Here is a 57671-nt window from a genome sequence, read left to right as displayed (position 1 = left end):
ATATTTGATTGCCAAGAGGAATATTGTTTTGTTGAGTATTTAGGCTATTCATTCCGATTGGAGTTGTGTTAACAATTAAATCGGCTTCATTGATATATGATCTAATGTTTATGTCGTTATTATTAATAGCTTCAATTGATATATGGTTTTTTGATAATAAGTTTTTCATGCTTCTTACAAAAATATCTAATGAATTTTCATTTCTACCAATTATTTTTATGTTTTTAACATTTAAACTATTTAACCCCATAACTACAGCTCTTGCGCTGCCTCCACAACCCATGACAACTACATTTTTATCCATTAAACTATGATTTTTTAATGGTATCAAGAATCCCTCTACGTCAGTGTTAGCACCTATCCATTGATTATTTTTTTCCGGTATTAGTGTATTAACTGCTTGTATATCATTTGCAATTTTAGTTAATTTATTGCAAGATTTAAGAACTTCTTGCTTGTGAGGAATAGTTATATTTAATCCTTTGCAATCTACAAATCTTAGGGCAGTTGTTAAATCGTAAATATTTTTTTTATCGCAAGGTATTGCTAAATAACACCAATCAAGTCCCATTTCTTCATATGCCGCATTGTGCATAATTGGAGAAAGTGAGTGATTTACTGGCTGTCCAAGAAGTCCTACTAGTTTAGTTTTTCCAGTGATAGCAATCATTTCGTTAAAAAGTTGATTTGAAATTTATCAGAGACTGTTCGGGAACCACGCCTCGCCTCAAACAGGTCTCACTGACGAGGATGTTACTTAAAGAAAGAAATTAAAGGAGTTAATCACCCATGGGGAAGGTTGTTGGCATCGATCTTGGAACTACAAATAGTTGTGTTGCAGTAATGGAGGGTGGTAAGCCAACTGTAATCGCAAATGCTGAGGGTTTTAGAACCACTCCATCAGTGGTTGCTTACACAAAAAATCAAGACCAACTGGTTGGACAAATTGCGAAGCGCCAAGCAGTAATGAATCCAGAAAACACTTTTTATTCTTCCAAGAGATTTGTTGGACGAAGGGTAGATGAAGTAAACGACGAATCTAAGGAAGTCAGTTATGGAGTTGAAAAAGCAGGTTCTAATGTCAAATTAAAGTGCCCCATACTAGATAAACAGTTTTCTCCTGAAGAAGTTAGTGCTCAAGTTTTGAGAAAACTTTCTGAGGATGCAGGAAAATATTTAGGTGAAACAGTCACACAAGCTGTAATTACTGTTCCGGCGTATTTTAATGATTCACAAAGACAAGCAACCAAAGACGCAGGGAAAATAGCAGGCTTAGAGGTTCTTAGAATTATCAATGAGCCAACTGCCGCTGCTTTAGCTTATGGTTTAGATAAAAAAAGTAATGAAAGAATCTTAGTTTTTGATTTGGGTGGTGGAACTTTCGATGTATCTGTTTTAGAAGTTGGTGACGGAGTATTCGAAGTTCTCTCTACATCTGGAGATACTCATTTGGGTGGAGATGATTTCGATCGTGCAATTGTTGACCACTTAGCCTCAACATTCAAAAGTAATGAGGGTATAGATCTACGCCAAGATAAACAAGCCCTTCAACGTCTAACTGAAGCAGCTGAAAAAGCGAAAATAGAATTATCAAATGCTACTCAAAGTGAAATAAATCTTCCTTTTATAACAGCCACACCTGAAGGTCCAAAACATCTAGATTTGACACTCACAAGAGGAAAGTTTGAAGAGTTAGCAGCAAATCTTATTGATCGCTGCAGGGTTCCAGTCGAACAAGCTTTGAAAGATGCAAAATTATCTACTGGTGAAATAGATGAGATTGTCATGGTAGGAGGTTCTACAAGAATGCCAGCAGTGAAAGAGTTGGTAAAAAGAGTCACTACTAAAGATCCAAACCAAACAGTTAATCCAGATGAAGTCGTGGCTGTTGGAGCAGCTATTCAGGGTGGAGTTCTTGCTGGCGAAGTCAAAGATATTTTGCTCCTTGACGTAACTCCTTTATCTCTTGGGGTTGAAACTTTAGGTGGGGTGATGACAAAAATGATCTCAAGAAATACCACTGTTCCCACTAAAAAAGCCGAAACATATTCAACAGCAGTTGATGGTCAAACGAATGTAGAAATTCACGTTTTACAAGGAGAACGTGAGATGGCTTCCGATAACAAAAGTCTTGGAACTTTTCGTTTAGACGGAATACCTCCTGCTCCAAGAGGTGTTCCTCAAATCGAAGTGACTTTTGATATTGACGCTAATGGAATCCTAAGTGTCACCGCTAAAGATAAAGGTAGCGGTAAAGAGCAAAGCATCTCAATTACTGGTGCCTCAACTTTGTCGGACAGCGAAGTTGATAAAATGGTTAAGGATGCTGAAATGAATGCTTCTGCGGATAAAGAAAAGCGTGAAAAAATTGATATTAAAAATCAAGCTGAAACACTTGTGTATCAAGCTGAAAAACAAATAGGTGAGCTTGGCGATAAAGTTGATGAAGAAGCAAAAACTAAAGTCGAAGAGAAACGAGTCAAGCTAAAAGAAGCTGTTGAAAAAGACGATTATGAACTTATGAAGTCTTTAGTAGAGGAGCTTCAACAGGAATTGTATTCACTAGGAGCTTCTGTCTATCAGCAAGCAAACGCTGCTTCACAAGCTGCTGATTCAAACACTGATAATAAGCCTGATGGAGATGATGTTATTGACGCTGACTTTACCGAAACAAAATAAATTTATATTTATTGGTTCTCTATTTTAAGTCCAATCCATTCAGCACATGCAGGAGCTAATAAAATACCATTTCTGTAATGTCCTGTATTAATTAATAAGCCAGTTTCTAATTCTTTTATTAATGGACTTGGTTCGTTTGTTGGTCTAGCTCTTATTCCACTCCATTCATTGCTAATTCTTGCATTTCTGATCCACTTTGGAGCAGTATCTTTTATTTTTAACATAACTTGTTTTTCAAGTTGGCTTGGACTGATGCCACGCTCTACAGTTGCTCCAACTAGTAGGTGATTGGGCTTATTGTGTATAAAGTTTATTGATTGATAATTTAATATTCCAGGCCAATCTTGCCAATTAATAGCTTTGTCTTCTAATTCTAATTCAACAACTTGACCTAAGATCGGCTCTAAAAATATTTTATAACCTAATGGTGCTAATAGTTTTTGAGTATTTAATGCTGAGCAAAGTACTACAAAATCTTGATTCATATATTTATTATTTCCTAAATTAATATTCCATCTTTTTTCATGTAATTTATTATTTTTACTTATTTTAACAACATTATTTTCTATTTTATTTATTTTGATTTGATCAAGACTATGCATTAATACTTTTATTAATTCTATGGGATTTAAACGACCATCTTCATGTGAAATTACTCCTCCTATTAACTTTGTTTCAAATGTAGAATTCCAAAAATCTAAAGAATTTTTATCTAAAAGTTCAATTTTAAATCCCTTTTTATTGTTTATTATTTGAATCATTGATTGATATTCTTTTTCAGAACTTGCTAATTTAATTAATGGTTTTTCTAATATTAAATTGAACTCAGGATAGTCTATGTCAGCAAGCCATTCTTTCCATAACTTCATACTCCTATTCCGTAGTGAAAAAGCTCTTCCTTTTGATTTTTTGTAGATATTTCCCATTAGAACCCCTAAACTAGCTTGTGTCCCATTTTTAGGATTTAAATTATTTATCTCTGAATTTACCATTGGGTCGATTAAATTTACTTTGTAACCTTTTTTCCCTAGATAAAATGCAGTTGTAATTCCTGCTATACCACAACCAATAACTGAAATTTCAATTTGCTTTATGTCTGTTTTTGGGCTGTTTGTTTGCATAGATGTTATGAAATTTGCTTGTTAATTTTCAATGAGTGGTCTAAAAAAGAGAATAGTTTAAGGATATCGCTTTAGTGAGCATTAAAACAGTTATCTTGCAGTTCATTTGTCCTGATAGGCCTGGACTTGTAAGTGATTTGTCAACTTGGGTAGCAAGTAAAAATGGGAATATTAGACATGCTGATCACCATACAGATTCAGATGCAAAATTGTTTCTCAGTCGTATAGAGTGGGATTTAGAAGGATTTCTGCTTGATAAAAATGAAATAAATTCTGAAGTAATTTTGCTTGAGCAGAGACTGAATGGAAAAGCTGTATTGAGTTTCTCTGAAGATTTTCCCAATGTTGCAATATTTGTTAGTAAGCAGAGTCACTGTTTGGTTGATCTTTTATGGAGAGTTAAGGCAGGTGAATTATGTATGAATGTTCCTTTAGTTATCTCAAATCATTCGGATTTGGAGGAACTTTGCTCAAGTTTTTCAATTCCTTTTAAGCTTATAAAAGTAGATAAAAATAATAAAGCGGATTCAGAAACTAAGATTTTAGATTTATTAAATGAATATAAAATTGATTTAGGAGTTTTGGCTAAATACATGCAGATTTTAAGTAGTTCATTTTTAGAGAAGTTTCCCCATTTTATTAATATTCACCATTCTTTTCTTCCTGCTTTTAAAGGTGCTCAACCATATCATCAGGCGTGGGAAAGAGGAGTAAAATTAATTGGCGCAACAGCTCATTATGTTACTAAGGATCTAGATGCTGGTCCCATAATCGAACAGACTATATCTAATGTGAGTCATCGCGATGAAGTAACAGATTTAATAAGAAAGGGTAGAGATCTTGAGCGAGTTGCATTAGCAAGAGCTTTAAGATTACATTTAAGACGACAAGTGATTGTTTATAAAGGGAGAACTGCGGTTTTTACATGATTAATAATGGTGTTTTCTTTAATTAAAAAAAATAATTTTTCAGACAATATTGGCTGGAGTTGTTTTCAGTTAGGTGTTTTTTGCTTGCCTTCTAGTGCATTACTTTCTTATGTGTTTTTGCTTGTAGCTCTTTTTGATCAATCTCTAAAAAGAAGAGATTTCTATTGGAGGGAATATTGGAATTATCCGCTAGTGTTTGTGACTTTTTTGATGATAATTGGTTGTATTCGTTCTCCTACCGGTTGGCTAGCTTGGCTTGGTCTTTTTAATTGGTTGCCATTTTTTTGGTTTTTTTGGGGTTTTCAACCATATATGTTGACCCCTGAGAGAAGAATAAAATGCGCTTCCTGTCTTGTATGGGGAAGTCTACCTGTTTTGATAACTGGCTTTGGTCAGTTATGGTTTGGATGGGAGGGTCCTTGGCAGATTTTTGATGGTTTAATAATTTGGCATATATCTCCTGGAGGAGAGCCATTAGGACGATTGTCTGGATTGTTTGACTATGCAAATATCAATGCTGCATGGTTAGCGGGCGTATGGCCATTGTGCTTGGCTTCCGTTCTGCATCCTTTTATTTGTGGAAAAAACAGAATTATTCCCTGTGTACTTTTAGTTGCCTTTGTTTCGTCAATGATTTTAACTGATTCTCGAAATGCATGGGGAGCAATCGTTTTAGGTTTGCCATTGGTTTTTGGTTCAGCATCATGGGGTTGGTTAATCCCATTGATGCTCATTTGTGTTATTCCAGTGTTAATTGCGGTTTTACCTGTTTTTGATTTTGGAATTCAACAATTTGCAAGAAGTATCGTTCCTGATTCTATTTGGATGAGATTAAATGATATGCAGTTTGTTGACACTAGAACTTTTGAATCAACACGTGTTGGCCAATGGAAAGTTGCTCTTAATTTAATTTTTGAAAAGCCATGGTTAGGTTGGGGAGCAGCAGCTTTTTCAATTATTTATCCTCTGAGAACAGGTTTATTTCATGGCCACTCCCATAACTTGCCTTTAGAATTAGCAATAAGTCATGGTATTTTAGTCTCTTTTTTGATTAATATATTTGTTTTTAGCTTATTAATAATTTCGGGTTTTTATAGAATATTTGATAAATTAAATTCAAAAGAAAATATAATACTTGATCGAGCTTGGTGGACTTCTACTCTAATTCTTATTTGTTTTCATGCGACAGATATTCCATTATTTGATAGCAGAATAAATATCTTAGGTTGGATATTATTGATAGGCCTTAGATGTATGATCTATAATTCTAGAAACTGTAATATTTTATTAAAGAAAATTTGAAAAGTACTATATTGACTCTCTTTGTTCAATTGTAATCTGTCTTTCATAAATTGAATGCTCATTAAAAATTCTAGCAGTTAAAAAGCTAGCTATAGATGTAATTAATAGTGGCTTGAGTATTAAAAGATTTTTAGTTAATGCGAAAGCTAAAAACATTGCAGTTAAGGGAGTTCTTGAGCATCCAGCTACGAATCCGCCCATTCCAGCAAAAATAAAAGTTGTTGGCACATGGCCCGTTAATGTTTCTAATCCTATGCCGCTGGCCAATCCTATAGATCCTCCTAGGGTGAGCATTGGATAAAACAAACCACCTGGTGCCCCAGAGGCAGCTGCTAAACCAGAAGCAAAAAATAAAACTATAAATATGCTTATTGCAAGCGTAAAACTACTACTTTCATTAACAATAATTTTTTGTAATCCTTCGATATTATGAAAATTTTCTGGAAGTATTGAATACGTTGAGCCAAGTAAAAATCCAGATAAGCTCATTCTTTGAATAGTTTTATTTTTAAACCATTTGTTTCCTAGTACTTGCATTTTTAAAACATATTGGCAATACATTTCTGCTAGGAATCCAATTAAGATTCCTAAAAATATTAGGTATAAAAAATCTATCGGAAAGAATTTGATTACTGGTGTATAAGCTCTTTCTAATTGAAAACCTAAATTATTGATGAATCCACCAGCTCTTTGATCTAGTCCAATCGCCTGCAAAATATCAGCGCAACTGTCAGCCCAGAATGTTGTTATTACTACTAGTAATAGAACTACTGGTCTGGCTGAATTTAGAAGTTCCTCAATTGCATAGATGAACCCTCCAATAGGTGCACTAAAAATAGCAGCAATTCCAGCTCCTCCTCCCGCTGCAACTATGACTCTTCGAAATGAAATAGGGGCTTTTAGCCATTTGGCCATTTTCCAGGCGACAGATCCTCCCATTTGTACTGCTGGGCCTTCTGGTCCTAGTGGGAATCCACTGCCGATAGCAATTATTCCAGTAAATAGTTTTACGACACCAACTCTTAATCCCATAGGGACTGGCTTATGGCGAAGAAACGCAATGATGTGACTTACTCCTGCTCCTTTAGCTGCAGGAGCAAAATTTTGAATGATTGATCCAGAAATTAATCCTCCTAATCCTCCTAAAATTGGTAAAACTGTCCATCTAGGTAAATATCCAAGAAGATTTGATCGATAATTTTCTAACGCATGGATTCCAGTTTTAAATAATATTCCAGTTAATGCTGCTCCGAACCCTGTAAGAATTAGAGCAAGAATTACATTGAGCCATTTCTTCTGAAGAAGTTTTTTGATGCTTTGAGTTGATTTTTTTTGTATTAGATTTTGACTCTTACTTCTGATCATTTAACTCAATTTACTTTTGTAAAATAGAGGCTTCTTCTTCTTTTGTTATCACACGACCATCTTCGATAAAGTTTGGTATTTCATTAAAGTTTAAGTATCTGTATATTTCGTCAGTTAAAGGAGAAACTTTTTTGGAGGCTATCTCAAGATATTCATCTTTGCTGGGAATATGACCTAATAATGCGCAAACAGCAGCCAGTTCTGCACTTCCTAGAAATACTTGAGCTCCTTTTCCTAATCTGTTGTTGAAATTCCTTGTACTGGTTGAGAAAACAGTTGAATTATCTTCTACACGAGCTTGATTGCCCATACAAAGAGAACAACCAGGCATTTCCATCCTGCTTCCAGCTTTTTCAAAGATCTCGTAGTATCCCTCTTCTTTTAGAATTTCTTCGTCCATTCGTGTTGGCGGACATACCCATAATCGAGCTGATAACGTCCCTTCTCCTTCGAGAATTTTTGCAGCCGCTCGATAATGTCCAATATTGGTCATACACGAACCAATAAAAACTTCTTGAATAGGAGTCCCTGCGACTTTGCTTAAAAGTTTGACGTTATCAGGATCATTAGGACAAGCTAAAACAGGTTCTTTGAGTTCATTCAAGTCTATTTCAATGATTTCTGAGTATTGAGCATTAGAGTCGGCTGAAAGTAAATCTGGTTTTTTCAACCATTCTTCCATTTCTTTAATTCTTCTACTTATTGTTCTGGCGTCTTTATATCCTCGAGCAATCATATTTTTAAGTAAAACAATATTGCTTTTTAAATATTCACTGATTGTTGATTCAGAGAGTTGAATAGTACAGCCTGCACAAGATCTTTCTGCACTAGCATCCGTTAACTCAAAGGCTTGCTCTAATTTTAAGTTTGGTAGACCTTCAATTTCTAATATTTTTCCATTAAACACATTAACTTTGTTCTCTTTTGCGACAGTCAGAAGTCCTTTTTGGATAGCCATCCACGGAATAGCATTAACTACATCTCTTAAAGTGACCCCAGTTTTTAAAGACCCTTTAAAACGTACAAGAACTGACTCCGGCATATCTAAAGGCATGGAACCGATGGCTGCAGCAAATGCCACTACTCCTGAACCTCCTGGAAATGAGATTCCTAATGGGAACCTAGTATGACTATCGCCACCTGTCCCTACTGTGTCCGGCAAAAGCATTCTATTTAGCCAACTGTGAATGATTCCATCGCCAGGTTTTAATGCTATTCCTCCTCTTTCAGCAAAAAAATCAGGGAGTTCTTTTTGAGTTTTGATATCAACGGGTTTGGGATATGCAGCTGTATGACAGAAACTCTGCATAACTAAATCAGCAGAAAATCCCAAACAGGCTAATTCTTTCATTTCATCTCTAGTCATTGGACCAGTAGTATCTTGACTACCAACGGTTGTCATTATTGGCTCACAACTTGCACCAGGGAGAACGCCTTCTAAACCACAAGCTTTTCCAACCATTTTTTGAGCTTGTGTAAACCCATGCTTTGCTGCAGGTGGCTGACCAGGACGAATAAAAAGATTGGAGGGAGGAAGTTTTAATTTTGCTCTAACTTTGTCTGTTAAAGCTCGTCCAATCATTAAAGGAATTCGCCCACCTGCTCTGACTTCATCAGTAATAGTTTGTGGTTTTAAGTCAAATTTTGATAGAAGTTCTCCACTGTTTGTTTTATTTTCATTTCTTCTAACTTCGCCTTTGTAAGGAAAAATAGTAATGAGATCTCCTGTTTTGAGCTTGCTTACATCACATTCAATTGGAAGTGCACCTGAATCTTCTGCAGTATTAAAGAAAATAGGAGCAATTTTGCCTCCTATTACTACTCCACTTCCTCGTTTATTTGGTACGAAAGGTATGTCTTGTCCCGTATGCCAAAGGACAGAGTTTATTGCTGATTTTCTTGAGCTTCCTGTTCCAACTACATCTCCAACATAAGCAATATCATGTCCTTTCTTTTTTAATTCTTCAATAGTGTTTAAACCATTTGGATCTCGAGTTTCTAGCATCGCTAGAGCATGCAAAGGAATATCCGGTCTTGTTGTGGCATGAGTTGCTGGAGAGAGGTCGTCTGTATTTGTTTCTCCTTCAACTTTAAAGACTGTGACTGTTATTTCTTCAGCTAAAGGTTGTTTGTTTGTAAACCATTCTCCATTAGACCAACTATTTATAACTTTTTCTGCATAAATGTTATTTTTGGCTAATTCGAAAATGTCATTTAAGGCATCATAGACTAAAAGAGTATTACTCAATCCATTGCATGCTGAAGCTGCTAATTCTTTATTATTAGATTCTAGTATTTCAATTAATGCTGCTACATTATATCCGCCAATCATTGTACCCAAAAGCTCAGTTGCTTTTAAAGGACTGACTAATGGACTTTTAGATTCTTCTTGAGCAATTGAGCTCAGCCAAGTTGCTTTAACATAAGAGGCTTGATCAACTCCAGGAGGGATTCGATTGATAAGAAGATCCAATAAGAAGTTTTTATCGATTTCTTTGTCTGGCTTTTCTAATAACTCTGTTAAAGCTTGAGTCTGTTTTGCATCTAAAGGCAGCGGAGGGATCCCTAGTGCTTTTCTTTCTGCAACGTGTGATAAATAATTTTTTAGCATTGTTAAATCTCAATAAAGAATGTATTTGAGTGATAGCCTCTTGTTTCCATCGTTTACAACTGCATGTTTCTTGAATAATCATTCAGATAATGCAACTTATTACCCCCCTATGACTGATACTTCTCTAATCTTATATCTATGATCACGCTTTAAATGTCCACCTCATCATATTTTTCAATGGTGGATAGCACCTCTGACCTCAATGTGGTCGAGACTCGTCCATTAATGTCACCAGCATTACTTCATAGAGATTTGCCTTTGGATAAGGCAGCCTCTGAAATAGTTTCTACTACTCGCAAAAAGATACAATCAATTCTAAATGGTATTGATCCAAGAATTTTGGTGATTGTTGGACCATGTTCAGTTCATGATGTTGATGCGGCTATTGAATATGCAAATCGTTTAGCTCCATTGAGGGATAAATATAAGCAGAAGTTAGAAATTGTTATGCGTGTTTATTTTGAGAAACCTCGTACAACTGTTGGTTGGAAAGGACTTATTAATGATCCTCATCTTGATGATTCTTATGATATTAATACTGGATTGAGAAAAGCAAGAGGTTTATTGCTTGATTTAGCTAAAAAAGGAATGCCTGCAGCAACAGAATTACTCGATCCTGTTGTTCCTCAATACATTGCTGATTTAATCAGCTGGACTGCTATCGGAGCAAGAACGACGGAGAGTCAGACTCATCGTGAAATGGCATCTGGATTATCAATGCCAGTTGGTTATAAGAATGGTACCGATGGGACAGCAACAATAGCGATTAATGCAATGCAAGCGGCTTCAAAACCTCATCATTTTTTAGGAATTAATAATGATGGTCACGCTTCGATCGTGAGTACAACAGGCAATCCAGATGGCCATCTTGTTCTAAGAGGTGGTAAAAATGGAACTAATTATCATATTGAAGCAATTAATTTAATTGTAGAGGAATTGGTACAATCTAAGATGCCTGGAAGAGTGATGGTTGATTGTAGTCATGGCAACTCTAATAAAGATTTTCGTAGACAATCAGAAGTTTTACGTGATGTCGCCTCACAGTTAAAAGCTGGGTCAAAGAATGTAATGGGCGTAATGATTGAAAGTCATCTCGTTGAGGGTAATCAGAAATTAAATCCAGATTTGTCAAAACTTACTTATGGACAAAGTGTTACGGATGCATGCATAAACTTTTCTACAACTGAGGTTTTATTGGAGGAATTAGCTGAATCAGTCAATTAATTTGGTGTTTTATATTCCTATGAACCATATACCTATACAAGTTACCCCAATAGGAACAGTTAAATTATCAATACCCCAAGGACTTATTTGTTCTAAAAAAGTTGCTATTAGCGAAATGACTACTATTTCTATAGGCTGTATGCCTAAATTATTCAGTGAAGAAATAATTGATGTCGTCATAGCCACTACTGTTCCCATTGTTAATGTTCCAAGAATCGATTTTGTTTGACCAAGTATTGACCATTTTGGAGAGTTAATAGATCTACCAATTAAACCTGCTAATCCATCACCAAAAGCCATTGATAGTACTCCTATGGAAATAGAGGATGCATAGCGAGGCCAGAAAAGTAAAAGTAATAGAGTAATGCTGATACCATATGCAACTGTTCCAAAACTTTTTCTGTCGATATCCTCAATAGCTGGTAATAAACGATATTGGTAATTAACACCTAAGGCTATTGTGATTAATAATGCAGTTAGGAAAGCTATATTTTTTGGAATATCAAATAACCAGGCTAAGAGAATTACAGGTCCAGTTCCAATATGAATAATTTTTCTACTTAATTCTTCTTTTTTAGGAAAAAATCTTTTACATAAATATGCAATCAAGAAAAGTATAATTATCCATAATGCAATAACAAAAATAGCTATTTGAATAGGCAATGGTTATGCAGCGTTTTGACGAGTAGTCATTACTCTCAATTTTAAAATAGCTTTTGCTTCAAGTTGTCTTACACGCTCTCGAGACACATTGATTTGTCTTCCAATTTCAGCAAGAGTAAGTGGCTCTTCTCCATCAAGGCCAAAGCGAAGTCTCATTATTTTTTGCTCTCTTTCATTTAATTGAGATAACCATCCCCCAAGGTGTTCTTTTTGAATACTTCTATCCATCCCTTCCATTGGCTCATCAGAATTTGGGTCGGGAATTAATTCTCCTAAAGTACTTCGATCCTCTTCGCCTCTAGCATGAGCATCAAGAGACGCACATGGCGCGCTTTGCGACACAAGATCTTCTAAATCTTGAGGTTCGATTCCCATTGCGTTTGCTAGCTCTAGTCGATTTGGTTGCCTACCAAATCGATGAGATAATTCACGCGATATACGGCGCATTTTTGAAAGTTTTTCGCTGATATGTATTGGTAGTCGAATAGTTCTAGCACTGTTATCAATTGCACGAGTCATACCTTGTCTTATCCACCAGTATGCATAGGTTGAGAATTTATAACCCATTGCAGGATCAAATTTATCAACAGCTCTTTCTAATCCAATTGCACCTTCTTGAACTAAATCAAGTAACTCTAAACCTTGATTTTGATATTTTTTTGCAACACTTACAACGAGTCTCAGATTTGCAGCCATCATGCGATCTCTTGCCCTCTTACCCATTTTTATTTTGTGTTTTTGACGGGCAGTGCGTTGTTCAAGTGGAAGGTTCAACAAATCTTTCATTTGTTGAACATGATGAGCAAGTTCAATTTCTTCTGCAGGAGTCAGAAGAGGGACTCTTCCAATACTTGTGAGATAGAAACCTATTGCATCAGTTGCTAGACGATTACTTTGCCTCCTAGTACTTCGAGATTTTTGACTACTAACAGTTGATGTAGATAGTTTTTGATTTTTGCTTGCCGAATTAGAATTCTCTGATGAAACCTCAGAAACTTCTTTGGCAGATTCCAGCGGGATCCCCATCACCCTGGCCTCTTGAAATTAGATTTATTAAGAAGCTAGCACTTATAAGGAGAAGTTGACTAATTGAAACGAAAAATTTATGACTTTTTGCCTAATTAGGTATAAAGCGCATCGAAAAAATAGATTAAATGTTTTTCGAAAAGCTTTGAAATTTTTAATTTTCTTCTTTTTTGTATAGCTTAATAATTTTTTCTTGAATATATTTTTTCTTATCATTCAAAATTTGATTTTTGGCGTAGCTACCATCACTTTGCATATTCCAAGAGTCATTATTTGCTTCTAAATAAGAATCTAATAAATGTTTAATTTCTCTTTTAATTTTATTGTCTTCAATAGGTGTAACTGCTTCAACTCTTCGATCTAAATTTCGCCTCATCCAATCTGCACTGCCAATAAATACCTCTGCATCTCCATCGTTGTTAAACCAGAAGACTCTTGAATGTTCTAAAAACCTACCAATAATGCTTGTCACTGATATGTTTTCGCTTAACCCTTTTTTCTGGGGATATAGGCAACACATACCTCTAATGATAAGTTCAATCTTTACTCCTTCTTGAGATGCTATATATAGAAGTTTTATAATTTCTGGATCTACCAGGGAATTCATTTTCGCTATTATCCTGGCCGGTAAGCCATTTTTTGCATAATTTATTTCTCTTTTGATTAGTTTTTCTATTCCATTTCTAAGAGTTACCGGTGCGACTAATAATTTTCTGTAGGATTGTTGTTTAGCAAATCCAGTCAGATAATTAAATAGCTCAATAAGATCTTGACCAAGCTCAGGTTGACAAGACAGCAATCCAAAATCTGTGTATGTTTTAGAAGTTTTCGAATTATAATTACCAGTTCCAATATGAAAGTATGTTCGTAATCTGTTTTTTTCTTTTCTGATGATTAAAGCGATTTTTGTATGAGTTTTTAGTCCAATAACTCCATAGACGACATGAACGCCAGCTTGCTCTAATTGTTTTGCCCATTGGATATTATTATCCTCATCAAATCTTGCTTTTAGTTCAACGAGAGCCATGACTTGTTTCCCTTTCTCAGCAGCTCTTATTAGTGCATCAATAATTAAAGAGTCTTTAGAAATTCTATACAAAGTCATTTTGATTCCCATGACTTGCTTATCTTCCGCAGCTTGATTTATAAACTCTTCGACTGATGTCGAGAAAAGATTGTATGGGTGATGAACTAGTAAATCATTACGGCGAATGATAGAGAATATACTTTTAAAATTACTTTTATTTCTAGTATCTAATTCTTCTTGTTCTCGCAACTGACTATGCTTGAGTGAATTATGAGTGATGCCTTGATGTTCTTTAAATTTTAATTTTGGAAGATTGAAAGTTGTTAATTCTATTAATTCATCTAATGCTAAGAACCCCTCAATTTGATATAAATTTTCTTTGTCAATATTCATCCCTTCTTGTAAAAGCTCAAGAATTACTGATGGCGTATTTGTGGAGACTTCTAGCCTTACCACCTCACCTCCTTTGCGGCGCTTGCGTAGACCTTCTTCTAACGCGCTCATTAAATCATCAGCTTCAATGTCGCGCAGCTCTAAATCTGCGTCTCTAGTAACACGAAAGAACGAATATTCTTTAACACCCATTCCAGGGAAAAGCATGGATAGGTTATTTGCAATGATTTCTTCAATGGCAATTCCTGTGTATTTTGTTGATTCATTCTCATGAAGTTCAATTGGAATACTTATAAATCTAGAAATACTCTCCCTAGGAATTTTTATACGCGTAAATTGTTCTTTATCTGATTCACTATCGACGATAATTGCAGCTAAATTTAAACTAAGATTACTTATAAATGGGAATGGATGAGAAGGGTCAACTGCTAAAGGAGTTAATATAGGAAAAATTGCAGTTGTAAAATAATTATCTATCCAAACTTTTTGCCTTTCGTTTAATTCATTATATTCAAGTATAAATATATCATTTTTTTTAAAATCTTTTTTTATATATTGTCTGGTTTTATCTTGCTGTGTCTTTAAAATAGGATCTAAATAACTACGAATTTCAATAAGTTGTTCTTCAGGAGATTTTCCGTCTTGGCTTCTTTTTGAGATCCCACCTTCTACTTGTGATTTTAATGAAGCGACTCTAACCATGAAAAACTCATCTAAATTATTACTGAATATTGAACTGAATTTAATTTTTTCTAGTAATGGCGTTTCTTCTTTTATAGCAAGTTCTAAAACACGTTTATTGAAATCAATCCAACTCAGTTCACGATTTATATAATTTTCATTATTGATTTTTAGAGTAGTCATATCTTCAACAAATTTATTCAATTTTTAATTATTATTTTAATATCTTGATCATCTATAAGTCTAGGAAATTGCTTGTTTTTGTGTAAGACTTTTTCCTGAGATTAAAAACATAACAATTAATAGAAGCAAAATAGTACCAAAGAATGGACTTCTCGGTCCAAAAAGATCATATGAGCGACCTGCTGCTATTGCTCCAAGAAAAGTTCCTAGACTTTGTAACCCTTGCAGATTCCCTAATACTGCTCCTTGACCTATAGAACTCAGTCTTCTCGAAATTAATGCTCTCAAACTAGGCGTTACTAGTCCAGTTCCCATTGCAAGTATTGCGACGCCACTGAATACAAGAGGAATTGATGTATCTGTATTTGCGAGAGTTAAAAGAATACATCCTGCCATTACAAATCCAATACCAGTAAAAGTTAATCTCGATTCCCCAAATCTTTTTACAAGAGGACCGATGAGTCCTCCTTGGACAATCATCGCGATAACTCCGACTACAATAAAAGCAGCACTACATAATTCAGGACTCCATCCAAATTTTTCTTTTAAATAGAGTACTAAAACAGCTGTAAAACCATTAAATGCCATAAAGAAGACAAAAAATGATAAGCAAAGTCTTCTAGCTAAGGGGTTTTTAAATACAATTAGTAGCTGACTAATTGGGTTCAAATCTCTTTTTCTTGGTAATAGATTTCTTTTATTTTTAGGCAGTGTTTCTGGTAAAAATAAAATTACAAAAATCAAATTAAATATTGCAAATCCGCTTGCGACCCATACCGGTAAAGTAACACTAAATTTAGCAAGGGCTGTTCCTAATCCTGGCCCAAGAATAAAACCCAAACCAAAGGCTACTCCAATTAAACCAAAGGTTTTTGCTCGATTTTCGGGGGTTGATATATCTGCAAGTATGGTAGTTGCAGTAGATGCAGTACCTCCACTTATGCCATCAATTATTCTTGCCAAAAATAGTAAAGATAAAGGTAAAGTGGAGGCCCATAAAGGTAAATAATTATCCCAATCTAGACTCACGGTTATTGCAAATAAACATATGCCAATTACAGAACCTGATACACAAATGATCATGATAGGCTTACGTCCAAAACGATCACTCATCGCACCAATTAACGGGGCTGCAGCAAACTGAGATATTGCATAAGTTCCTGTTAGAAAACCAAGAGTTGTTGCGCTTGTGGTGAATTGTTCTAATAAAAAAGGTAAGAGAGGTAAAACAATAGTTTCACCTAATCGATCATCTAGAAGTGTTATGAAAGCTCCTAAAAGTGTGGGAATTTTTAGCCTTCTCAAAGCAAATAGCTCATAATTTATTCACCCTCTCATATTGTCAGTGAATTTGACATCTTTAAGTAGACACAGTCTAAATCGATATTTGCGACCTTGTGAGAGTTCCGATGAAATGGCTTTGAGAGAAGTTTATGAAGATGCTATTCGAACTTGTGATAAATCCTTATACAGCCAAAAACAGATTGATGCTTGGTCTTCCTTGGCTTATCTCCCTGGGATTTTAGATAAACCTCTTAAGGAAGGAGTTGGTTGGGTGAGTTGTGTTAATAAGACGATTGAAGCATTTGCTTTGAGATATCCAACTAATCGCTTAGCATTACTTTATTGCCGAGGGCGTTCGTCACGACAGGGTCACGCTACAGCTTTATTACATCAAATTGAAGAAGATACTCTCAAAGATAGACCTATAAATTTAAAAACAGAGGCAAGTTTATGTAGCTATAAATTGCTTTTACGTCATGGATGGACAATTACTGCTCCGGAGGAAATTCAAATAGGAGGTGTTCATTTTTTACGCTATTTAATGGCAAAAACTTTGTATTGAATTCCTTTTAAAAAAGTCTTCTTATGAATCAATATTTGCTTGTCTCCACTTGATTAATTTTTCTAGGTGCTCTAAAGCAAATCCTGAATTGATTACTTCCTTTGCTTTATTGATTCCAACTTTAATATCAGAACTTAAGCCAGCATAAAAAAAGTAAATACCAGCATTCCATTCTAGTGCTTTAATTAACGGGCCTTCTCCATTAAGAGCTTGGAAAGCAAATCTCTGCCAGTCTTCGATGTTGGTCCATTCAAGATCTTGTCCTGAATATTCAAAGTCTTTGGGATGATAAACCGCTCTAGTTCCATTTTGATTTTTATAATGACCAATTGTTGATGAACGACTTATTGAAAGATCGATCCCACCTTCAAGTCCTTTAACAGTAATTATGTTTTCTTCATCCATAAGCTCAAGTGTTTTCCAGTGCCTTTCTTCAGTTGGAGAATGAACATAGCCACTTATATGTAGATGCTTTCCTCGATGACATGTCCAGATTAATTCCATACTGGATAGCGGTGGTCGTTTACCTATTTGATCTCTATAAGGTATTAAACTTTCAGCTAGAGGAAAATGATCTGGCTGATGGATTAAAGCAAGTTCGTTATGGTTGAAAAAACTTTGTACTTGAGAAATTGATAGGCCAGTTAAATTTAATCCTAAGGCTTGAAAGAGTTCGTTATGAGTAACACCGTATTTCACAGGCATACGAGAACCACCATGCAAAATAACAGGCTGTTGTTGCGTTAGTAATAGTAGGGTTGTAAGAGGATATAGAGGTGCAGTTTTTTTTCGACCATCAAAAGGCATCCCAAAAAATATAGGTTGACGTTGATTACTGGGTGATTGAATTTTTGGCCCTAGTTCTATGTAGGCATCAATCATCCCGGCTAATTCTTCCGGGATAGGACGTCTAATTCTATGTGCAATCATGAAACCACCAATTTGTGCTGCACTTGCTTCTTCTTTCAGCATCAGTTTGATAGCTGCTTTAGTCTCTCCACGAGTTAGACTTTTTCCTGTAAATTGCCCACTCCCTATTTTTCTTAAATAAGTTTTAAATTCTTCGTATTTATATGACATTCGTGTGTTTGCTTTGAAAGTTTAGTTTTGTATGCAAGTTCGTTGCGTTGAGTATTTTTTTATTTTATCTAAATCTAAAACAAGATTATCGCTTTGATTGATCGGTCTCAATTGGTCTCAATTTTTTTTAGTATTATTTTCCATTTTTGTTCAATGCTCCTAATTGTTTGATTTTTGAGCATTTTCCATACTTCTTGCACTGCAAATAGGTCTCGATGAAAAGTACTTTTAAATCTTTTTCTTCTTTGGTTCTTGATAGTATTCCAAAAAGGACTCTCTCCTCAAATGAAACTATTAGTTCTGAAGCTAAGGTTTGTCATGATTTGGCTTTTGATGAGTTAACTGGAATTAGTAATACACATACAGGTATTAGTGAAGGGTTGTCTTTGTTACCGAACAGAACTGATCTGAAGACTCATCATCACTTACATTTACTTGTGCATGGCTCAAAAGGTGGGGAAATTCATTCATCTCTCATTTCCATAATAGAACAATTAAAAAGATATAAGAATAGATCTGTCTCTATAGAGGCTTTGACTCAAGAAGTTCCACCTCAAGTTGAGATTGGTAAAAAATCAATGTTATTGGTTCCTCTGTTTTTGTTACCTGGCACTCATGTCTGTAATGATGTTCCAAAAATATTCAAACGTTTTCAGGACGATGGTAAAAATATTAAATTGTTTCCTTTTTTAGGTTCTTTTCACCCATGGCTATCATTAATAGGTGATTGGATAAATAATCATAGTTCTTATGATAAACCTGCATTGATTCATCATCCTGTTTCTTTAGAGACCTCTAGTGTTTTCGTTAAATCATTGGAAAATGTCTTAGACATACCATTATATTCATGGACCAGATGGAACCAAGATATTTTGTATGGTGAAAAGAACTATTTTCCTATTCCTTATTTTTTAACCCCAAATAAAAATGTTGAAATTGATAGTAAAGGGAAACAGCTCAAATCTTTGCTTGAAATTGAAATGATTCATCGAGGTCTTATAAATATCTTAGGAAACTTGCCATGACCACAGAGCAGCTTGGTACTGTTTATCTAGTGGGAGCAGGGCCTGGCGACCCTGATTTGTTAACAGTTAAAGCACAAAGATTAATTAGGCAATGTGATGCTCTTGTATACGACTCTTTAGTTCCAGTTGAGTTGCTTAACTTGGTATCTGCAAAGTGCCAACTTCACTCAGTTGGTAAAAGACGTGGTCACCATTCAGTTCCTCAAAGAAAAACGAATGATATCCTTTTTGATTTAGCTAAGAGTTGTTCTTGCATAGTCCGATTAAAAGGAGGTGATCCATTCTTATTCGGTAGAGGTGCGGAAGAAGCTGCCTATCTTGCTAAAAAAGGTGTGCCAGTTCAGGTTGTACCCGGAGTTACATCTGGCATCGCTGCTCCAGCTTATTTAGGTATACCTATTACTCATAGGCTTGCTGGATCTTCAGTAACTTTTGTGACTGGACATGAAGGAATTGATAAAAAGCGTCCAGCAGTTGATTGGCGCTCTCTAGCTCAATCCAGTGATGGATTAGTCATATATATGGGTGTTTATAATTTAAAGTTTATCTCTACAGAGTTAATTGCTGGGGGAATGAATCCAACCACACCTGCAGCAGTGATTCAGCAGGGAACTGTTGTTGGACAACGCTTTATAAAATCATCATTAGAGACTCTTTTTGATCGAGTAGAAGCCGAAAATTTCATCTCTCCCTCTATCGTTGTAATAGGGTCTGTTGTTAATTTCCAAGTAGAGGCTTGTTCTCCTCCACCCGCTGATGTTACGTTCCCAATTCCAATCTAGTTAAAAGTGACAATTACTCTCTGTAGATTTCAATAGGTTTAGCCAAAAGTCTTTAGGGTTTGTTTTGACCCTCAACTTTTTTTTATTTATCTGTTTGATTGGCCGACAACTCAAACTATTAATTAAGAACCATTCATCATTATCTTGAGGTGTGGCCTCAATGATGTTTTCTTTTATTATATTTAAATCAATTCCTCGTTGACGCATTATGCCAGGTAGACAACCACTATTAGATGGTGGGGTCAACCAACGATTTCCTCTTTTTACAAATATATTTGCTGTAGTGGAGCAACATATTTCACCTTGACTATTTAATAATATTGCATCATTAAAGCCTGCATTTTTCGCTTCTAAGCGTGCTTGAATTCCTTGGCTATAAGAAAATGTTTTACAATAACTTAAACGGCTAAAAGAATTCCTTCTTTCAGTTTGACTAATCATAGTAGATATAGATTCAAAATTTGGTCGATAAGAATCTATCTCTAACCAAAAACTATGATGGCTTGTTTGACTTATATCAATTCCACGTTGTTTAGATTCTCCTCTAGTCCAATTAATACGAATCACTCCATTTATATTATTTAATTGTGCTCGATTAATTCCATCTTCAATGAGTGAAATCAACCATTCTTTGGATGGTGGTGAATTCATTTCTAAGATACTTGCACTTTTTTCCCATCTATTTAAATGCTGATCTAGAAGCTGTGGCTCTCCATTCAAAATTAAAATTGTTTCAAATATACCATCCGCAAAGTTCAGTCCTCGATCATTAATTGGGACTTTTAAATCATTGAAGATTCCCCAGTGACCATTAATCCAGCCTAATTTTTTGCTTTTATTGTTAATCATGTTAATGCTTTTAAAAGTGGCATTAATTTCCAATTCATTTCCTCAGCTTCTTTTTTGCTATCTGAATCTGCAACGATTCCACATCCAGCATGGGCAGTGATAGAGGATTCTTTAACCATTAAAGATCGAATAAGAATATTGCTGTCAAAGACTCCATCCCAATTGATATTTAGTATTGACCCACAATAAGGACCTCTTGCTGTTGGCTCAAGTTCATACAATCTTTTACATGCTCTAAGCTTGGGTGCTCCTGTTATTGAGCCACCTGGCCAGCAGGCTTCCAATAAGTCTACCCAAGTTTTATTTGTCATGAGCTTGCCTTTCACAACTGAAGTTAGATGATGAACTTGAGAATAGCTCTCTAAAACAAGTAGATGAGGGACTTTGATTGAGCCAGGTTGGCATACTCTTCCAAGATCATTTCTTAGTAGATCTACAATCATTACGTTCTCAGCATGATCTTTTGAGCTACAAATAAGCTCTGCTGCCCAATCTGCATCTTTTTCTGGATCTTTATCTCTGGGTCTAGTCCCTTTGATTGGTCTTGTTTCCACCTCACCACTGGGTAAAGCTTTTAGAAATCGTTCTGGGGAAGTTGATATAATAGCTTCTCCTTTTGCTAATTGATCTCCGATAATTACTCCTGCAAATGGAGAAGGAGAGCATTCTTTTAGTTTTGAATATACGTCAATTGGACGCATGGATTTTGGTAATGGGGCTTGGCAAGAGGTGGTTAGATTGGCTTGAAAAATATCACCGTTAGCAATCCATTTTTTGATCTGATCAACTCTTTCAGAATATTCTTGACTTGTTAATTTCCATTCCCAGGATCCTAGTGGGATACGATGCCTGCTTTCTTTTTTTTTTGTAGTTTCAGTGTCTATTTTGGAATGCTTTTGATGAAAAGTACTGTTTAGAAAATTTTTCATTATTGATAGGCGTTTTTGATCTTGGCCTTCTAGCCATAGCTCTTGCTTTTGTAGATCAAATTTTAATATAGGGTCATGAGAGGCTATCCACAAAGTTGCCATAGAACTTGTTTTCCATGGATTTTGTGGTTCTGTCCATGTTGCAGCTTCATAACTCAGCCAACCAGTCCAATGCCCTGGCGGTAATTCGCGTAAAATTTTAAATGGATTTGAATTCTTTTTTGAAATTTCTAATTCTCTAGAACAAAATTGCTTTAAAGGATTAATTCCTAAGGTAACCCATCGACCTAAATCACTCCCATCACCATCAAGCCATATAAATCCCGCCTCTCCCCATTCTTGAATCAATTTTTGAGCTACTAGCTCAGGTGATTCCCACTGACATAGTTGTCGTTTAATGTTATTCACAAGATATCTTGACTACATAGATCTGCCCGACCTATTTCTTTTAATGCTTTATCTCTAATACGACAACTATCACACTTGCCACACGGATGAGTTTTACCTTTATAGCAACTCCATGTTTTTTCTATAGGAATTTGTAAGCGTAATGCCTCTTTAAAGATTGTTGTTTTTTCCCAATTTAATAGTGGAGCCCACAGTTTTATACCTTTCCCCTCGCGCCCTACTTTGCTGGATAAGTTAGCTAATTCTTGATATGCCTCTAAATAATCCGGTCTACAATCTGGATATCCAGAATAATCCATTGCATTGATGCCTAATGCTATTCGATTTGCACCACGAGCCTCTGCAAGACTTAACCCAATAGAAATAAAGATTGTGTTTCTACCTGGAACGTAAGTGTTAGGAATGGTATTTTTTTGTATGCCTTTAGTTGGTATTTTTTGTGACGTGTCGGTTAAGGAGGACCCACCCCAAGAAGATAAATCAATCTTGATTGTTATGTGATCTTCAAGATTTAAATCTTTTGCTAAATCTGCTGCTGCTTGTAATTCTTTCAAATGTCGTTGGCCATAATCAAATGATAAACCAATTACTTTTTGCCCAGCTTCCATAGCGATACAAGCAGCTGTAGCCGAATCAATTCCTCCGGAAAGTAATGCAATTGTAGTCTGTTTAATCATTATTTTTTCTAAATCTAATGAAGCAAAATCTCATTTATCTAGATGGTTAAAGTACACCTAGCCATTTGTGAGTTTGCATACTTAATCTCCAATCAGGATTATTTTTTACAAATTTTATCGCGAGTGTTTGCCCTTCTTCATGGTCCCATCCAGCTTGCAAAAATAATTGAGGTTTAATGTTTCCATTGTTTTTTATTAAATTATTCATTTTTTTAGCAAAAAGTAAATCATCAGCGTTATGTATTACAATTTTTAATTCTTGGCAAGATAAGAGAATATCAAGGCGTGGAGGAGAATGTCGTTTAGGAGATAATGTTATCCAATCTGGGTTGCCACTTAATCTATCTACGCCACTGGTTTCGAGATGAATGGGAATAGATTTTTTTTCTAGGTTGAGTGTAGACTTCCTAATTTCTCTGCATAGATGATCTAAATTATGATGTAATGGCTCACCTCCAGTGATTACAACAAAAGCTGCACCTTCTTTTTGGGCTTTAGCTGTGTTAATTGATAAATCTATCAAACTTTTTTGTGGATGAAGTTCGGAATTCCATGAATGTTTCGTATCACACCAAGGACATCCAACTTTACAACTAGCTAATCTAATGAAGTAAGCGCTTCTACCAGCATGTTCTCCTTCTCCTTGTAGAGAATGAAAACATTCCACTACTGGTAGAGATGGTTTCATTTATTGCTGTTCTAGAGATTTTTTTTCAATAATTTTGGATTGTGGATTGAATGCCTCATTTGGTGAGGATGGTACGCGTAATTGTGCAGCTTGAATCAACCCACTAAATAAAGGGTGTGGTTTCCCTGGCCTAGAGAGAAATTCTGGATGATATTGACATGCAATAAAAAAAGGATGATATTTTAATTCTATTAGTTCTACCAACCGACCATCAGGTGAAGTACCACTAATTACATAACCAGATTCCATTAGGAGGGTTCTGTACGAATTATTGAACTCATAACGATGTCTATGCCTTTCGTAAACAACTTCTTCGCTATATAAACTTTGCCCTGTTGTGTTGGTTTGAAGTCTACAAGGATACACTCCTAATCTCATTGTTCCTCCTAGATCAACTACGTCTTGTTGTTCTGGCAGTAAGTGAATAACAGGGTGTTTTGAATTTGGATTTAGTTCGGCACTAGATGCATCTTCTAACCCAGCTAAATTGCGAGCCCACTCAATGACAGCACATTGCATACCTAAACAAAGACCAAGAAAAGGAACCCTTTGCTCCCTTGCCCATCTGATAGCAGCTATTTTCCCATTTACGCCTCGGTTACCAAAACCTCCAGGAACGACAATTGCGTCCATTCCTTGAAGTAGTTTTTCTGCTCCCTCTGATTCGATGTTCTCCGCATTGATCCAGTGAAGATCTAAAGATGCATCTTGCGAGATACATGCATGACGTAATGCTTCAACTACTGATAAGTAGGCATCATTTAATTGTACATATTTGCCAACTAATGCGACTTTGACAGAAGGACCTGGATTGCGCAATTTATGGACTAATTGTTCCCAGTCTTTTAAATCACTTTCATGATCATTCAGATCCAAGCAATCTAATACTTCTTTGCAAAGTCCCTCATCTTTGAGAGCTAATGGTACTGAGTAAATACTGTCAGCATCAAGAGATGCTATTACCGCATCAGAGTTAACTCCACAGAAACCCCCTATTTTATTTTTTAAATCATCATTAATAGGCCTATCACTACGACAAACTAAAATATCTGGCTGAATACCTATAGAACGTAATTCTTTGACAGAGTGCTGTGTTGGCTTGGTTTTAATTTCTCCAGAGGTACCGATGTAAGGCAATAATGTGACGTGAACATAAACAACATCGTTTCTTTTTACATCCCCTTTAAATTCTCTTATTGCCTCAAGAAAAGGTAGAGATTCGATATCTCCAACTGTTCCTCCAATTTCTGAAATCACTACATCTGCACCACTATTGTCTGCAACACGTTTAATTCTTTCGCGAATTTCTCGAGTGATGTGGGGGATAACTTGAACTGTTCTTCCCTCATAGTCACCTCGTCTTTCTTTATTAATAACAGCTTGATAAATGGAACCTGTAGTTACACTGTTTAGTCTTGACATTGCAGTGTCTGTAAAGCGCTCATAATGCCCAAGGTCTAAATCAGTTTCAGCACCATCTTCAGTTACAAAAACTTCTCCATGTTGAAATGGGCTCATCGTCCCAGGATCAACATTTAGATATGGGTCAAGCTTCAAAATCGAAACACTGTACCCTTTTGACTTCAGTAGTCTGCCAAGACTTGCGGCAACAATTCCTTTGCCAATGCTTGAAACTACACCACCAGTGACGAAAACAAATTTTGCCATTTACTTTTCAATCATTCTTTAAGCTACCTTGATCCAGCTAAACGCCAAGGAATTTACATATTTTCTCTTTACGATAGTGTTTTTGCTGCTAATTTCTATCAATTTAATCAGGTTCGATCCAAGTCGAGGCTATGTGGAGGTCTTTTAATTGTTTGCTTGCAACCGTTGCAGGGGCTTTAGCCATGGAACAACGAGCTTGTTGTGTTTTTGGGAAGGCAATAGTATCTCTAATTGAATCTTCATTGGCTAAAAGCATAACTATTCTGTCAAGTCCAAATGCAATCCCACCATGTGGAGGAGCACCCATTGAAAGAGCATCAATTAAAAAACCAAATTGCTCTTCTGCCTCATTGCTAGATAGGCCAATTACTTCAAGTACAGTTTTTTGAAGTTCCGAGTTGTGAATTCTTAAAGATCCCCCACCAATCTCTAGTCCATTGAGAACTAGATCATAAGCCTGTGCATTTGACCTGGGTAATTTGTCTTTCCATAAGCTTTTTGATTCACCAATATCCTTAGGCTTAGGAGCGCAAAAAGGATGATGAATGGCTTCCAGACGATTTTCATCAGAATTGAATTCAAACATAGGAAAATCAGTGACCCAAAGAAAATTCCATTGTGTTTTTAATCTGTTGTCGGAAATAATTTTTAGATCTTGAGCTATAAATTGACGAACTCTATCTAGGGTTCTATTAACAATATTTGTGGGTCCTGCACCAAAAAGGATTAAATCACCAGCTTTCGCTTGGGTTTTTGATAGGAGTTCTTTTATCTGTGAGGCAGTTAAATTTTCTTTTATGGCTCCAATAGTATCGACTTCTTCATTCTCTCTAACTCTAATAAAGGCTAGCCCGCCAGCGCCAGCTTTTTGGGCTTCGCTAAAAATATCTCCACCTGGCTTTATTCTTACATTACTAATTAAATTATTCCCTTCCTCAATGGTGATGCATTTGACGCATCCACCAGAAGAAATTGCATTTGAAAAAACTTTAAATCCACTTTTAGAAAATAAATTACTTGTATTAACAAGTTCCATTCCATATCGAGTATCAGGCCTGTCAGTTCCAAACCGATCCATAGCCTCTTGCCAAGTCATTCTTGGAAATGGAGTTGGGAGATCAATTCCTTTAATTTTTTTCCAGATGTTTACAATTAACCTCTCATTTAAATCAATTATTTCTGTTTCCTCCATAAAACTCATTTCAATATCTAATTGCGTAAATTCTGGTTGCCTGTCTGCGCGTAAATCTTCATCACGAAAACAGCGTGCGATTTGGTAATAACGTTCAATGCCACCAACCATCAATAATTGTTTGAATAATTGTGGTGATTGCGGCAATGCAAAAAATTCGCCACCGCATACTCTTGAGGGAACTAAGTAATCTCTTGCTCCTTCAGGAGTTGATCGAGTCAAAATAGGTGTCTCAACTTCTATAAATCCTTCTTTTTCAAGAAAATTTCTAGCCGCTTTGACTGTGTTGTGTCTTAATTGAAGATTTTTATTCATTCTCTCTCTTCTTAGATCCAAAAATCTATGCTTCAGCCTGATTTCTTCTTTAACACTCTCTTCATCATGAATTGAAACTGAGAAAGGCAATGTACTAGTAACATTGTTCAGAATATTTATATTTTCAGCTAAGACCTCTACTTCGCCGGTTGGTATTTTTGTATTAATAGCTTCTTCAGGTCTTGCTCTAACTAATCCATTTATTTGAAGAACAGTCTCATTTTTGAGACTTTCAGCGATGCTAAAAAGATTTTGGCCTTGATCTGGATCTACTGTTATTTGAATTGTTCCAGAGCGGTCTCTTAGATCAATAAAAATTACACCGCCATGATCCCTTCTGCGATCAACCCAACCACATAGTTGAACATTTGCGCCAATTGCGGAAGCTCGTAGTTCTCCACAAGTCTTATTGCGCATGAAATTCTCAATCATCATGAATAATGAGTTTCCCACAAAGAACGGCTTTTATGCACAACACAGTTTCTACTTGCTCAAAAACCTTTTCTATAGAAAGGTCTTTTTACGATTATTGCAGGATGTTTCTTCCCTCTGATTTCTACTTCTAATTTAGTATTTGTTTTCCCAATTTCGCTAGGCACATAAGCAAGAGCTATAGGTTCTTTCAATGTTGGAGACCACGTTCCGCTAGTAACTTGCCCAACGGTTTCGTTGTTGTATAAAACTGGATATCCTTTTCTTGCGATTCCCTTATCCTGCACTTTAATACCAACAAGTTTTTTCCCTGTTCCATTTTCGGCTTGTTTTTCTAGGGCTTTTCTGCCTATGAAATTATGAGGCATTTCTAAATGAACTAACCAACCCAAGCCAGCTTCAAAGGGAGTGGTATCTAAGTTGATATCGTTGCCATATAGATGCATAGAAGCTTCTAATCGAAGTGTATCTCTTGCTCCAAGCCCGCATGGAGTAACCCCCAATGCAATGAGATTCTTCCAGATGGACTGTGCTGTTTCTGGCGATGACAAAAATTCGAAACCTTCCTCACCTGTATATCCAGTTCGTGCGATAAAAATTGAGTCTTTTCCGTTAATTAAATTGGGATTAGAAATAATAGTTTTGTGCCCAAAGCGTGGCAAATCGGATAAAGACTCTTGAAGAATTTCCTCAATTTTATGGATTGATTGTGGACCTTGGAGTGCAATTAATGCACCATCAGGCATGAATTCGGATATTGAGATTTCTTTTGTTGAAAGATTTAAATTTAACCATTCAATGTCTGATTCTTTTCTTGCGGCATTAATAACTAAAAGTATGCTTTCCTCATTTGTGTCTAAAATTCCTTGATCATAAATGATTAGATCGTCTTGAATTCCTCCATTTTCTTTTAAAAAAACTGTATAACACGCTTCTCCAGGTCCTATTCGAAACACGTCTGAAGGAACTAAATTTTGTAATGAACTTTTGATATTTTTACCTTTTACTTGCACAACACCCATATGAGATATGTCGAACATTCCAACATTTTTTCTTACTGCATTGTGTTCTTCTATTAACCCAGAAAAACTAACAGGCATTTCCCAATTTGCAAAAGGGACCATTTTAGCCCCTAATTTTTGGCATTCTTCGTAAAGAGGAGTTTGCAGTAATTTCATTTTTTGCTGAACGTTTAAAGAAATTCACTAGTAAAAACGTGAACCCATAAGAATTTCTAGAACTAAATTTAATGCTTTGTGGCTCGATCCGGAAAGTTTTACTACTCTATGAGTCTTGGGTTAAGACTTGATGACTCTAAAAAGATCTTGTATAAGCTGCAATCAGTGTGTTTCAAGTAATTTTGATTCATTCTCATGGTGCAAACTTAGAAAGATAAAAATACATTCTGAGATATCTTCATTTGTTTCTTGTGGTCATTGGATAAAAAAAGAACCTTATTTCCCAAAGATTTCTGAAAGATCTGTTGATCAACAACTCGATTTTGAAAAGGTATTAGTTGAATGAGAATTAAAATTTAAATTTTTTAGGATGATTTATCCAATAACATAATTAATGAACGTATAACTTTTGCAGCAAGGATACTACTAATACCAGTGTTATCTAATTTGGGAGATAATTCGACTACATCAGCACCAATTAAATTATGAGACTTAATCACATCTATTATTGCTGCAAAATCTCCCCAGAAATAGCCTCCTGGCTCAGGAGTTCCTGTTCCTGGCATTATAGATGGATCAAACCAATCTAAATCAAAAGTTAAATAGATTGGGGTCCCTTCAAAACTTTTTAGAGCCTCTTCTAAAGATTTTCCATTCCCTCCTAAAGTATGATGAATTAATCTTTTAGTATTATTCATTTCATGAAATTCTGATTTTGTTCCACTTCTTATTCCTATTTGAAAAATCTTTTTGCTAGGTAGTATTTCTAAACATCTTTTCATAGTACATGCATGACTATATTTACTACCTAACCATTCATCTCTAAGGTCTGCATGAGCATCTAATTGAATAATAATTAATTCAGGATAATTAGTAATTATTGATTTAATAACTCCACTTGTTATTGAATGTTCTCCACCAATAATAAGCGGCTTTAAATTATTTTTAAGTAATATATCTGTAGCATCTCTTATATAATCAAGTGTTAACTTTGCATCTCCAACGGGAACATCTAGTGAACCTATGTCAGCAAAGTTTATATCCTCTAAATCTAAATTTAATTGCGGACAATATGTTTCAATTCCATAACTATCTTCCCTGACAGCAGAAGGACCAAATCTTGCACCAGGCCTAAAGCAACAAGTCCCATCATAAGGAACTCCTAAAAGCGATACTCTGCATTGATCGATGCCTCTTTGTGCACCCATAAATATTGCACCATCATTATTAAATAGTGATAGATCTTTGAGGTTGTATTTGGTCATGTTTTTGCTAGCTCCCTTTCTATAAATGCAGGGATAGTGTTAAATGCTCCTTGTTGCCATCTCTCACTCCAAATCTGACAATTTTCGGAAATCTCTTCTACGCGACTTTTTCTTGGATGCATATATTTTGGCTTCTCCATAGATGCAAATGTCCAGCTCCACAAACCGCTTGGGTATATGGATACAGATCCATACATTGGATCTGCGTAGTCAAAAATTTCACGAAGAACTTTGACAATATTTATATGAATTTGCTGAAAAGATTCTGGGGATTCACTTTGTGTTGCCAAAACCCCTCCTGGTTTAAGTATTCGTTGGCAATCTTTTAGAAAAGAATTGCTGAATAATTCTTTTGATGGTCCAATAGGATCTGCTCCATCAATAACAATCACATCATATGAATTCTCTTTTGTATGTTTTACCCAATCAATACCATTCTTGATTTGTAAATTTAATCTTGAATCAGACCATGCATTGCTTCCAATAGTTGGCAAATACTTTTGACTTAATTCAATAACTCTTATATCGATTTCAACTAAATCGATAGATTTAACATCTTTATATTTTAAACATTCTCTTGCACTACCCCCATCACCTCCTCCGATAATTAAAATATTATCTATTTGTTTAGAACAACACAAGGCAGGATGAATAAGACATTCGTGATAATACTTTTCAGACTTTTCTGCGGTCATCCAACAATCATCAAGTAATAATGCTTTCCCATATCTTTTGCTTTCATATATGGTAATCTTTTGAAAAGGACTTGACTCTTCTAGTATTACTTTTCCCTGTAGCCCATATCTAACGCCTTGATGATATTCGTCAAGCCACTCTGAACTTGTCTTTAGTTTGTCGTTCATAATTACTATGTTAATGCTTTAGATTGATCTTCGCTAATTCCCAGTATTTTTCTAATTTCTTTTTTGATTGCGAATGTAATTCGCCATCTATATTTTCTTCTATATATGTTAATCGTTCAAGGAACCTTTTATTAGTTTTTGCTAATCCTTCTTCTATAGATACTTTATGCCATCTTGCAATATTGATCAATGTAAATAATACGTCTCCTATTTCAGCTTCAGCCTCGGAAATATTTTCGTTTTTTAATGCATCTTTTAATTCTTCTAATTCTTCATATAATTTATCCCAAATCTGATCACTTTTTTCCCATTCGAATCCGTTTTTTGATGCTTTTTTAGAGATGATTAGTGCTGCTTTTGTTGAAGGTTGAGGTCGTATCTTTACTTTTAATCCGTCACTAATTGGGGTTTTTGAGTTATTTGGTGGTCTCTCTTCATTCTTGATTTTTTCCCATGAGTATTCCACTTCTTTGATACTTACTATTGCTTTTTTTTGAAATACATGTGGGTGCCTGCGAATTAGCTTTTCAGTAATTATGTCAATGATATCTCCCATATCAAATAAGTTTTTTTCTTTTGCTATTTGAGCATGCAAAATTATTTGTAATAAGAGATCTCCAAGCTCCTCCTTTAATTCGTCAGGATTGCCTTCTCGTATTGCGTGAGCAACTTCATAGGCTTCCTCTAAAACATATGGGATCAACGAAAGATGAGTTTGCTTGAGATCCCAAGGACAACCATTAATAGGATCTCTAAGGTCTGAAACTACTTCAAGGAGTTTATTGATTTTTTTGTCTAAATTTAATTGGTTTGTGTTTGTCATTTTTAGTTGTCCTGAGAGAGCTGTAACGAAGCTCATAAAACGATTTTTTTTGAATCGTTGATCTAATTATGATTAATTCTCAACATCAGAGCAGCTTGAGGTATAGAGTAAATGAATTAGTCCTAGGACTAAAAAATGTATGGGCGATTAGCTCAGCGGTAGAGCGCCTGCCTTACAAGCAGGATGTCCCTGGTTCGAACCCTGGATCGCCCATCTAGATTATTTTTCAATTTATGCAAAATGGTCCTGGATTAAAAATTTCAGCAACAGCAGTAGCAGAGTTAAATAGGCAAGCTGCTTTTACCGGAACACCAGGAGTTATGCATATTGATTTACTTGATGATAAGTGTGGAGAGGGATGGAAATTTATAAGAATTAGGCCAGGGAAGAATGATGGTGTTCCCCTCGCTAGAGCTGACGGGATTACTTTGTATGCTCGCCAAGATCAAGTCCAATTTTTTCAAGGTCTAAAGCTGAATTATTTTGGTGATTTAAGTGGAGGTGGATTTCTGATTAGCACGCCAAAAGGGGCAGAAGCTTCTCCATGCGGATCAGGATTTAGAAAACTGCCAAAAGCTCAATAATTTTTTAAAACAATTTATATAATTGGCTCTATTCTTCTGGAAACAAGATCGAAGAAAGTTCATCAGAATCAACTTCATAGACGCGAGCTAAACTTGTCTCAATTGCGCTAGTGACTTCACCAGGTAAGAATCTCATAGCATTCAAAGCATCATCCGATATTTCTTCTGTAAGTAACTTCTCCTTACTATTTAATTTTTCATCGTTGATTACTGCAATTACCCAGCTTTGATATGCGTAGACAAGATCGGAGAACTCAAGTTCAGGGTCGTTCAGATCCATGACAAATAAACAGATAATGAACAATAAACACTAGTTTGGCTGTAGTTGGAGAAAATGTCTTCTATGGAACAAATATCTCGCACGTCTATTCAAGCAAAAGCATTTGAGTTCGCATTGATTGAATTAATTTATAGTAAGCGAGATAGCTTTCAGCCACTATGGAGCGTGGACAGCTGGGTTAAATTTTTAATCTGGTTAAGTTTAAATTGTGGGCTTTCTGGAGACAAAGAAAGCCTGGAATTGTTTGCGAAAGCAATGGGTTCTCCTTTAACAAGTCGAATGAGAAAAATATTTTTTGAACGAGCTTTAGAAGATTTATCAATACATGTGATGGCTGATCCTGCAGAAGCACAAGTTTTGCTAATGCCGATAGCTTTAGATAAGGAGATTAATGATATTCATATAGTTCAAGCCTTAAAGACGATTGGTTTAAGTGAAAAGGTTTCTTTATCTTCGACTAAATGGGAAAGGCATGATTCAATTATTTCGATTCCTTGGAATGTGAAAAGTGACATTTGAATTTAGGAAAAGCAAGAATGATGTAAAACTTTTCTCGGGAATGAGTAAATTAAATTAAACACATTTTTTTTCTGTGATCGAGCGGGCAAAAACGACAAAATTATCTGAAGCCTTAGGGCTTTCTAAAACATATGATCCAGCTGGCACTGAAAATCGCTGGCAGAAAGCTTGGGAAGAAAAAGGAGCTTTTAAAGCTGATCCAGGAGCCTCTGGAGATCCATTCTCCGTAGTTATCCCTCCTCCAAATGTCACAGGAAGTCTGCATATGGGGCATGCATTTAATACTGCTTTAATCGATACAGTTGTCAGGTACAAGAGATTAAAAGGCAATAATGTTCTTTGTCTTCCAGGAACAGACCATGCTTCAATTGCAGTTCAAACTATTCTTGAGAGACAACTTAAGGAAAAAGGTATAAATCGTCGTGATCTTGGTAGAGCGTCCTTTTTGGAAAAAGCTTGGGGGTGGAAAGAAAAAAGTGGTGGAAGAATTGTTGATCAATTAAAGCGTTTGGGATATTCCGTAGACTGGAGCAGAGAGAGATTTACATTGGATCAGGGCCTGAGTAAAGCTGTTTCCGAAGCATTTGTTCGTTTACATGAGAAGGGATTGATATATAGAGGAGAATATTTAGTGAATTGGTGCCCTGCATCAGGTTCGGCTGTGAGTGACTTAGAAGTTGAAATGAAAGAAGTAGATGGACATCTATGGCATTTTCGATATCCGTTAGTTACACCATCTGTATCAAGTGCAAGAAAAATTAGTTATCTAGAGGTGGCGACTACACGTCCTGAGACGATGCTTGGTGATGTTGCAGTTGCTGTGAATCCATCAGATGAAAGATATAAAGATCTTATAGGGGAGAAAGTTACTTTGCCTCTTGTTGGTAGAACTATTCCCGTTATTGGAGACCCTCATGTAGATAAAGATTTTGGAACTGGATGTGTCAAAGTTACTCCAGCTCATGATCCTAATGATTTTGATATCGGCCAAAGACATGACTTACCTCAAATAACAGTCATGACTAAAAAAGGAACTATGAATCATAACGCAGGTCAATTTGAAGGTCTTGATCGTTTTGAGGCTCGTGAAGCTATTGTTGATTCTTTAAAGGAAATTGGTCTTTTAACAAAGATTGAAGCTTATAAACATAGTGTTCCTTTCTCTGATAGGGGGAAAGTACCAGTAGAGCCACTCCTTTCCACTCAGTGGTTTGTCAAAATGGATCCTCTTGCGACTAGTTGTTCTGAATTTTTTCATAAAGGGCAACCTAAATTTATTCCTAATAGATGGTCTAAAGTTTATCGAGATTGGTTAACTGATATAAGAGATTGGTGTATTAGTAGACAATTGTGGTGGGGACATCGCATTCCGGCTTGGTTTGTAATTAGTCAAACAGATAATAAAGTTGTTAATGAAACACCGTACATTGTTGCTCGAACAGAAGATGAAGCGAAGAAATTAGCACGAGAAAAATATGGAGATTCAGTCAAAATTGAGCAAGATGAAGATGTTCTAGATACTTGGTTTTCCAGTGGTTTATGGCCTTTTTCTACATTAGGTTGGCCTGATGAAACACATCCTGATTTTCAACGTTGGTACCCCACAAATACTCTAGTTACTGGCTTTGACATTATTTTCTTTTGGGTAGCAAGAATGACAATGATGGCTGGAGTCTTTACGGAGAAGATGCCATTTTCTGACGTCTATATTCATGGACTTGTTAGAGATGAGCAGAATCGAAAGATGAGTAAAAGTGCAGGAAATGGTATTGATCCTTTATTGCTAATAGAAAAATATGGAACAGATGCTTTGAGGTTTGCTCTTGTTCGTGAAGTTGCAGGTGCGGGACAAGATATACGTCTTGATTTTGATCGTAAAAATCAAACTTCAGCAACGGTTGAGGCCTCTCGAAATTTTGCTAACAAGCTTTGGAATGCAACTAGATTTGCTCTTATCAATCTTGAGGATCAAGATTTTGAAAATTTGGAGAAATATGATTCTTCTCAGTTCCAATTATCAGATAAGTGGATTTTATCAAGACTTGCTCGAGTCAATCGCGAGACTGCTAATCGATATGAAAATTATGCTTTAGGAGAGGCGGCTAAGGGATTGTATGAGTTTGCTTGGAATGATTTTTGTGATTGGTATTTAGAGTTAATTAAACGTCGACTGAATACTTCAAAAAATTTGTCTCCTAATGAATTATTAGATAAAAAAATAGCGAAAAGTATTTTATACAAAGTTTTAAATGATCTTTTGATTATGCTTCATCCTTTAATGCCCCATTTAACAGAGGAACTTTGGCATGGATTAACAGGTATAGCTGAAGATCAATTTATAGCTTTGCAGCTTTGGCCAAAATCAAATGAACACGACTTGAATATTGATTTAGAGAGTTCTTTCTCTGATTTATTTGCATCTATCAGATTAATTCGCAATCTACGAGCAGTTGCTGGGTTGAAACCCTCTCAAAAAGTTCCTGTTATGTTGGTCTCTGGCAAGGAAGTCTTGCAAAACACCCTAAAAATATCAGCCAATGATATTGCTGCTTTGACTAAGGCTAAGGAAGTCCAAATATTCTCTCCAGAGCAAGCAAAATCATTACCTTCTATGAAAGCTTTAGCTGGCGTAAGTGGCGAGCTAGAGGTGGTTCTTCCTATTGAAGGATTGATAGATATAGCTTCTTTACGATCAAGGCTTGAAAAAGATTTAAATAAAGCACAAAAGGAAATAGCAAGTCTCTCTGGACGTCTAGCAAATAAGAATTTTGTTGATAAAGCTCCCAAAGAGGTTGTTGAGGAATGCAGAGCAAATTTAACGGAGTCAGAAGCGCAAGTTCGCCTTGTCAAAGAACGTTTAATGGGATTGGATTGAACTCTTTAAACTATGTCTAACAACTTAGAAACTCTGGTTAATAATTTCATTCCTTTTTTAAGCAGCCCTTTTGGAATTTTGTTTTTTGCTTTGGTGTATGTTTTTTGGGTTTCTTGTTTGTTGCCAGGCTCATGGCTTTCCATGTTGTCTGGCTTTCTGTATGGCACCTGGCTTGGAAGTTCGGTTGTGTTTGTAGGTGCTTTTCTTGGAGCTCATCTAACTTTTTATTTAGGGAGAACTTTTTTAAAAGAATGGGCTCAAAAAAAGGTCTCCAATTTTCCAAAAGTTCAAATAATGGAGAAAGCTGTTAAACGCGAGGGTCTAAAAGTTATTCTTCTAACAAGACTTTCTCCTCTTTTTCCATTTGGCTTACTGAATTTTACGTATGGCTTGAGTGAGGTAAAAGTTCGTGATTTTACTCTTGGAATGTTTGGTATATTACCAGGCACAATTTTATATTGCAGCTTAGGTTCTTTAGCACTCAAAATTTCAAATTTTGGTGAAGTACTTTCAGGAAGATCTGATAAAATTTCATTTATTTGGAGCTTAATTAGTATTTTATCGACTATTTTAGTTGTGATTTTAGTCTTACGTTCAACAAGAAAATTAAATCAGGATTCTAAAAAACTTGATTAATCTTCAGCTTTTAATTTCCAATCTTCAATCGCTGCAAACACGATAAACCAATAAAGTCTTATCCGATTAAATATACCTTTTTTAGAAGCCAGCATTTCATATTTTGCGCGTCCACATTCAGTTTTAATTAAAGAAAAGATTTGATTCTTATCCATTGTTAAATTCTAATTATTTTTACAATAACAGCCTAAATTCATTTTCGTTAATTATTTTTACTCCGAGCTCTTGTGCTTTTTTTAATTTACTACCCGCTTTTTCTCCTGACAGTAAAAAATCAGTTTTTGTACTAATTGAAGAGCTGACTTTTCCTCCAGCATTTTCTATCAATTCTTTTGCCTCATCTCGTGTAAGCGAATCCAAAGTTCCTGTTAAGACAAAAACCTTACCATCAAAAATATTTGATTTATTTGAGTTGTAGTTTGAATCTAAACTCTCTTTTAGTGAGAATCCGATTGCTTTTAATTCTTTAATTAATGTTTGATTATTTGAATCATCAAACCATTTAATAATTGCATCTTTCATTTCATTCCCAAATCCATAAATATTAGCTATTTTTTTAGGTGACTCCTTCGCAACAGTATTAAGTTCTTCAATGCTCTGAAAGTTTTTTGAAAGAGATTTAGCATTAGCTTCTCCTATGTGAGGTATCCCTAAACCGTAAAGCTGTTTGTGCCAATTTTTGTTTTTAGACTCGTTAATCTCTATAAGTAAATTATTTGCAGATTTTTCACCAAATCTTTCAAGTTCTAAAAGGGAATCAATTTCAAGTTTGTATAAATCTGCGATTGACTTTACATATCCTTCATTTACTAATTGATTAATAATTTTTTCACCTAATCCATCTATGTTCATCGATCCTTTACTGACCCAATGACGTAAAAGACCTTTTAATTTTGCTGGGCATTTTGAATACACACATTTTGTTATTGCTTCGTTTTCTTCTTGAATTAACTTGGAATTACATGCTGGGCAGTTTTTAGGAAATTCTACTAATTTTGAATCAACTGTTCTAAATTCTTTGATAACTCTAATTACCTCAGGAATAATTTCTCCAGCTTTTCGAACAATAATTGTGTCTTCGTAATGAAGATCTAAAGATGAAAGTCTTTTTGCATTATGAAGAGTTGCACGATTTACAGATGTTCCTGCAAGCTCTATCGATTCAAACTCTGCTACGGGAGTAATAGCACCAGATCGTCCTACTTGGAAAATTAGTTTTTTTAATTTAGTCGCTTTCTCTTCTGCTGGATATTTGACAGCGATGGCCCATCTTGGCGCTTTATTTGTTGCACCTAAGATATTTTGTATTTCAAAATTATCTATTTTTACTACTATTCCATCAGTTGCATAAGCTAAAGAATCTTTTTTAATTTCCCAATACTTGTAATAGCTATTTGCTTCAAATAAGGTTTTTTTTGCTTCATATGTAGGGTTAACTTTAAAACCAATATTTTTTAAAAACTCAAGTGATTCAGATTGAGACTTTGGTTTTTTAAAATTGCTATCAGTTGGCTCCCAATTTTCTGGTAAATAAAGACTATATGCGAAGAAGTCAAGTTTTCTAGATGAAACTATTTTGGGATCTAACTGTCTTAATGTTCCTGCACAAGAGTTTCTAGGATTAGCGAAGAGTGGTTGATCAGTATTTTTCCTCTCAATATTGAGTTTTTTAAATATATTATTGGGCATGAAAGCTTCCCCTCTAATTTCAATCCAAGTAGGTGGATTTTCTAACAGTAATTTTAATGGAATTGTAGAAATTGTTCTGATATTAGTAGTGATATCTTCTCCATTTTTTCCATCACCACGAGTAGCAGCTTTAGTTAAAATTCCATTTTCGTATCTAAGTGAAATAGCATTTCCATCAATTTTTAACTCACATATTAGATCTGGATTATCAAACTCTTTAGTATTTTTATTTTGAGAACTTATTAATTTTTTGATTCTTGAGTACCATGCTTCTAATTCATTTATATTGAAAGCATTATCGAGGCTTAAAAGAGGAATATTATGCTCAATATTTTTGAAACCTTTAGACGGAACGCCGCCTAATCTCTGTGAAGGACTATCATTAGTAATTAATGATGGGTAGATATTTTCAATTTCAATTAATTCTCGGTAAAGTTGATCATAAACAGCATCCTCTATCTCTGGTGTATCTAATACATAGTAAGAGTAATTTGCTTTGTTGAGTAAAGCTCTAAGCTCCTTGGCACGTTCATAATGTTTATTCAAGTTTGAATTCACTTATCACATTTGCTTCATTATGTATTGGCCTTGGCAATACGATCTATTTGCCAATTGTCGTTGATTTTAATAAAAGTGAAGTCTAGCGGCATTTCATTTTTTTTATCTTCTGATTTCAAGCTTAGTGTGAGCATTATTTGATTGTCTTCTATCCTTGGGCGCCCTGACTTCAAGTTTCTATAACGATTTAATTGCAAGCTACCTAAAAATTTGATGAAGTCTTGTCTGTTTACATGTGTTTTATAAGCTTTTGTCGTAAGTCTATAAGCTCCATCTATTCGGCCAGCTGCAATCTGATCAAAAAACTTTTTTACAAGAGGATTAATTCCTCTCGCACTTATGACGAGTTTAATTGCGTTAAAAGTCCAAAAAAGGAGAAGTGCACCAACTCCAACTAATAGAGCTTTTAATCCAATTGCTTTGACAAGAGCACCATCCATTTTTTTAATTCCGTTTAGTTAAAGATTCTGACTTATTAGACATGAGATTAGCTTGTTTGTTATCGATAGTTAGACAGAATGTTATCGGAATAATAAAGCTAATGAGTTCTCTGGATCAATGTCTTTAATACCTGTTTTACCATTGTTTCTTAAATTAAACAGACAATTTTTTGAGAACTCTTTGTTTGAGAAAGGAGTTCCTCTAGTCTCTGTGCGTTGGAGTGATGGACGTATGCGTACTACGGCTGGGATGTATAAACGACAATCGAATTTTTTCGGAGTGAAGGCTAGTGAAATAATTTTATCTAGACCAGTACTAGAGAAACTCCCAAGAAACGCATTGATGAGTACTTTATGCCATGAAATGATTCATGCATGGATAGATCTTGTCCTAAAAGTTGAAGAGGCACATGGGCCAAATTTTCATCAACGTATGGCCGAGATCAATTCTCTTCAAAGTGATTTCCAAGTAACAGTTCGTCATTCTTTCCCAGTTTCACAAAAAACCCCTAAATGGGTGGCAACTTGCCCTTCATGTAAAAGAAGTTTTAGTTATCGTCGTATTGTCAAAGGGGCAGCCTGTCGCAGCTGTTGCAATAGTTATTTTGAAGGTCGATGGGATCAAAAATGTCTACTTGAATTTCAACCTTTTTCTAGAAGTACATAAATATTTTTAATTGGCTTTTTTAGGAATATTGGATTATTTCATCATTACGTTGTTTCACTAGTAGGTTTAAAAGCGTTAAATTTAGAAGATGAAATCATATCAAAATCGTCATCAAACTCGCCAGCGATCTCGAGTACCCCTTGATCGCAGAATGGATAAATGGATACAAACAGGGAAACAGGTTGTAGATGGAGTTGCAGGCAATCGCCCTGGTCAAAGAAGGAGAGGATGGCAGGATAAAGAGACCTCAGCGAATTTTGAAAAAGTTGGTCGTTGGATGGAAGAGAAAATTGATTGGTTCTTTGAAGAAGAAGATGATTGGTTGGATGATGGAGACTTGGATGATGAGTCTTTTCAAGAAAATACAAACGATATAAAAAGGCCCTTAAGTGCTATTTCCTTAAGAGTTCCTAAAGCTTTACCGCCTCAAATTGAAGGGAGAAACAATCCAGACGAACTGGATGAATGGCCGGATGATCAATCTTTTAAATTAAATAAGTGGGAAAGAAAAGATAATTTAATTAAGCAAAATAAACCTGACATAGAAGATTTTTCTGTAAACGAAAGAACTCCTCAAAGAAGAAAAAACATACCAAGATCTAATCGAAAAAAATATTAGTTTTTTTTAAAAAGCCTTTCTTGGTATTGGTCCTAACCACTTTTCTAGCTTTGGGCTGAACACTTCTCTGATTACAGTTAATTCTTTTTGTTGACGAAAAAATCGATAATGTCGGCTCCAAAAAGGACCATCTTCATTAAATTCCACTTTCAGCCACTTTGCATTGACTAATCCTAATCCATCTACTTCTCTAAAAAGTTCTGAGCGTCCTTGGGTCAAGCTTTTCCAGATTGGTTGATCCTTATTTTGTAGATGTTTTTCTGCCTCTTGATAATTCCACCAGCTTTCAGCCCATGCCAGGGTTAAATCTCCACATGTAAGCCAAACTTGTCTTCTAATTAAAGGTGGCTCAAGCTCATTAACTTCGTCTGGAACTCCATTTTGATTATTATTTTCCATAGCCATAGATATGACCTTTATAGCAACCTCATGTCCTGTTAAAAGCTTCAGATGCCTGGTTGGGCTGCCATCACCTAGTAGCATTAACTGCCACGCTCCAGATAGTTTGTAATTACCTTTTCCTGATAGAACACTTTCTTTCGAGGCTTTCCAAATTACTTCAGGGGAAGGTAATTGAGATTGGTGTGAATTCACGTTTATCAGCTTGTTATTTTAAGTTGATCTTTTATCTCAGCTTTTTTCATTTGCTCTATTTTTAACCATACAAGAAGTGCCGTAAGGTCAGCTTTGCTCACGCCAGGAAGTTGAGCCGCATGACCAAGGCTTTTGGGCTGAGAAATTGTTAATTTTTCTCTTGCTTCTTTAGAAAGTGTTTTTATATTATTATAGTTTAAATTTTTTGGTAATAATTTTTTACTTTGTTGTTTTAATTGATTAATTTGAGCTTTTTGTCGTTCTAAATAACCGGTATATTTGATATCTATTTCAACTCCTTCTTCAACATCTAAAGGAATACTTTCCGAGGCTAAATGATAATTAATTAAGTCTTTATAGTGAATATTTGTTCTTCTGAGGAAATTTGCTAGCGTTATTGAACCTTTGATAGGTGTTCCAGTTGAGGAATATATTTCTTTTGCACATTTATCGCTTTCTTTAATTCGTTCTTTTTCTAATCTTTCTTTCTCTTGATCGATAAACTTCTGCTTAGCATTAAATATTTTCCATCTTCTTTCATCAATTAATCCTAATTTGTAACCTAGAGGCGTCAAACGCCTATCTGCATTATCACCTCTTAGGATTAATCTATATTCGCTCCTGCTAGTTAATACCCTATATGGTTCTTTTAAATCTTTTGTAACTAAATCATCAATCATAGTTCCTATATAACTACTTTCTCTTTGAAAAATAATTCCTTCTTTATTATTTACTAATCTTGCAGCATTTAAACCTGCTACTAAACCTTGTGCGGCAGCTTCTTCATACCCTGTTGTTCCATTTAGTTGACCTGCACTAAACAAACCACTTACTCTTTTTGTTTCTAGTGTTCCTTCTAATTGTGTGGCTGGAATATAGTCATATTCTACTGCGTAAGCAGGTCTAAGCATTACACATTTTTTTAGGCCTGGCAGAGTCCTTAAAAGCTCTAATTGTAAGTTTTCTGGCAGTCCAGTTGAGAAACCTTGCACATATATTTCTGGAGTATCTCGACCTTCTGGCTCTAGGAAAATTTGATGCGAATCTTTGTCAGCAAAACGTACAATCTTGTCTTCAATGGAAGGGCAATATCTTGGGCCTTTACTATCAATGAAACCTCCATAAATAGGTGTTAAATGAAGATTATTTTTAATAAGTTGGTGTGTTTCTTTTGTTGTTCGAGTTATATGGCAACTCATTTGCTCTCCACTTTTCCAGGAAAGAGGATCAAAAGAAAAGAATTTGTCTGAAGCATCGCTTAATTGTTCATCAAGAGAATTCAGATCAATACTTCTTCTGTCGATTCGAGCAGGTGTTCCTGTTTTTAAACGATCAGTAGTAAAGCCTAACTTTCGTAATTCTTCAGTTAAGCCCTCAGAGGCTTGCTCTCCTGCTCGACCTGCGCTCATGGATTGATTGCCAATCCAAATTCTGCCTCCTAGAAATGTTCCTGTTGTAAGTACAACTGCTTTTGCGCGAAAAACGCTTCCGAAATAGGTTTTAACTCCCTTTATAAATCCAATTCTCTCTTGATTTTCTGGGTTATGTTCTTCAATCTTCTTGGGATAATGTTCAATTTCTAGCCCAGTCACCATTGCTTCTCTGATCTTTAGGTTTGGGGCGTTTTGAAGAATTTTCAACATTTCATGTGCATATAATCTCTTATCTGTTTGTGCTCTTAATGCTCTAACTGCTGGACCTCTGCTTGCATTCAGGACTCTTTTTTGAAGAGCTGTTAAATCGGCTAATTTTCCGATTATCCCTCCAAGCGCATCAACTTCATGAACTAATTGGCTTTTAGCTGGTCCCCCTACGGCAGGATTACATGGTTGCCATGCGATTCGATCTAAATTTAGTGTAAATAAAGCTGTATTCAATCCTAATCTGGAAGTAGTCAGAGCAGCTTCGCAGCCTGCATGACCACCTCCAACAACAATTACATCAAAACTTTCACTTGAGGATTGTTTAGTAACCATTAATTACGCATTTGGGAATTTAATTTTCGAAAAATTAAGCGGCAAGGTTTCTAAATCTAGTAAATTGGGGTTCAAAAAGTAATTTAACTGTTCCAACAGGCCCATTTCGATGTTTTGTCACGATAACTTCTGTAATTCCTTTATCAGTAGTTTCTGGATTGTAATACTCATCCCTATAAATCATTAGTACCAAGTCCGCATCTTGTTCAATAGAACCTGATTCACGAAGATCACTAAGCATTGGTCTTTTATTTGTTCTTGATTCAACTCCTCTACTTAATTGAGATAAAGCGATAACAGGGACTTTTAGTTCTCTTGCCATGCCTTTAAGACCTCGAGTAATCCTTGAGATTTCTTGAACTCGATTATCTGGCGAGGTACCTTCCATGAGTTGTAGATAATCAATCACAATCAGTCCTAGCTCTTTGCCTTGCTCAGCGATTAGGCGACGACATAATGACCTCATTTCAAGAACACTTGAATTAGGTTTGTCGTCAATGAATATTGGTAATTGACCAAGTGTGTTAATACCTTGACCAAGTAATGGCCATTCATCTTGCTGCAAACGCCCTGTTCTTAATCTACTGCTTTCAATACCTACCTCGCTTGAAAGCAGTCTGTAAGTCAGTTGCTCTTTACTCATCTCAAGACTGAATACACAAACAGGTAGATCATGAAGTTGAGCTACGTTTTTAGCCAAATTCAAAACAATTGAAGTTTTTCCCATTGCTGGTCGTCCTGCAACAATTATTAGATCGCTCCTTTGAAGTCCTTGAGTCATTGCATCCAGATCGTAAAAATTAACTGGTATTCCTGCTACTGATGTGCCAAGCGATCTACTTTCTATTTCATTGAAAGTACTTGTCAGGATTTCTGCGGTAGGTGTTAAACCTTTTGATGGTTGTTCTTGGCTAATAGCAAAGATTTTCTGCTCAGCTTGATCAATGGCCTCTTCCATTGGGAGGCTTTGATCAAAACCTAATTTGATCACATCATTCCCTGATTTGATGAGTTGTCTGCGCAGGAATTTATCGCTAATTAATTTGGCAACTTGTTCGATTGAGGCTGTAGATGTAACCCTCTCAACTAGTTCAACTAATCGGTTATTTCCTCCAACTTTGTCTAAAGAATTTGTATCGGCTAGCCAAGCACTCATCGCTGTTAAATCTGTAGGCTTTCCTTGGCTATGAAGCATTAGTGCGGTTCTATATATTTCTCGATGAGCAGATATGTAAAAAGCTTCGGCTTGCAGCAAATCAGCTATTCTTCCAATTGCATCAGGATCCAATAAAATTCCACCAAGAACAGATTCTTCTGCTTCCAAATTTTGTGGTGGTATTTGATCAGGTTGAGCTTCAAAACGGGGCTTATCAATCTTGGAATTATTAAAAGCTCCAAAATCTCTATGTTGTTTTGAAAAATCCCCGTTGTTTGAAGAGGGGGTGCTTATCATTTATTGCTTGTTGGACAAGGACACCTACTTTGGCCTGTTCAGCCAAATATGCAACTATTAGTAACTAGTAACTTCAAGGTTTATTTCAGCATTAACTTCGTTGTGAAGTTTGATTTGTACTTTATATTTGCCAACACCATGTATCTCAGGGACGGATATGTCTCTACGATCTATTTCCTTTTTAGTTGCTTCTTTTACAGCCTCTGCTACATCACCATTTGTGACCGTTCCAAATAAGACTCCATCCTCTCCTACTTGTTTTTTGACAGTAAACCTTCCAATTGTTGTTAGAGCTGTTTGAAAATCAATTGCTTCTTGCTTTTTAGCAGCTTCTTTTTCGGCTTGTTTTGCTCTTCTATGTTCAACTTGTTTGAGAACAGTAGGCGTTACTGGTAAAGCTTTCTTGTTGGGTAATAAAAAGTTTCGTGCAAAACCAGGAGCGACCTCAACTAGGTCACCATCTTTGCCAAGACTTTTTATGTCTTCATTCAGAACAACTTGAACTCTCTTAGCCATGGATTGAAAATGAATTAATACTTTGAATAATATTGATAATATTACGATGCGATAGGGAGTCTAATTTTTTTAGCTAACCCAATTGCTTTCAAAAACCTTATGTGTTGCCAGGTTAGATCTATTTGCTTTCTTTGAAGGCCGTGCTTTGCAGAATTAGGAAAAGCATGATGATTATTATGCCAACCCTCACCAAATGTTAGCGCGGCTACCCATTTGTTGTTTTTTGAATTGTCTCCACTTTCATATGCAGTAGTACCCCAGCAATGAGTAGCTGAGTTGACGAGCCAAGTTATGTGATAAACAAAAACAAGTCTTAGAGGAATCCCCCATAGGACCATTGACCATCCACCAACACCAGCTGATTGGCCAATTAAATAAAGCGTTGCCCCTAAAGGTATTTGCAAAAGTAAAAAATTTTTATTTAAGAAACGGTAGTAAGGATCTTTAATTAAATCTCCAGAAAGTCTCGGGACGGCTTTCATAGCAGGAACATCTTCAAACATCCATCCCATATGACTCCACCAAAATCCTTTGTTACTGTCATGATGATCAGCTTCAGTATCGGAAAAGGTGTGATGATGCCTATGAAGACCAACCCAATCAATTGGTCCATGTTGGCAACTTAATGCTCCACAAGTTGCAAAGAATCTTTCAAGCCATTTTGGAACTTGAAAAGAACGATGTGATAAAAGGCGGTGATATCCTGTAGTTACTCCCAAGCAAGCAGTTACCCAATATAAGAAAATAAATCCAGAAAATGCTAGCCAGCTCCAAAACTGAGGTCTTAAGGTAAATATTGTTAGAACGTGGATTGTCAACATAAATATGACTGTTCCCCATCTCCTCCTGGATCGTTGGTTCTGGATTCGTCTAGGTACATGCCCTTGGAGCTTTTTGGATGCAGCCATTGCTTTTTCAGCAGCAACTGGTTTTTTTAATGGAGCCGAAGCCTCGATTAAACTTGAAACCATTAGTGATCCGTCTACTTAGTGTATATAATATATGATAAGGATCCTAATCAGGTCTTGTGATTAATCTTGAATATGATTTGTGACCTCTTCTAGTTTCCGGGAGCAATTGAATGCAGGTAGAAGGGCGATGGCTCATCTTGTGCATGTCTGGCATGAGCGTAATGGCTGGTCTCATAAAGTTTTGCCTGTTTTGGCTGAATGCTTGGATTTAGGGAGGGTTCATAGTTCTCAGATTTCAAATCTAAGAAATGGAAAACTTGTATCTCCAAGTCCTGAAGTGTTTTTTGCATTGGGGAAAGTAAATCAAGTACTTTCTCATGGGTTAGAAAACATAGAAAATCAAATATCAAGCGTTCATCCTGAGCTGTATAAATCACTTCAAGAGTCCGCTATTGCTGTTGAGGGAAATAATGGTCACCCACTTTCTGCTGGGGACTTTTTTGAGATTTTTGTTGGTTTAGCCTCTTTACCTTCCTCTTTTGATTGGTTTATTGAGGAAGCTGAGGCACCTGTGCTTAGTGCTGCTTTAGCTGATTATTTGTGTAAAGGTAGATCTTGGAGAATGTGTAGACAAGAAGTTATGTCTGCATATCCAGTAAGTAAAAAACAACGAAGAGAAAGATTTGAAGCAGTTATGGCTGGTTTAAAAGATTACACAGCTGAAGAACTTGATGGTGAATTGTTAGATTTACACGCAACGAATAAATTGTTAAATACAAATAATTTGCAAGGTGCTGATGACTTTTTGGAAAATCTACGCCAAAGAGGTTTACTACTGAAGGATCAAGAGAAATTAGAAATTATTTTTTCAGATTAACTTTCGAAAACTTTTTACGCTATATAAAAAGACAAAATGTTCAAAAATTCTGCTAAAAATTTTATTGAAAGTATAGAAAAAAAATTATATTTATCTATTAATGAAAAGACTGATAGTATAATATTTAAATTAGAAAAAGTATTAAAGGCTTTTTCTGATTCTCATTTAAATGTACAACATTTTGCCTCTGCAACAGGATATGGGCATGGAGATTTAGGTAGAGATATCATTGATAGAATTTTTGCAGATGTTTTAGATTGTGAAAAAGCAGCAGTAAGGCTTCAGTTTGTAAGCGGAACCCATGCTATTGCGTCATCTTTGTTTGGTGTCCTTAGACCAGGAGATGATTTATTGTCTGTCACTGGAAGGCCTTATGAATCACTTGAAGAAGTAATTGGATTAAGGGGAAATGAACAAGGATCTTTGATTGATTTTGGTATTAACTATGATGAAATATCTTTAAAGAATGATGGCAATGTAGATTTTTTAGCTTTAGAAAAAGCTTTAAAACAACCCAGAAAATTAATTTTCATACAACGTAGTTGTGGTTACACATGGCGTCCATCTTTGAGTATTGAAGTGATCAAGGAGATTTGTTATTTATGTCACAAGGTGCAACCTAATTGTATTTGCTTCGTTGATAATTGCTATGGAGAATTCGTTGAAAATAAAGAACCAACGTCAGTAGGAGCAGATTTGATTGCAGGTTCTTTAATAAAAAATTTAGGGGGAACTATTGTTCCTACAGGTGGATATATTGCTGGGAAAACTGATTTAGTTGATAAAGCATGTTGCCGCTTGACTGCTCCAGGTATTGGATCTGAGGGTGGTGTTAGTTTTGACTTAAATAGAACTATTTTACAAGGACTTTTTCTCGCCCCTCAGATGGTTGCAGAGGCTCTAATTGGTGCTGAAATTATTGCCACTGCATTCAGCGAATTGGGATTTCAAGTGTTGCCTACTTCAGGTTCTATTCGAACTGATTTGATTCAAATAGTCAGAATAGGCGACCCAAAAATTCTACAAATTATTTGTAGATCTTTTCAGGAAAAGTCACCTATTGGATCTTTTCTCGACCCCATACCTGCTCCAATGCCAGGATATGAAAATAATTTAGTCATGGCTGGAGGAACTTTTATAGATGGTAGTACTAGTGAATTTTCTGCTGATGCTCCTATGAAACCTCCATTTGATCTTTTTATTCAAGGAGGATCTCATCGCTCACATGTCAAAATTGCTTTGATTCATGCACTATCCAATTTATTTCAGGCAGGTTTGATCAAATTGCCCCAGAATGGTTAAGCGTTTTACGTTTTGACGCAAATGGCTTTTTCCTTCCCAAATCATTTTCGTTTTGCTGACAGTCATGAATATGCTTTTGCTGATGATGCTTTAGTTCGGATTGGTATCAGTGAATTTGCTGTAGATCAGTTAGGAGATATCGTTTTTGTTGATCTACCAGAAGAAGGCACTGCAATAGCTAAAGGAGAAAGCTTTGGCTCAGTTGAATCTGTAAAGGCTGTTGAAGATATGTATGCTCCAATAAGTGGGGAAATTATTCATAGAAACAATTCTGTTTTGGCAAGTCCAGAGGAACTTCAGAATGATCCACATGGCGAGGGGTGGTTATTAATAATTCGACCTGATAACCCTGATCAATTAAAAGAGCTAATGGATTCAGAAAGTTATGCAAAGAAAATTGGTGAATAAAATTTTACTGAATAATTTTTTCTTACAACAAATTGGGAAATTTTTCTCTACACTAGTCCTCTTTACAATAACTTGAATTGCTTGTGCTTGAGACCAAGCTCATGTCAAAAACAGAATTAAAGGATCCAACTTTTAAGTCTCGCCACATTGGTCCCTCTATTAAAGATGAAGCTTTAATGCTTCAACAGCTTGGTTTTCAAAATTCGGAAGAATTTATATCATCTGTAATTCCTAATGAAATCTTTGATTCAGAAGTTAATGGTGCTTCTATTCCAGATAGCTGTGACCAAAATGAAGCGTTAAAAGAAATCAATATAATTGCGAAGAAAAATGTTGAATATCGTTCGCTTATTGGCCTTGGTTATCATTCGACAGTCATACCTCCAGTAGTACAAAGAAATGTTCTGGAAAATCCAAATTGGTATACGGCTTATACTCCATATCAAGCAGAAATATCGCAAGGCAGATTAGAGGCTTTGTTCAATTTTCAGACTTTAATAAGTGAATTAACAGGTCTTCCCATATCAAATTCGTCTTTGCTTGATGAATCAACTGCAGCAGCTGAGGCAATAAGTTTGAGTTTAACTGTTAGGAAAAACAAAAAAGCTAATAAATTTTTAGTAGACCAAGAAGTTTTGCCTCAAACTTTTGATGTATTAAAAACTCGCTGTGAACCACTAGGAATTCGATTGGAAGTATTTGATAACAACAACTTTGAGATAGACAATAATGTCTTCGGAATACTTATTCAATTACCTGGAAAAAATGGTCGGATTTGGGATCCAACTTCAATAATTAATCAGGCACATAAATGTGATGCAATTGCAACTATTGCAATCGATCCATTGGCTCAAGTTTTGATTAAACCCATGGGAGAATTCGGTGCTGACATCGTCGTTGGAAGTGCTCAAAGATTCGGGGTTCCTATTGCATTTGGTGGACCACATGCAGCTTTTTTTGCAACAAAAGAAATATATAAAAGGCAAATACCAGGAAGAATAGTTGGTCAGTCAGTTGACCTAGAAGGCAATCAAGCTTTGAGGCTTGCCCTTCAAACGAGAGAACAACATATTCGAAGAGATAAAGCAACTAGTAACATTTGTACTGCTCAAGTTTTATTGGCTGTTCTTTCTTCTTTTTATGCAGTACATCATGGTCCAAATGGTCTTGAACAAATAGCAAAAAAGATTGTTAAATATAGATCATATTTTGAATCTATAATACGTAATCTTGAATATCCTTTAGATAGATATTCCAGGTTTGATAGTATAGATATTTACTGTCCAGAAGCATCAAAAGTTATTCAGATGGCTTCAGAAGAGGGATATAATCTTAGAGTACTTCCTATCGGATCAGATGTTATAAATGCCAAAGGCTTTGGTGTGACTTTTGATGAATTAACTTGTGATCAAGAAATTTATAAATTACATCAAATACTTGCAAAGGTTAAAGGAAAAAATATTAACGATTTATCTATATCAAGTAATGAAAATGAACTTTTAATAGATATTCCACTTCGCGAAAAACCTTGGCTTCAACAACCGGTATTTAATAAATACCAAAGCGAGACTGATTTAATGAGATATATACATTTTTTAGTTTCGAAAGATTTTTCTTTAGTTCAAGGAATGATTCCTCTTGGAAGTTGCACAATGAAATTGAATGCAGCGGCTGAACTTTTACCTATTGAATGGAACGAGTTCGCTTCTATTCACCCCTTTGCTCCTCAAGGTCAATTAATTGGTTTTCAGGAGATAATTAATGACCTTGAAGATTGGCTATCTGCTTTAACTGGCTTTAAGGGAGTTTCGCTTCAGCCCAATGCAGGTTCTCAAGGAGAATTTGCTGGTTTGCTTGTAATACGTTCATGGCACCAGTCTCTTGGAGAGGGGCATAGAAATATCTGCTTGATCCCAACAAGTGCACATGGCACCAATCCAGCAAGCGCAGTCATGTCTGGCTTTAAAGTTGTTTCTGTTAAATGTGACGAGTACGGTAATGTTGATTTAGAAGATTTAAGAAGTAAATCAAAGATATATTCAAATAACTTAGCTGCTTTGATGGTTACATATCCTTCAACTCATGGAGTATTTGAACCAAATATTCGTGAAATTTGCCAAATCATTCATCAAGAGGGAGGTCAAGTCTATTTGGATGGTGCCAATCTGAATGCTCAAGTAGGTATTTGCAGGCCTGGATCTTACGGCATAGATGTGTGCCATTTAAATCTTCATAAAACTTTTTCTATTCCTCATGGAGGAGGAGGCCCAGGAGTGGGTCCCATAGCTGTGGCAAGTCATTTGGTCCCTTATCTCCCTGGACATTCAATTGTTAAGTGTGGAGGTGAAAAGGCTATTTCAGCAGTCTCAGCCGCTCCATTTGGCAGTGCAGGAATATTGCCCATCAGTTGGATGTACATTCGGATGATGGGTAGAGATGGGTTACGCAAAGCAAGTTCAATAGCAATTCTCTCTGCTAATTATTTGGCAAAACGACTTGATCCTCATTATCCAGTCCTATTTAAGGATCCCAATGGTTTAGTAGCTCATGAATGCATATTAGATTTGAGACCTTTAAAGAGTCAGTTAGGAGTCGAGGTAGAAGATGTTGCGAAGAGATTGATGGATTATGGATTTCATGCTCCAACTATAAGTTGGCCTGTTGCTGGAACTTTGATGGTTGAACCAACAGAAAGTGAAAGTTTGATTGAACTAGATCGTTTTTGTGAAGCGATGATAGGAATACGAGAAGAAATCGAACAAATAAAATTAGGAAAGATTGATCCTATTAACAATCCTTTAAAACAATCTCCCCATACTTTAAAAACAGTCACATCTGATAATTGGGATAGACCGTATTCACGTAAAGAAGCAGCTTATCCATTGCCAGATCAAGAAAAATATAAGTTTTGGCCATCAGTTTCACGTATAAATAATGCTTATGGAGACAGAAATTTAATATGTAGTTGCCCTTCTGTTCAGGATTTAGAAAATATTAATTCTTTGTGAAGACTGGTTAAAACCTGTTTTATTAGTTAAATTTCAAGCGAAAACCAAATTATTGGCTTTTTGGGCTGTTTTGCAATTTTTTTATTAATTTTTGCCACGGCTTTAAATTACATGGGGACCAAATGAATAACAAGACATCTTTTGATCTTCCAGATCAAAAGAACAATAAGGATGACTTGTCCTTGCCCTCTTTTTCTAATTGCTTTGAGTCTGTTTTAAATAAAGGAGAACTTTTACAAGTTGCTGGAACAAATGTAGTTCGAGTTCCATTTGGGGTTCGTCAGCCAAAGAAACAAAGGCCAGCCAAACTTTCTACATGGGCAACTTTGGTATTACCTTTGCAATCATTTGATTCCCCAACTCCACCTCCTCATGCTGCTTGAAAACTAGGCAGCAAGCTTTGATTGTTTTTGATCTAGTACGCCTTCGTAATAACGTCTTAATTGTTTTGTAGCTCCTGACCAACCCCATCTTTCCGCTTCTGAACGAGCTGCTTTTCTCATTGCAGTACGTTCTACTTCGTTACCTAATAACTTTTGCGTAGCCTCAATTAAACTTAAAGCACCATCATCATCTCCATCAGGATTGTATAAACATCCATTTTTTCCATCTGAGATGATATCTGGGATTCCACCTTTATTTGCTCCTACTACTGGGCATCCAGCAGCCATTGCTTCTAAAAGAACTAATCCCAAAGTTTCTGTACTTGAAGGAAATAAAAAAGCATCTCCAGATGCATAAGCACTTGCTAATTCGTTACCACTTAGATATCCCACAAATGTAGTACGGGTTCCCTGGAAAAATTTTTCTAATTGTTGTCTATGTGGACCATCTCCAACAAGAGCTAGTCGGGTTCTTGGCAATGCCTCAAGTACAGGTCTTATTCTTTCAATTTGCTTTTCGGCTGAAAGTCTACCGACGTATATCAATAAAGATCCTTCATCACTAAAGTTTCCTAAAAGACGCTTTCTCATTTGTTCGTCTCTTAGTTCTGGTTTAAAAATGTCTGTATCAACTCCTCTTTGCCATAAAGCGGTATTTTGAATTCCTTTTTCTGAGAGCTCTTGCACCATTGCAGTGGAAGTACATAGATTTAGAGTTGCTTGATTATGAGCGGCTTTTAACAACTCCCATAAAAGCGGCTCTAACATCCCCATTCCATAGTGCTCTAAGTACTTAGGTAAATGAGTATGGTAACTGGCTACAAGTGGAATATTATTTGTTTTGGCTAACCAAATACCACCCAATCCAAGCACAGCAGGGTTAACGACATGAATTAGGTCGGGTTTAAAATTTTCTAATTCATCTGAAACACTTGGACCAGGCAACCCCAATTTGAGTTCTGGATAGAGGGGTAATGGCATCGCGGGGACACCTATAACTTTTGCACCCATGTAGCTGGATGGACAGCCTTCTGGACAAAAAATAGTAACCTCATCACCTGACTCAACTAAATTTTGAATTGTTTTAGTTAGACGCGTTACTATCCCATCAACTTTTGGTAGGAAAGTTTCTGTAAAAAAAGCTATTTTCACTGAGCGTGTCTGTTCAAGATTTTGTGTTAGTTAGATTTAGGATTTATTGATTGCTTTTGCTTGGGTTGATGTCCATGCAGATACACAAGGTATGCGTTTTAAATCGCATCTATTAGAGAATTTTTTCGCGACATTAACAACTTCTTCTAAAAGTCCATTGTCGAGAGTGGTGGGGTCTAATCCCAGCTCAATAAAACATCGATTATCAACTATTAAATCATTTTCTACTGCTTCGTTTCTTGGGTTTGGAAGATAATCAATTTTCGCTCCAGTGAGAGATGCTACTTTTTTTGCTAATTCCCCAACTTGGTGACTTTCAGTCATTTGGTTAAAAATTTTCACCCTTTCACCTTTTTCTGGAGGGTTCTCAAGTGCAAGCTGAACACATTTTACTGAATCTTGAATATGAATAAAAGCTCTTGTTTGTCCACCCGTACCATGAACTGTTAATGGATATCCAATGGCAGCCTGCATTAAAAATCGATTTAATACTGTCCCGTAATCTCCGTCATAGTCAAATCGATTAGTCAATCTTGGGTCACGGCTTGTGACATCAGTATTCGTTCCCCATACAATTCCCTGATGCAAATCAGTGATTCTGATCTGATCGTTTTTGTTGTAGTAAAGAAAAAGCAATTGATCAAGCGTTTTTGTCATGTGATAAACGCTTCCAGGACTGGCTGGATGTAAAATTTCCTCTTCAAATCGACTGCCATCTGGTTGGGGTACTTCCACTTTTAAGTAACCTTCAGGAATGGTTGCGCCTCTATGGGAGCCATAGCCATATACCCCCATTGTCCCAAGATGAACAATATGAATATCTAATTGAGATTCAACAATTGCGGCCAAGAGATTATGAGTACCATTGACGTTGTTATCAACTGTATATCTCTTCGTTGAGCTGCTTTTCATGGAATATGGTGCAGCTCGCTGTTCAGCAAAATGAATTATTGAATTAGGTTTTTCCTCGATCAAAAGATCTAAAAGCTTTTGATATTCAGAGGCAAGGTCTAAATGAATAAATTTAATAGGTCTTCCACCTATCTCAGACCAAGCTTTAATCCTTTCACCAATACTTGTTATTGGAGTTAAGGATTCAACTTCAAGGTCTATATCGATTTTTCGACGACTGAGATTATCCACGATGAATACATCATGACCCTTGTCAGCAAGATTTACTGCACAAGGCCATCCACAGAAGCCGTCACCACCAAGAACGAAAACTTTCACTCTAAACTCCTAAAGAAAGAGCAAATGCTCATTTTATTCAAGCTACTACAAGGGTTTCACTTGATTGTTAAAGAATATGCCATAAGCCCAATTACAAGGATAACTCCAGCAAGGGTAAAAAGCCAAGAACCTTTGTTGCCACTGCTTTCTTTTGTAAGGATTTCAATTCTAGGTTCATCCGCAAAAACGTTAAGCCTGCCTTGACTTTCCTTAGTGACTGCCATGTTTTTTTGTTTATTAACCTAAAACGTTACTAATTTTTAACGAATTACTCTAATTTTTTGAAATAACTCCATCTAATGGGGAACTTGGATAGGCAAGTTGGCTCTCTTGGAGTCTTCCAGATAGAAAAGCTTCTCTGCCAGCTTCAGTTGCCTTTGAGAAGGCTTGAGCCATTAATTCTGGGGCTTTTGCCAAAGCAATAGCACTATTGATTAGGACCCCATCAGCACCCATTTCCAACGCTTGAGCTGCTTCACTTGGTACTCCAATACCTGCATCAACAATAATTGGAATATTAGATTCTTCGATAATCATGGCAATGTTTGCTGCATTTTTTATGCCTTGAGCAGATCCAATAGGGGAACCAAGAGGCATAACAGTTGCACATCCAATTTCTTCAAGTTGCTTGGCAATTAATGGATCAGAATTGATATATGGAAGAACAGTAAATCCTTCTTTAACTAATTTTTCTGCCGCTTTTAAAGTTCCAATCGGGTCTGGTAATAAATATTTTTTGTCAGGAATAACCTCTAATTTGACAAAATTATTATTCTCCTGACCTGCTAACTTTGCTAATTCACGGCCCATTCTTGCCACTCGAATAGCTTCTTCAGCATTTGTGCATCCTGCAGTGTTTGGGAGCATCCATATACTTTTCCAGTCTATTGATTCCATTAATCCTTTATGTCCATTTTCTAGTCCTTGAATTCTTCTGACTGCAACAGTAACTATTTCACATTTTGTATTTATTAGGCTTTTTTGCATTACCTCCAAGGATGAGTATTTACCAGTTCCAATAAGCAGCCGACTATTGAATTCTTTATTTCCTATTTTGAGAAATTGATTAGTTTTTTGCATTGGTAAAATATAAAGAATTTAGACTTATTTAGAAACCTTTTTTATTCAATAATTGATCTTTATCTTTTCCAATTATACGTTCCAGTCTTTTAATTTGAGAGATTGCAGTTTTGTTTTTTGGATCTAGTTTTAAGACCTCTTGATAATTTTTATAAGCTTCATCTTCTTTTAATAAACGTTGATATGCAAAACCGAGATTATTAAGAGCAACTGGATATTCAGATTTTGCTGTCAATGCTTTTTTGTAGTGAATTACTGCTGATTTGAAGTCATTTTGAGCTGCAAGTGCAAATCCTAGTGCATTCTCTAAAAGTGCTTTAGCTTCTTTTGGTTCGCCGTCAAGTTTCTTTAGGGCTTGTTTTAAAGTTGATGTGGCTTGAGGATATAATCTTTTCTTTAATTGAACAGATGCTAACTCATACATTTTAGCTGAATCTTCTTTTGTATTTGAATCTTCTTTTTCTAATTTTATTAGCTTCAATTCATCTTTTCTTACTATAAATAGTTGCCTCCCTACTAAAATAGCAATAATTACTAAAAGCAAACAAAGTCCTATTAAATAAGTTTGAGGAAGATCAATAATCATAATCTAAAACTCAAATACAAATTTTGTTGATTTTATAGTAATTATTTATTATTAGCATATTCTTAATTTTTGGAATTTCTTCTGTATTCTTTTATCTTAATTAATCATTTCTACGGGGTTTGAAAAAGTAAAACAATACTCAAGCACATTTATCATTTTGCATTAGCAGCAATATTTGTGAATGTTTGAGGATCTGTTACAGCTAATTGAGCCAACATTTTTCTGTTAATTCTTACGTCTGCTTTCTTTAATCCACCCATAAATTTACTGTAACTTAGCCCATTTAATCTCGCAGCTGCATTGATTCTTGCAATCCAAAGTCTTCTGAAATCACGCTTTCTTCTTCTTCTGTCTCTATAAGCGTTACAAAGAGCTTTCATTACTCTTTGATTTGCAGTTCGGAATAGAGTTCCATTCCCTCCTCTAAAACCTCTGGCTAGACGAAGGATTTTGTTTCTACGTTTTCTAGCAACATTACCTCTTTTAACTCGTGCCATAATTAAAAATTAGAAATCAAAAAATTGAGCTAATAAACGTTCCTAAGAAGTCTTAAGCATAAGGAAGCATAAGGCTTACGTTGTCTGCATCACGTTCGTCTACGACTGCTTTTGTTTTAAGGTGCCTTTTTAATTTAGGGCTCTTATGGTCGAGTAAATGATTGTGAAATGCACGACGTCTCATGAACTTGCCAGTGCCTGTTGCTTTGAACCGCTTTGCAGCAGCTTTGCGGGTCTTGAGCTTTGGCATTGATAAAGGATTGTTAGTCTATAAGAATACGTCCTTGAGCTCACTTAAGCCAACCCAAAATTATAAAATTCTTGCTGGAAGGAGACTTTTGTTGTGATTAAAAGCTATTTACGGGCTAAAAAGCGTTTTTTTGTTTTTGGTTTGTTTCTCTTGATTGGGTTCCATCCTTTTTCTCAAGTTTCTATTGCGAACCCTCGCAAAGTTAAGTTTTTCGCAACTCATCAGGTGCCACCAGATACACCTTTAATAAGTTCAGAAAAAAATGTACTGCTTGTTGGAATTAAGCCATACATGGGAAAGGAAATCATGAATGACAATTTTTCGCCAGTTTTAAACCTTATAAGTAACGGTAGAAACTTGATTTTGAAAGATGCGAATGGAGTAGTTCGAAAAGCTAAAGAAATCAACATTGGTTGGCGAGCAAAACAATTACTAAATCCACAAGTGTTTGCTCGAAATAAAATTGGCCCCTTCTCAAGTTTTGAGTCTGCTGAAAGGTTGGCAAATGATTTAAAAGACAAAGGTATTGAATCAGTTATTGCTCATCCGTTGGATTGGGAGGTTTGGGTCTCAGATGAGATCAAGATTCCACGAACTATTAAGTCGACTTATCAGAAAATAAAAGTTTCAAAGATTGTTTTTCCTTATTTAGATGGAAGTAGTGGAAAAATTGCCCTCAAGGGTCCTATCTCTTTGCAAGCCCCTGATGGGTTGCACTGGGGGAAGGGGATATATTTGGGTCCGTTCTCAATCCAGCCAGATGCATATGGAACTTGGACATTAGTTGAACATGTACCTATCGAGAGATATTTAAATGGAGTAGTTCCTCACGAAATAGGCGCCAGCTCTCCTGAAGAAGCACTTGCAGCGCAGGCAATATTAGCTAGAACATGGGCCTTCGCTAATAGTCATAGATTCAAAGTTGATGGATACAATCTCTGCAGCGATACGCAATGTCAGGTTTATAAGAATCCAATTAAGGCCGATAAAAAAATTAAAAAAGCTATTAAAAAAACTACTGGTAAAATTCTCACTTGGAATCAAAAGCCAATAAATACTGTTTATCACGCAACAAATGGAGGGGTAATGGCTTCTGTCGACGAAGCATGGTCAATTAATCAAGTTCCATACTTGAAAATGCGCTTGGATGGACCAAAGCATTGGACTCGGACGGTTAATTTACCTCTATCAAATGAGAAATACCTGAGATCATTTTTGTTTTCAAAGTCAGAGGCTTTTGGTTCTGATCATCCACTTTTTAGATGGGAGAGAACGCTAGACGCCTCTAAAATAGCTAAACAGCTAAATCAAGCTCAAAAAGTTAGAACCACTTTTTATCCAAGAAAAATTAAGGTTG

At 35.9% G+C, this 57671-nt stretch carries 55 protein-coding genes and 1 tRNA gene (2 of these 56 only partly in view); 21 read left to right on the top strand and 35 right to left on the bottom strand.

Annotation, left to right across the window (positions count from 1 at the left end; all coding sequences use genetic code 11):
• A protein-coding gene (locus tag AC6EIY_RS07505; protein WP_498506319.1) for a shikimate dehydrogenase crosses the window boundary here: on the bottom strand, positions 1 to 670 show its 5' portion. It extends 218 nt beyond the left edge of the window; 670 of the gene's 888 nt are visible here — the first part of the coding sequence; it begins with the start codon at positions 668 to 670; its stop codon lies beyond the left edge, outside the window.
• Between the two features lie 119 nt (positions 671 to 789).
• On the opposite strand from AC6EIY_RS07505, the gene dnaK reads away from it, so the two are divergent.
• Positions 790 to 2679 carry a molecular chaperone DnaK gene (gene dnaK, locus AC6EIY_RS07500; RefSeq protein ID WP_498506318.1) on the top strand — a complete coding sequence of 630 codons (1890 nt, stop codon included), beginning with the start codon at positions 790 to 792 and terminating at the stop codon, positions 2677 to 2679.
• Positions 2680 to 2687: 8 nt separating this feature from the next.
• Here the strand turns inward: dnaK and AC6EIY_RS07495 are convergent, their stop codons facing one another.
• Positions 2688 to 3800: an NAD(P)/FAD-dependent oxidoreductase gene (locus tag AC6EIY_RS07495; RefSeq protein ID WP_498506317.1), complete on the bottom strand. Its 1113-nt coding sequence runs from the start codon at positions 3798 to 3800 to the stop codon at positions 2688 to 2690.
• Positions 3801 to 3874: 74 nt separating this feature from the next.
• On the opposite strand from AC6EIY_RS07495, the gene purU reads away from it, so the two are divergent.
• Together purU and AC6EIY_RS07485 are read left to right on the top strand one after the other, a co-directional pair.
• Positions 3875 to 4729: a formyltetrahydrofolate deformylase gene (gene purU, locus AC6EIY_RS07490; protein WP_498506316.1), complete on the top strand. Its 855-nt coding sequence runs from the start codon at positions 3875 to 3877 to the stop codon at positions 4727 to 4729.
• A 6-nt stretch (positions 4730 to 4735) separates the two neighbouring features.
• Complete coding sequence (locus AC6EIY_RS07485; RefSeq protein WP_498506315.1) at positions 4736 to 6031, top strand: O-antigen ligase family protein; 1296 nt, start codon at positions 4736 to 4738, stop codon at positions 6029 to 6031.
• Between the two features lie 6 nt (positions 6032 to 6037).
• Here AC6EIY_RS07485 and AC6EIY_RS07480 read toward each other — a convergent pair whose 3' ends face one another.
• Positions 6038 to 7396: a ClC family H(+)/Cl(-) exchange transporter gene (locus AC6EIY_RS07480; RefSeq protein ID WP_498506314.1), complete on the bottom strand. Its 1359-nt coding sequence runs from the start codon at positions 7394 to 7396 to the stop codon at positions 6038 to 6040.
• A 10-nt stretch (positions 7397 to 7406) separates the two neighbouring features.
• Positions 7407 to 10007 (bottom strand): bifunctional aconitate hydratase 2/2-methylisocitrate dehydratase, encoded by a 2601-nt coding sequence (acnB, locus tag AC6EIY_RS07475; RefSeq protein WP_498506313.1) that lies wholly within the window; start codon positions 10005 to 10007, stop codon positions 7407 to 7409.
• Positions 10008 to 10160: 153 nt separating this feature from the next.
• On the opposite strand from acnB, the gene AC6EIY_RS07470 reads away from it, so the two are divergent.
• Positions 10161 to 11231, top strand: a complete 1071-nt coding sequence (locus tag AC6EIY_RS07470; protein ID WP_498506312.1) for a 3-deoxy-7-phosphoheptulonate synthase — start codon at positions 10161 to 10163, stop codon at positions 11229 to 11231.
• 9 nt (positions 11232 to 11240) lie between these two features.
• Here the strand turns inward: AC6EIY_RS07470 and AC6EIY_RS07465 are convergent, their stop codons facing one another.
• From AC6EIY_RS07465 to AC6EIY_RS07450, 4 genes are all read right to left on the bottom strand, one after another.
• Positions 11241 to 11894 carry a diacylglycerol/polyprenol kinase family protein gene (locus AC6EIY_RS07465; RefSeq protein WP_498506311.1) on the bottom strand — a complete coding sequence of 218 codons (654 nt, stop codon included), beginning with the start codon at positions 11892 to 11894 and terminating at the stop codon, positions 11241 to 11243.
• A gap of 3 nt (positions 11895 to 11897) precedes the next feature.
• Positions 11898 to 12920 (bottom strand): RpoD/SigA family RNA polymerase sigma factor, encoded by a 1023-nt coding sequence (locus AC6EIY_RS07460; RefSeq protein ID WP_498506310.1) that lies wholly within the window; start codon positions 12918 to 12920, stop codon positions 11898 to 11900.
• 154 nt (positions 12921 to 13074) lie between these two features.
• Positions 13075 to 15204, bottom strand: a complete 2130-nt coding sequence (gene ppk1 / locus AC6EIY_RS07455; RefSeq protein ID WP_498508186.1) for a polyphosphate kinase 1 — start codon at positions 15202 to 15204, stop codon at positions 13075 to 13077.
• 60 nt (positions 15205 to 15264) lie between these two features.
• Positions 15265 to 16509, bottom strand: a complete 1245-nt coding sequence (locus tag AC6EIY_RS07450; protein WP_498506309.1) for an MFS transporter — start codon at positions 16507 to 16509, stop codon at positions 15265 to 15267.
• Positions 16510 to 16618: 109 nt separating this feature from the next.
• On the opposite strand from AC6EIY_RS07450, the gene AC6EIY_RS07445 reads away from it, so the two are divergent.
• Positions 16619 to 17050 (top strand): GNAT family N-acetyltransferase, encoded by a 432-nt coding sequence (locus AC6EIY_RS07445; RefSeq protein ID WP_498508184.1) that lies wholly within the window; start codon positions 16619 to 16621, stop codon positions 17048 to 17050.
• 21 nt (positions 17051 to 17071) lie between these two features.
• On the opposite strand, the gene AC6EIY_RS07440 is transcribed toward AC6EIY_RS07445, so the two are convergent.
• Complete coding sequence (locus AC6EIY_RS07440; protein ID WP_498506308.1) at positions 17072 to 18130, bottom strand: anthranilate phosphoribosyltransferase family protein; 1059 nt, start codon at positions 18128 to 18130, stop codon at positions 17072 to 17074.
• Between the two features lie 215 nt (positions 18131 to 18345).
• Here AC6EIY_RS07440 and AC6EIY_RS07435 point away from each other — a divergent pair, with 215 nt between their 5' ends.
• Complete coding sequence (locus AC6EIY_RS07435; protein ID WP_498506307.1) at positions 18346 to 19155, top strand: CbiX/SirB N-terminal domain-containing protein; 810 nt, start codon at positions 18346 to 18348, stop codon at positions 19153 to 19155.
• Positions 19152 to 19937: a uroporphyrinogen-III C-methyltransferase gene (cobA, locus tag AC6EIY_RS07430; protein WP_498506306.1), complete on the top strand. Its 786-nt coding sequence runs from the start codon at positions 19152 to 19154 to the stop codon at positions 19935 to 19937. Before AC6EIY_RS07435 ends, cobA begins: the two co-directional genes overlap by 4 nt.
• Here the strand turns inward: cobA and AC6EIY_RS07425 are convergent, their stop codons facing one another.
• The 7 genes from AC6EIY_RS07425 to gcvT form a co-directional block, all read right to left on the bottom strand.
• Positions 19938 to 20786 carry an aminotransferase class IV gene (locus AC6EIY_RS07425; protein WP_498506305.1) on the bottom strand — a complete coding sequence of 283 codons (849 nt, stop codon included), beginning with the start codon at positions 20784 to 20786 and terminating at the stop codon, positions 19938 to 19940. It lies immediately after the preceding gene.
• Positions 20783 to 22123 carry an anthranilate synthase component I family protein gene (locus AC6EIY_RS07420; RefSeq protein ID WP_498506304.1) on the bottom strand — a complete coding sequence of 447 codons (1341 nt, stop codon included), beginning with the start codon at positions 22121 to 22123 and terminating at the stop codon, positions 20783 to 20785. Before AC6EIY_RS07420 ends, AC6EIY_RS07425 begins: the two co-directional genes overlap by 4 nt.
• Positions 22120 to 22800, bottom strand: a complete 681-nt coding sequence (gene queC / locus AC6EIY_RS07415; RefSeq protein WP_498506303.1) for a 7-cyano-7-deazaguanine synthase QueC — start codon at positions 22798 to 22800, stop codon at positions 22120 to 22122. Before queC ends, AC6EIY_RS07420 begins: the two co-directional genes overlap by 4 nt.
• A gap of 46 nt (positions 22801 to 22846) precedes the next feature.
• Complete coding sequence (locus tag AC6EIY_RS07410; RefSeq protein ID WP_498506302.1) at positions 22847 to 23488, bottom strand: 7-carboxy-7-deazaguanine synthase QueE; 642 nt, start codon at positions 23486 to 23488, stop codon at positions 22847 to 22849.
• Complete coding sequence (gene pyrG, locus AC6EIY_RS07405) at positions 23489 to 25156, bottom strand: CTP synthase (RefSeq protein WP_498506301.1); 1668 nt, start codon at positions 25154 to 25156, stop codon at positions 23489 to 23491.
• Between the two features lie 103 nt (positions 25157 to 25259).
• A complete protein-coding gene (gene aspS / locus AC6EIY_RS07400) occupies positions 25260 to 27080 on the bottom strand; it encodes an aspartate--tRNA ligase (RefSeq protein WP_498508183.1) in 1821 nt (606 codons plus the stop codon).
• A 74-nt stretch (positions 27081 to 27154) separates the two neighbouring features.
• On the bottom strand, positions 27155 to 28273 hold the full coding sequence (gcvT, locus tag AC6EIY_RS07395; protein ID WP_498506300.1) for a glycine cleavage system aminomethyltransferase GcvT: 1119 nt from the start codon (positions 28271 to 28273) through the stop codon (positions 27155 to 27157).
• Positions 28274 to 28403: 130 nt separating this feature from the next.
• Here gcvT and AC6EIY_RS07390 point away from each other — a divergent pair, with 130 nt between their 5' ends.
• The gene (locus AC6EIY_RS07390; protein WP_498506299.1) at positions 28404 to 28619 is read left to right on the top strand and encodes a metal-binding protein; all 216 of its coding nucleotides are present in this window, start codon (positions 28404 to 28406) and stop codon (positions 28617 to 28619) included.
• A gap of 19 nt (positions 28620 to 28638) precedes the next feature.
• On the opposite strand, the gene speB is transcribed toward AC6EIY_RS07390, so the two are convergent.
• From speB to mazG, 3 genes are read right to left on the bottom strand one after another with little or no spacing between them, the layout of a single operon-like run.
• Positions 28639 to 29538 carry an agmatinase gene (gene speB, locus AC6EIY_RS07385; RefSeq protein ID WP_498506298.1) on the bottom strand — a complete coding sequence of 300 codons (900 nt, stop codon included), beginning with the start codon at positions 29536 to 29538 and terminating at the stop codon, positions 28639 to 28641.
• Positions 29535 to 30401 (bottom strand): polyamine aminopropyltransferase, encoded by an 867-nt coding sequence (gene speE, locus AC6EIY_RS07380; RefSeq protein ID WP_498506297.1) that lies wholly within the window; start codon positions 30399 to 30401, stop codon positions 29535 to 29537. The genes speB and speE overlap by 4 nt, the downstream gene beginning before the upstream one ends.
• Positions 30402 to 30411: 10 nt before the next feature.
• Positions 30412 to 31224: a nucleoside triphosphate pyrophosphohydrolase gene (gene mazG / locus AC6EIY_RS07375; RefSeq protein WP_498508181.1), complete on the bottom strand. Its 813-nt coding sequence runs from the start codon at positions 31222 to 31224 to the stop codon at positions 30412 to 30414.
• Positions 31225 to 31365: 141 nt separating this feature from the next.
• Between mazG and AC6EIY_RS07370 the strand changes: the two genes are divergently transcribed.
• Positions 31366 to 31437, top strand: a tRNA-Val gene (locus AC6EIY_RS07370).
• Positions 31438 to 31457: 20 nt separating this feature from the next.
• A complete protein-coding gene (locus AC6EIY_RS07365) occupies positions 31458 to 31808 on the top strand; it encodes an AIR synthase (RefSeq protein ID WP_498506296.1) in 351 nt (116 codons plus the stop codon).
• Positions 31809 to 31836: 28 nt separating this feature from the next.
• Here the strand turns inward: AC6EIY_RS07365 and AC6EIY_RS07360 are convergent, their stop codons facing one another.
• Entirely contained in the window at positions 31837 to 32088 is a 252-nt protein-coding gene (locus tag AC6EIY_RS07360; RefSeq protein ID WP_158467456.1) for a hypothetical protein, read from the bottom strand.
• Positions 32089 to 32151: 63 nt separating this feature from the next.
• Here AC6EIY_RS07360 and AC6EIY_RS07355 point away from each other — a divergent pair, with 63 nt between their 5' ends.
• The 3 genes from AC6EIY_RS07355 (at position 32152) to AC6EIY_RS07345 (ending at position 36118) form a co-directional block, all read left to right on the top strand.
• On the top strand, positions 32152 to 32607 hold the full coding sequence (locus tag AC6EIY_RS07355; RefSeq protein ID WP_498508179.1) for a protein phosphatase: 456 nt from the start codon (positions 32152 to 32154) through the stop codon (positions 32605 to 32607).
• 73 nt (positions 32608 to 32680) lie between these two features.
• Positions 32681 to 35482, top strand: a complete 2802-nt coding sequence (locus AC6EIY_RS07350; protein WP_498506295.1) for a valine--tRNA ligase — start codon at positions 32681 to 32683, stop codon at positions 35480 to 35482.
• A gap of 12 nt (positions 35483 to 35494) precedes the next feature.
• A complete protein-coding gene (locus AC6EIY_RS07345; protein ID WP_498506294.1) occupies positions 35495 to 36118 on the top strand; it encodes a TVP38/TMEM64 family protein in 624 nt (207 codons plus the stop codon).
• On the opposite strand, the gene AC6EIY_RS07340 is transcribed toward AC6EIY_RS07345, so the two are convergent.
• The 3 genes from AC6EIY_RS07340 to AC6EIY_RS07330 are packed head-to-tail and all read right to left on the bottom strand — an operon-like array spanning position 36115 to position 38805.
• Positions 36115 to 36273, bottom strand: a complete 159-nt coding sequence (locus AC6EIY_RS07340) for a hypothetical protein (RefSeq protein ID WP_498506293.1) — start codon at positions 36271 to 36273, stop codon at positions 36115 to 36117. The genes AC6EIY_RS07345 and AC6EIY_RS07340 overlap by 4 nt on opposite strands.
• A gap of 19 nt (positions 36274 to 36292) precedes the next feature.
• On the bottom strand, positions 36293 to 38365 hold the full coding sequence (gene ligA, locus AC6EIY_RS07335) for an NAD-dependent DNA ligase LigA (RefSeq protein WP_498506292.1): 2073 nt from the start codon (positions 38363 to 38365) through the stop codon (positions 36293 to 36295).
• Positions 38366 to 38382: 17 nt separating this feature from the next.
• Entirely contained in the window at positions 38383 to 38805 is a 423-nt protein-coding gene (locus AC6EIY_RS07330) for a hypothetical protein (RefSeq protein WP_498506291.1), read from the bottom strand.
• A gap of 118 nt (positions 38806 to 38923) precedes the next feature.
• Here AC6EIY_RS07330 and AC6EIY_RS07325 point away from each other — a divergent pair, with 118 nt between their 5' ends.
• Both AC6EIY_RS07325 and AC6EIY_RS07320 read left to right on the top strand, forming a co-directional pair.
• Positions 38924 to 39472 carry a SprT family zinc-dependent metalloprotease gene (locus tag AC6EIY_RS07325; RefSeq protein WP_498506290.1) on the top strand — a complete coding sequence of 183 codons (549 nt, stop codon included), beginning with the start codon at positions 38924 to 38926 and terminating at the stop codon, positions 39470 to 39472.
• Positions 39473 to 39560: 88 nt separating this feature from the next.
• Positions 39561 to 40091, top strand: coding sequence for an RNA helicase (locus AC6EIY_RS07320; RefSeq protein ID WP_498506289.1), 531 nt, complete (start codon positions 39561 to 39563; stop codon positions 40089 to 40091).
• Positions 40092 to 40097: 6 nt separating this feature from the next.
• Here the strand turns inward: AC6EIY_RS07320 and AC6EIY_RS07315 are convergent, their stop codons facing one another.
• The 5 genes from AC6EIY_RS07315 to AC6EIY_RS07295 are packed head-to-tail and all read right to left on the bottom strand — an operon-like array spanning position 40098 to position 45601.
• Positions 40098 to 40685, bottom strand: coding sequence for a chorismate lyase (locus AC6EIY_RS07315; RefSeq protein ID WP_498506288.1), 588 nt, complete (start codon positions 40683 to 40685; stop codon positions 40098 to 40100).
• Positions 40686 to 40690: 5 nt separating this feature from the next.
• Positions 40691 to 42661, bottom strand: coding sequence for a tRNA uridine-5-carboxymethylaminomethyl(34) synthesis enzyme MnmG (gene mnmG, locus AC6EIY_RS07310; RefSeq protein ID WP_498506287.1), 1971 nt, complete (start codon positions 42659 to 42661; stop codon positions 40691 to 40693).
• Between the two features lie 34 nt (positions 42662 to 42695).
• Positions 42696 to 44114, bottom strand: coding sequence for a replicative DNA helicase (dnaB, locus tag AC6EIY_RS07305; RefSeq protein ID WP_498506286.1), 1419 nt, complete (start codon positions 44112 to 44114; stop codon positions 42696 to 42698).
• A 57-nt stretch (positions 44115 to 44171) separates the two neighbouring features.
• Positions 44172 to 44630: a 50S ribosomal protein L9 gene (gene rplI, locus AC6EIY_RS07300; protein ID WP_498461703.1), complete on the bottom strand. Its 459-nt coding sequence runs from the start codon at positions 44628 to 44630 to the stop codon at positions 44172 to 44174.
• Between the two features lie 41 nt (positions 44631 to 44671).
• The gene (locus tag AC6EIY_RS07295; protein WP_498506285.1) at positions 44672 to 45601 is read right to left on the bottom strand and encodes an acyl-CoA desaturase; all 930 of its coding nucleotides are present in this window, start codon (positions 45599 to 45601) and stop codon (positions 44672 to 44674) included.
• A gap of 127 nt (positions 45602 to 45728) precedes the next feature.
• Between AC6EIY_RS07295 and AC6EIY_RS07290 the strand changes: the two genes are divergently transcribed.
• The 5 genes from AC6EIY_RS07290 (at position 45729) to AC6EIY_RS07270 (ending at position 51519) form a co-directional block, all read left to right on the top strand.
• On the top strand, positions 45729 to 46418 hold the full coding sequence (locus tag AC6EIY_RS07290; RefSeq protein WP_498508177.1) for a DUF8644 domain-containing protein: 690 nt from the start codon (positions 45729 to 45731) through the stop codon (positions 46416 to 46418).
• Positions 46419 to 46454: 36 nt separating this feature from the next.
• On the top strand, positions 46455 to 47720 hold the full coding sequence (locus AC6EIY_RS07285) for a methionine gamma-lyase family protein (protein ID WP_498506284.1): 1266 nt from the start codon (positions 46455 to 46457) through the stop codon (positions 47718 to 47720).
• 21 nt (positions 47721 to 47741) lie between these two features.
• Positions 47742 to 48128, top strand: a complete 387-nt coding sequence (gcvH, locus tag AC6EIY_RS07280; protein ID WP_498506283.1) for a glycine cleavage system protein GcvH — start codon at positions 47742 to 47744, stop codon at positions 48126 to 48128.
• Between the two features lie 101 nt (positions 48129 to 48229).
• Positions 48230 to 51136, top strand: coding sequence for an aminomethyl-transferring glycine dehydrogenase (gcvP, locus tag AC6EIY_RS07275; RefSeq protein ID WP_498506282.1), 2907 nt, complete (start codon positions 48230 to 48232; stop codon positions 51134 to 51136).
• A 122-nt stretch (positions 51137 to 51258) separates the two neighbouring features.
• On the top strand, positions 51259 to 51519 hold the full coding sequence (locus AC6EIY_RS07270; protein WP_498506281.1) for a hypothetical protein: 261 nt from the start codon (positions 51259 to 51261) through the stop codon (positions 51517 to 51519).
• 3 nt (positions 51520 to 51522) lie between these two features.
• Here the strand turns inward: AC6EIY_RS07270 and AC6EIY_RS07265 are convergent, their stop codons facing one another.
• The 7 genes from AC6EIY_RS07265 to rpmI all read right to left on the bottom strand — a co-directional run bounded on the left by AC6EIY_RS07265 (position 51523) and on the right by rpmI (position 56314).
• Complete coding sequence (locus AC6EIY_RS07265; protein WP_498506280.1) at positions 51523 to 52671, bottom strand: glycosyltransferase family 4 protein; 1149 nt, start codon at positions 52669 to 52671, stop codon at positions 51523 to 51525.
• 36 nt (positions 52672 to 52707) lie between these two features.
• The gene (locus tag AC6EIY_RS07260; protein WP_498506279.1) at positions 52708 to 53901 is read right to left on the bottom strand and encodes an NAD-dependent epimerase/dehydratase family protein; all 1194 of its coding nucleotides are present in this window, start codon (positions 53899 to 53901) and stop codon (positions 52708 to 52710) included.
• A 56-nt stretch (positions 53902 to 53957) separates the two neighbouring features.
• Positions 53958 to 54125: a high light inducible protein gene (locus AC6EIY_RS07255; RefSeq protein ID WP_498506278.1), complete on the bottom strand. Its 168-nt coding sequence runs from the start codon at positions 54123 to 54125 to the stop codon at positions 53958 to 53960.
• 49 nt (positions 54126 to 54174) lie between these two features.
• Positions 54175 to 54981 (bottom strand): thiazole synthase, encoded by an 807-nt coding sequence (locus AC6EIY_RS07250; protein ID WP_498506277.1) that lies wholly within the window; start codon positions 54979 to 54981, stop codon positions 54175 to 54177.
• Between the two features lie 28 nt (positions 54982 to 55009).
• Positions 55010 to 55567, bottom strand: coding sequence for a tetratricopeptide repeat protein (locus AC6EIY_RS07245; protein WP_498506276.1), 558 nt, complete (start codon positions 55565 to 55567; stop codon positions 55010 to 55012).
• A 152-nt stretch (positions 55568 to 55719) separates the two neighbouring features.
• Positions 55720 to 56064, bottom strand: coding sequence for a 50S ribosomal protein L20 (gene rplT, locus AC6EIY_RS07240; protein WP_498506275.1), 345 nt, complete (start codon positions 56062 to 56064; stop codon positions 55720 to 55722).
• A gap of 52 nt (positions 56065 to 56116) precedes the next feature.
• Entirely contained in the window at positions 56117 to 56314 is a 198-nt protein-coding gene (gene rpmI, locus AC6EIY_RS07235; RefSeq protein ID WP_498461692.1) for a 50S ribosomal protein L35, read from the bottom strand.
• A 93-nt stretch (positions 56315 to 56407) separates the two neighbouring features.
• Between rpmI and AC6EIY_RS07230 the strand changes: the two genes are divergently transcribed.
• Positions 56408 to 57671, top strand: partial view of a SpoIID/LytB domain-containing protein gene (locus AC6EIY_RS07230; protein WP_498506274.1) — the 5' portion only. Its footprint extends 290 nt past the window's final position; only the first 1264 of its 1554 coding nucleotides appear in the window; its start codon is at positions 56408 to 56410; the stop codon falls past the right edge of the window.

This window comes from Prochlorococcus sp. MIT2304, from assembly GCF_059772405.1.
The sequence above is the reverse complement of the archived record's forward strand: the minus strand, read 5'-3'. Positions and strand labels throughout refer to the sequence as shown.

What these genes read in the sequence shown, in the direction of transcription:
- AC6EIY_RS07410 (WP_498506302.1), bottom strand. Translation starts at nt 23,488, where the DNA reads ATGAAACCATCTCTACCAGTAGTGGAATGTTTTCATTCTCTACAAGGA.
- gcvP (WP_498506282.1), top strand. Translation starts at nt 48,230, where the DNA reads ATGTCAAAAACAGAATTAAAGGATCCAACTTTTAAGTCTCGCCACATT.
- AC6EIY_RS07460 (WP_498506310.1), bottom strand. Translation starts at nt 12,920, where the DNA reads ATGGGGATCCCGCTGGAATCTGCCAAAGAAGTTTCTGAGGTTTCATCA.
- AC6EIY_RS07270 (WP_498506281.1), top strand. Translation starts at nt 51,259, where the DNA reads ATGAATAACAAGACATCTTTTGATCTTCCAGATCAAAAGAACAATAAG.
- AC6EIY_RS07290 (WP_498508177.1), top strand. Translation starts at nt 45,729, where the DNA reads ATGGCTCATCTTGTGCATGTCTGGCATGAGCGTAATGGCTGGTCTCAT.
- rplT (WP_498506275.1), bottom strand. Translation starts at nt 56,064, where the DNA reads ATGGCACGAGTTAAAAGAGGTAATGTTGCTAGAAAACGTAGAAACAAA.
- pyrG (WP_498506301.1), bottom strand. Translation starts at nt 25,156, where the DNA reads ATGGCAAAATTTGTTTTCGTCACTGGTGGTGTAGTTTCAAGCATTGGC.
- cobA (WP_498506306.1), top strand. Translation starts at nt 19,152, where the DNA reads ATGACCACAGAGCAGCTTGGTACTGTTTATCTAGTGGGAGCAGGGCCT.
- AC6EIY_RS07390 (WP_498506299.1), top strand. Translation starts at nt 28,404, where the DNA reads ATGACTCTAAAAAGATCTTGTATAAGCTGCAATCAGTGTGTTTCAAGT.
- dnaB (WP_498506286.1), bottom strand. Translation starts at nt 44,114, where the DNA reads ATGATAAGCACCCCCTCTTCAAACAACGGGGATTTTTCAAAACAACAT.
- AC6EIY_RS07250 (WP_498506277.1), bottom strand. Translation starts at nt 54,981, where the DNA reads ATGCAAAAAACTAATCAATTTCTCAAAATAGGAAATAAAGAATTCAAT.
- mnmG (WP_498506287.1), bottom strand. Translation starts at nt 42,661, where the DNA reads ATGGTTACTAAACAATCCTCAAGTGAAAGTTTTGATGTAATTGTTGTT.
- queC (WP_498506303.1), bottom strand. Translation starts at nt 22,800, where the DNA reads ATGATTAAACAGACTACAATTGCATTACTTTCCGGAGGAATTGATTCG.
- rpmI (WP_498461692.1), bottom strand. Translation starts at nt 56,314, where the DNA reads ATGCCAAAGCTCAAGACCCGCAAAGCTGCTGCAAAGCGGTTCAAAGCA.
- AC6EIY_RS07355 (WP_498508179.1), top strand. Translation starts at nt 32,152, where the DNA reads ATGGAACAAATATCTCGCACGTCTATTCAAGCAAAAGCATTTGAGTTC.
- AC6EIY_RS07330 (WP_498506291.1), bottom strand. Translation starts at nt 38,805, where the DNA reads ATGGATGGTGCTCTTGTCAAAGCAATTGGATTAAAAGCTCTATTAGTT.
- AC6EIY_RS07495 (WP_498506317.1), bottom strand. Translation starts at nt 3,800, where the DNA reads ATGCAAACAAACAGCCCAAAAACAGACATAAAGCAAATTGAAATTTCA.
- AC6EIY_RS07320 (WP_498506289.1), top strand. Translation starts at nt 39,561, where the DNA reads ATGAAATCATATCAAAATCGTCATCAAACTCGCCAGCGATCTCGAGTA.
- aspS (WP_498508183.1), bottom strand. Translation starts at nt 27,080, where the DNA reads ATGCGCAATAAGACTTGTGGAGAACTACGAGCTTCCGCAATTGGCGCA.
- AC6EIY_RS07245 (WP_498506276.1), bottom strand. Translation starts at nt 55,567, where the DNA reads ATGATTATTGATCTTCCTCAAACTTATTTAATAGGACTTTGTTTGCTT.
- gcvH (WP_498506283.1), top strand. Translation starts at nt 47,742, where the DNA reads ATGGCTTTTTCCTTCCCAAATCATTTTCGTTTTGCTGACAGTCATGAA.
- AC6EIY_RS07445 (WP_498508184.1), top strand. Translation starts at nt 16,619, where the DNA reads ATGGCTTTGAGAGAAGTTTATGAAGATGCTATTCGAACTTGTGATAAA.
- AC6EIY_RS07285 (WP_498506284.1), top strand. Translation starts at nt 46,455, where the DNA reads ATGTTCAAAAATTCTGCTAAAAATTTTATTGAAAGTATAGAAAAAAAA.
- AC6EIY_RS07340 (WP_498506293.1), bottom strand. Translation starts at nt 36,273, where the DNA reads ATGGATAAGAATCAAATCTTTTCTTTAATTAAAACTGAATGTGGACGC.
- AC6EIY_RS07325 (WP_498506290.1), top strand. Translation starts at nt 38,924, where the DNA reads ATGTCTTTAATACCTGTTTTACCATTGTTTCTTAAATTAAACAGACAA.
- AC6EIY_RS07435 (WP_498506307.1), top strand. Translation starts at nt 18,346, where the DNA reads ATGAAAAGTACTTTTAAATCTTTTTCTTCTTTGGTTCTTGATAGTATT.
- mazG (WP_498508181.1), bottom strand. Translation starts at nt 31,224, where the DNA reads ATGACAAACACAAACCAATTAAATTTAGACAAAAAAATCAATAAACTC.
- ppk1 (WP_498508186.1), bottom strand. Translation starts at nt 15,204, where the DNA reads ATGACTACTCTAAAAATCAATAATGAAAATTATATAAATCGTGAACTG.
- AC6EIY_RS07425 (WP_498506305.1), bottom strand. Translation starts at nt 20,786, where the DNA reads ATGATTAACAATAAAAGCAAAAAATTAGGCTGGATTAATGGTCACTGG.
- speE (WP_498506297.1), bottom strand. Translation starts at nt 30,401, where the DNA reads ATGAACGACAAACTAAAGACAAGTTCAGAGTGGCTTGACGAATATCAT.
- AC6EIY_RS07485 (WP_498506315.1), top strand. Translation starts at nt 4,736, where the DNA reads ATGGTGTTTTCTTTAATTAAAAAAAATAATTTTTCAGACAATATTGGC.
- AC6EIY_RS07365 (WP_498506296.1), top strand. Translation starts at nt 31,458, where the DNA reads ATGCAAAATGGTCCTGGATTAAAAATTTCAGCAACAGCAGTAGCAGAG.
- AC6EIY_RS07480 (WP_498506314.1), bottom strand. Translation starts at nt 7,396, where the DNA reads ATGATCAGAAGTAAGAGTCAAAATCTAATACAAAAAAAATCAACTCAA.
- AC6EIY_RS07345 (WP_498506294.1), top strand. Translation starts at nt 35,495, where the DNA reads ATGTCTAACAACTTAGAAACTCTGGTTAATAATTTCATTCCTTTTTTA.
- speB (WP_498506298.1), bottom strand. Translation starts at nt 29,538, where the DNA reads ATGACCAAATACAACCTCAAAGATCTATCACTATTTAATAATGATGGT.
- AC6EIY_RS07470 (WP_498506312.1), top strand. Translation starts at nt 10,161, where the DNA reads ATGTCCACCTCATCATATTTTTCAATGGTGGATAGCACCTCTGACCTC.
- rplI (WP_498461703.1), bottom strand. Translation starts at nt 44,630, where the DNA reads ATGGCTAAGAGAGTTCAAGTTGTTCTGAATGAAGACATAAAAAGTCTT.
- acnB (WP_498506313.1), bottom strand. Translation starts at nt 10,007, where the DNA reads ATGCTAAAAAATTATTTATCACACGTTGCAGAAAGAAAAGCACTAGGG.
- dnaK (WP_498506318.1), top strand. Translation starts at nt 790, where the DNA reads ATGGGGAAGGTTGTTGGCATCGATCTTGGAACTACAAATAGTTGTGTT.
- AC6EIY_RS07360 (WP_158467456.1), bottom strand. Translation starts at nt 32,088, where the DNA reads ATGGATCTGAACGACCCTGAACTTGAGTTCTCCGATCTTGTCTACGCA.
- AC6EIY_RS07255 (WP_498506278.1), bottom strand. Translation starts at nt 54,125, where the DNA reads ATGGCAGTCACTAAGGAAAGTCAAGGCAGGCTTAACGTTTTTGCGGAT.
- AC6EIY_RS07440 (WP_498506308.1), bottom strand. Translation starts at nt 18,130, where the DNA reads ATGTCATATAAATACGAAGAATTTAAAACTTATTTAAGAAAAATAGGG.
- AC6EIY_RS07295 (WP_498506285.1), bottom strand. Translation starts at nt 45,601, where the DNA reads ATGGTTTCAAGTTTAATCGAGGCTTCGGCTCCATTAAAAAAACCAGTT.
- gcvT (WP_498506300.1), bottom strand. Translation starts at nt 28,273, where the DNA reads ATGAAATTACTGCAAACTCCTCTTTACGAAGAATGCCAAAAATTAGGG.